The sequence below is a fragment of the Candidatus Omnitrophota bacterium genome (assembly GCA_030688425.1).
GTDB lineage: Bacteria > Omnitrophota > Gorgyraeia > Zapsychrales > JANLHA01 > JAUYIB01.
In genome coordinates, this window is the sequence record JAUYIB010000016.1 from 115343 (window position 1) to 172806 (window position 57464).

Here is a 57464-nt window from a genome sequence, read left to right on the forward strand (position 1 = left end):
GAAATCCCAGAAGCTTCCGATTTTTTCCGTGGCCGGCGAGCCGTACAACGAACTGCTGGCCCGCATCGCCCTCCAGGCCGAGGTCGACCTGATCATCCTCGGCGGCATGGGGCTCAAGTACGACGATTATTTGTTCTTCCGTGATACGCTGGAGAAGCACGGCTCGTTGTCGCGCTCGATCCTGTTCATCCACACCGCCTCGGACCCGACGGTCGAGTGCCTGCTCGTCCCGGACATGAGCCTGGCGGTGGCGGAGCAGTTCGCCCTGCAGGGCAAGAATGTGCTGGTCCTTTTGACCGACATGACGAACTTTTCCGACGCGCTCAAGGAGATCGCCATCACCATGGAGCAGATCCCGTCCAACCGCGGCTACCCGGGCGACCTCTACAGCCAGCTGGCGGCGCGCTATGAGAAGGCCGTGGATTTCGAGAATGCCGGCTCCATCACGGTCCTCGCCGTCACCACCATGCCCGGCGACGACGTGACCCACCCGATCCCGGACAACACGGGCTACATCACCGAAGGCCAGTTCTATCTCCGGGGCGGGCACATCGAGCCGTTCGGGTCGCTGAGCCGCCTCAAACAGCAGGTCAATGACAAGACCCGCGCCGACCACCGCGCGATCATGGACCGCATGATCCAGCTGTTCGCCGATTACCGTTCGACCCTGGAAAAGCGGTCGATGGGATTCCAGATGAGCTCGTGGGACGACAAGCTCCTGAAATACGGGAAGCGTTTTGAGGAAGAGCTCATGGACCTCGGGGTGAACATCCCGCTGGAGGAAGCTCTTGATAAGGGTTGGAAGATCCTGTCGGACATTTTCGAGCCGGCGGAAACCGGCCTCAAAGAATCGCTGGTCAATCAGTTCTGGCCGAAGGAATCGAGGATCGAGGGGCGAAAATAGAAGGGGGAATAAGAACATCCCATTGTTTTTCTAATTTCTATCGTCCGTTTTTCCATCTTCGATCTTTTAATCCATCATGTCTAAAATCAAACTCACCAAAGGCGAACTCAAGCGCCAGCGCGACAGCCTCAAACAGTTCGAGCATTATCTGCCGACACTGCAGTTGAAAAAACAGCAGCTGCAGATGAAGATCCTGGAATCGCGGCAGAGGATCGAGGCCCTGGAGGCCGGTATCCGCCGGAAAGAATCCGTCCTGCAGGCCTGGGTGGGCCTTCTGGCCGACCCTCTGCTCCAGGACGTCCGGCCGCCGTTTGATCTGCAGGCATTCCTGGTTCCCCGGCAGGTGATCACGACCCAGGTGAACATCGCCGGCGCCAACATCCCGGTTTTCCGGGACATTGTTTTTTCTGAAGCGGAATATGATCTGTACGCGACGCCGCTCTGGGTGGACGAGGCGGTCGCGCGGTTGCGTGAAATTGTCACCCTGCTTGCCGAGATCAATGTGATTCGCCGGCAGATCGAGATCCTCCAGCACGAATTGCGGATCACCACCCAGCGGGTCAACCTGTTCGAGAAGGTCAAAATTCCGGAATGCCGCGACAATATCCGCGTGATCCGGATTTATCTCGGCGACCAGCAGGCCAACGCGGTCGGGATCGGCAAGGTCGCCAAGAAGAAGATCGCTGAGAGCGCCTTGGTTGGGAGCCCCGCATGATCGTGCCGATGAAGAAGATCGTTGTGATGACGTTGAGCCGTGAGGCCTCGCAAGCCCTGGCGGACCTGCGTGACCTGGGGATGGTCCATGTGGAGCGGAAAAATTCGACGGAGAAACCCGGGTCCTCGCGGGTCAAGTCCGAGATCCAGGATTTGGAAAAAGCGATCGATGTGTTATCGAACTTCAAGCCCAAAGCCCTGGGCGGCGCTCGTCCGCAAAGCTGGCTTGAAAAGGCCAGGGAAGTCATTTCGATCGCGGAAAAGATCGAGCAGTTGAAGACGAATTTGGCCCGCGGCCAGGCGGAGATCGAGGCCTATCTGCCATGGGGGTCTTTCGATCCTCAATCGGTCCGGGACCTTGCGCCGGCAGGCATTGATGCTTATTTGTGCGAACTGCGAAAAGAAGATTTGCGGGATTTTCCCGCGGACGATGTTGTCCAGGTCGTTAGCCGCAAGGGCCCCCTGCTCCGGTGTCTGGTGCTGTCCCGGCGCGGCGTAAAGCCGTTGTTTCCCGTCGTCCCCTTGCCGAAGCAAGGCTTGCGCGAGATACGGGGCGAGAGGGAAAGAGACCTCGCGGCCCTCAAAAATCTGCAGGAGCAGTTGAGGCAGGGTGCGGTGCTGGCCGGCGGCCTCAAGCGGCACTGTAAAGTGCTGACGGCGGAACTGCATTTTGCCGAAGCGGCGGAATCCATGGGGTCTTCCGACGGGCTTGTCTATCTGCAGGGGTATGCCCCGGAGCCCAGCATGGAATTGTTAAAGGCCGCGGCGCAGAAAAATTCCTGGGCGCTGATGATCCAGGACCCGGAACCCGATGACAACGTGCCGACATTTTTGCGTAATCCGAAATGGGTGGGATTGGTGACCCCCATTTTTAACTTTATGAATATTTTGCCCGGATATCGGGAGGCGGATGTCAGCTGGACGTTCCTGGTGTTCTTTTCCGTGTTTTTCGGGATCCTGGTGGGGGATATCGGCTATGGGACGATGTTCTTTTTAGCCACCGCCCTGTTTCACCGAAAGAATAAAAGCGAAGCCGCGATGAGGCCGGCTTTTGTCCTGATGTATGTTCTCAGCGGCTGCGCGATCCTCTGGGGGGTCCTGACCGGAAGCTTTTTCGGCCAGGCGTGGCTTGCAGGAAAATGGCCGCCTCTTGTCCCGTGGTTGACGGAATATCACAATATCCAGAAATTGTGTTTTATCATCGCGGTCGTCCATTTGAGCATTGCCCATGTTTGGCGGATGATCGTGCGGCTGCCCTCGTTGACGGCGCTTGCCGAGGGGGGCTGGTTGTTGGTCCTTTGGGCGACATTTTTTCTGGTCAATCTCCTGATCCTGAAGGAGCCGATCCCCTCCTGGGGCGGCCCGTTTTTTTTCGCGGGGCTCGCCCTGATCGTGCTTTTCAGCCGTCCCCAGAAAAATGTGCTGAAAGGGGTCCTCTCGGGTGTGGGCGTTCTTTTGGCCAATGCCTTGACGTTCATCAATAATTTTTCCGATATTGTTTCTTACATCCGTCTCTTCGCGGTGGGTTTGGCCACGGTGGCTGTGGCGGACGCGTTTAACCAGATCGCCGGCAGCATCGGAATGAACAGCGTGCTGGCCGGATTCGGGGCGGCCCTGATCCTTGTTTTCGGCCACTTGTTGAACCTGATCCTGTGCGCGCTGGCGGTCGTCGTTCACGGGATCCGGTTGAACGTCCTGGAATTTTCTTCGCACATGAATTTGGAATGGTCGGGGGTTGAGTACGATCCTTTACGGAAGACGGAAACAGAGAAGTCATATTAACCATATTCATTAAGGAGAAGGAGCATGGAGAACAGCCTTTTGGTGCAATTGAAGGATTTGGGTCTGGCCGGTTCGCTGGCCCTGGCCGCGGTGGGTTCTGGCCTGGGGGCCGGGGCGGCAGGCATGGCCGCGATCGGCGCCTGGAAGAAATGTTTTGCCCAGGGCAAAAGCGCGCCTTTCATTCTTGTGGCCTTCGTCGGGGCCCCGCTTTCGCAGACGATCTATGGTTTCATCATCATGCAGTTCATCGTGGAAGCGGCCGTCAAGGGCCATTATTTATGGGGCATGGGAATTCTCGGCGGGATCGCCATGGGCGTGTCCGCCTGGATGCAGGGGAAGGCCGGTGCCGCCGCGTCCGATGCTTACGCGGAAACCGGCAAAGGGACCGGGAATTATTTCATGGTCCTGGGGATCATTGAATCCGTGGCTTTGTTCGTCATGGTGTTTTTGCTGATCAACATTGAAAAAGTGTCCGGCTAAGGAAGAATCGGGCGGTACTTGTTTCCCTTGAGAAAATAAGACAAGTGGCAGAGGAAACAAGTACACACCCCATTTTCATCTGTAAATCTTTATGATGAAGGAAACATGGGGCGGTTAGCTCAGTTTCAGCCAAAGGCTGATCCGCCTTCGGCGGAGGTTAGAGCATCTGGTATTATGTTTTACGTTTATGTTTTAAGAAGTCTCAAGAATAATAAAAGGTATGTTGGCAGCACGCAACTGTTGCCGGAAGAAAGACTCAAACAGCATAATCAGGGATCTAACACATGGACGAAGCAAAATGGGCCGTTTCGGTTGATTTATTCCGAGTCGTATCCTACCAATTCGGAAGCGAGGAAAAGGGAGAGATTTCTGAAGAGCGGAGTTGGAAGAAAGTTTTTGGATGACATGTTGGACAACACGGGCGATTAGCTCAGATGGTTAGAGCGTCCGGCTTACATCCGGGAGGTCAGGGGTTCGATTCCTCTATCGCCCATTTTAGAGGCGTTTCCCTCGGCCTCCAGTTTCAGCCGAAGGCTGATAGAGCATTTGATTTACATTCAAAAGGGCGACAGGTTCGACTCCTGCACTGTCCATATGATTCGACGGGCTCGGGCGTGGTTTGCCTGGAGAAAATTTTTCTTTACAAAACAAAGAGGAGACAGTAAACTTTATCCCATACTGAATCCGGAATTTTCTACCGGGGACGTGGTGTAGCCTGGTTAACATGTCAGCTTGTCAAGCTGAAGATCGCGAGTTCAAATCTCGTCGTCCCCGCCATAAATCAAAAAACCCCACTAAAGAGTGGGGTTTTTTGTTGAGTCAGACGAAATTTGACCGGCCTTACTATTCCCCCGTCTTTTCCAAAACCACCGTCCCATGGTTCCATGCCCAGCCGGGCTCGTTGACCCAGTCGCCGAACTGGGCCGCGGGTTTGTAATGGGTTTGGATATACTGCCACAGCAGGGGACAGTGGGTCTCTCCGAAAATTCCCATACCGCCCTCGATCCGGACGCGCATGCGGCTGGACAGAACGATGGTGCGGACGCCTTTTGCCTCCAGCCCGGCGATGATGTCTTTTTCCTGTTCCGGGGTGATGTTGATGTGTTCAAAAAAGATGAGTTGACGCGTGGGGGACGCGCGGCCGGAGAGGTAGTAGTAGATCACGTCATAGGGCAGGGCGAAAAAGGTCTCGTCTTTCTTGAGGTGCGTTTCCAGATATCCGGTCGTCCGCTGGACGGTGTCGATCCATTGGGGCGCATTCCCGGTGATGACCTCCGCCCGCGGATGGGCCAGGTATTGCTCGGGGAGTTTTTTGGCGCGGATGATGTCGATCTGCTCGAACAGGTTGAGGGCCACGGCCAAGAGCAGGGTGCCAAAGAGGAGGACTTTCACCGCGGAGGCCATCCGCCGGAACGCGGTCTCCAGGACCAGGAACGTCAACAGGATGCTGAACGGTTTAGACCAGAACGTCCGGTAGAAAACCCCGCCATCGAGAAATTCGTGCAGGTGGGTCACGTAAAAGAAAACCAGGATCCCCGCCGCCAGGACCGTCCGGCGCTCCACGGCCTTTTGCGAGACAAGCGCGGCGGACTGCAGCGTTGCCGCGAGGATCAGGACCCCGAAAAATCTGTTCGGCCAGCTGATGTTCATGTTCATCCATGTGCCGTCGATCCAAAGCCTCACGACATCCAGAAACGCCATGTGATAGGGGTGGTCGCTTCTCAGGTACGGCAGGCATTGCCGGATATAGTAGAGCGGCAGGCCCTGCAGGAGCAGGGTGTAAACGGCGAAAAAGGCCAGGGGAAGGAACCCGAGCGCCGTGAGGTAAAACAGTTTCCGGCCGGAGGGTTTGGCGTATCCCTGAATGCGGTCAATGACAAAAACCGAGGCCGAGAATGAAAACAGCGCGCAGAGCCCGAAATTCACTTTGATGAGGCCGAGGATGAAGATCGCCGTCAAGCCCAGCCAGAGGAACCGGACTTTCCCCCCGGCCAGGTAGGAGAACAGGGCGGCGATGACCGCCGTGATCATGGTGATCCCGCCGGCGTGGTTGTAGGTGAAAAAGAAATCCGGCTGGAAACTCCAGAACCACAGCGCCCCCAGAAAGGCCCAGAGAGGAGCCATGAGCGCGGAAAGGGCGAGATAGCACAACACGCCGCTCAGGACGTTGAGGACCAGCTTTCCGAGGAGGATGCTGGGGACGGTCATGCCGAAAAACTTGAAGAACAGGCCGTAATAAGAAGGCATCAGGGGGCCGTACACCCACCAGTAATCCCGGTAAGGGACGTCTCCCCGCAAGGACGCGGCCGCGGCGTAAAGGTCGCGTCCGTGGTCGCCCTGGGACAGGGCTGGCTGATAGGTGATGTGATGCAGGAGGATGAGAACACCGGCTGAGGCGACCAGCAACGGCATGAGCCAGCGGTTCGTTTTCATGGGCGGCCTTGGGTTGGGGCTTTGGGTGGACGTGTAAGGCATGGTGACCCTGCTCCGTCACCGTTCGCTCGCGAGTTCGCTCACCTTCGCAGGGTCAATACCTTGGCCCCTCTGGGCCAAGGCACCTTTACTGAAACGCATGGGTTCACGCAGATCATTTACAATCGCCCCTCGTGTTCTGTAAATGATGCGCTTATTGATTATACGAGAGAAGGCGTTCTCCGGCAACACGATTCACCCAAAATTTGGTTATGGCACCGTGGGGAATGATGGTAAAATACCCGACGATGCGTAACCCGACAGATCATGCGCCGCGCTTTCGGCAAGACTGGGTGTGGCCCGCGCTGGCGTGCCTGGGGCTGGCCTTTGCCGTTTATTTCAACAGTCTGGGCGGTGACTTTCTTCTGGATGATTTTCTGGTCCTGTTCGGCGAAAAGGGGGTCGAGAATAAGTCGCTGGCGGGATTGTTCACCGGCTATCAATGGGATTTCTACCGCCCGGCCGGGCATGTGTTCCTTTGGGTTTGCCACCGCCTGTTCGGCGGCCTGGCGTGGCCGTATCACATGGCCAACCTAGTTTTGTTCGCCGTCATTTGTTTTCTGAATGTTCTGCTGGTTCGCAAGGTTTCGGGGGACAGGGCGCTCGCCCTTCTGGCCGGGCTGTTGTTTGCCGTGCATCCCATCAACGGGATGCTGGTCAATTACATCACGGCCAGCGTCATCGCCTCTGCCGTGATCTTTGCCCAGTTGAGTTTTTTGTTTTTTTTGTCGTATGACGGCGGGACCGGGCGGAAGGGCTGTTATCCCGCCAGTCTCCTGTTCTTTGTCTTGTCGCTTTTGTCGCATGAGCAGGCCATTGTCATGCCGGCGTATTGTGTTTTGTATTTTATCTTTTTGAAACCGGCCCCCTGGCAGCGGGCGGCGCGTGTGTGCCTGCCGTACGCGGTGATTGCGGTCGCGTATCTGGCGTTCCGTTTCACGGTGTTCAGCCTGACCTCAACGACGCATAAAACCATCCCGGTATTTCCGCCGGTGGAGGTGTACGCGGCCGCGTTGTTCAAGCTTTTGGCCTGGTATATGGAAAAGCTTGCCACCGGGCACGGGGTCCTGTTCCTCTGGACCGGAGACACGGTCCGGCCCGGGTCCTGGGAAATCACGACGATCGGGGCGGCCGTGATGGCGGGACTGGTTTACTGGGCATTCGCGAAGGGGCGGCGCGGCGTTCTGCCGTTCGGCCTTATGGTTTTTCTGATCGGCCTTGCGCCGATGGCGCTGGCCAGTTTCGCCTATTACCCGTTTTCCGAGCCGATCATTGAGCCGCACTGGTTTTATTTTTCGTCCATCGGGTTTTTTATCCTCGCGGCCCGCGGTCTCATCGCGCTCCGGGCGCGCATCAACCCGAAACTGGGGCTCGCGCTGTGCGCGGTCCTCGCCGGGTATTTGTGGATGCATGCGCTGAATCACAACGCGCTGTGGCGCCATCAGGAGATTTACTGCCGCTACTGGCTGTCGCTGAACGCCAAAAATATGACGCCGTATTACGGCCTGGGCAAATCCTTGCTTGAAAAGGGCGGATACGACGAAGCCATCGGGTACTTTACGCGCGGGCTCAAGGCCGTGGATTACTACAACGCCTTTATCCTCGCCGACCTGGGGTACGCCGAATTTCTGTCCGGCAACGCGGGCAGGGCCGGCAAGTTTTACGAAGAGGCCCTGAAGATGGACCCGGCGTATTCCGTGACGCATTATTATATCGGGCTGCTTTTGCTGAGAGACAACGACCGGGCCGGAGCGCGGGAGGCGTTCCGGCAGGCGATGCGGCTGTATCCGAAATCGAAACTTTACCCTAAATACATGGCGATTGCCGAAGCGATCCCATAGCGCCAACAATCAAGGAGACAACACCATGGTTACCATCGAAGAATTCAAGAAATTGGAACTGGTCATCGCCCAGATCAAGGAGGTCCAGGAGCATCCGGACGCGGACCGGCTCTATGTCCTTAAAGTCGACACGGGCAAGGAAATTAAACAGCTGGTCGCCGGGATCCGCAAATCCTACACCAAGGAGGAGCTCATCGGCCGCCGGGTGGTCGTCGTCAATAACCTTCAGCCGGCCGTGATCCGCGGCCAGGAATCGCAGGGCATGGTTTTGGCCGCCACCGATGAGGCCGGGATCACGGTCCTGAAGCCGGACCGGGACGTGGCCCTGGGCAGTATTGTGAAATAGGGAGGAGGGAGTCCAGTGGCGATCTTTACGGAATACATCCCCATGTCAACCAAAGGGGACACGGACGTGATCGACATCACGCCCAAGGTCCGGCAGATCCTGCGCAGTCTCAAGATCAAAAGCGGGATCGTGACCGTGAGCGTGGTCGGTTCCACCGGCGCCTTGACGACCTGCGAGTTCGAGCCCGGGCTTGTGCAGGACCTCAAGGAAATTTTTGAGAAACTGATCCCCCGGGGGCATTATCACCACGACCAGGCGTGGGGCGATGGCAACGCCCATTCGCACCTGCGCGCCTCCCTGGTGGGCCCGTCCTTGACCGTGCCCTTCAAGGACCATGAATTGATCCTCGGGACCTGGCAGCAGATCATCTTTCTGGATTTCGATAACCGCCGCCGGGAACGCAAGCTGGTTGCGCAGTTCATGGGGGAGTAAATGATCAAGGACATGAAGCCATTCGTGCCTTCGCAGGTCTGTTTGTCCTGCGACGGCTGCTGCCGGTTCAAAGAAGACACCAGCGCGTGGCGGCCCCAGGTGAGCGCGGAGGAAATCGCGCAGATGACCCGGACCCTCGGCTCGGGTCATACCCTCGCTCGGGATTCCGCCCCACGGGCCTCTGCCCGTGGGACTTCACCGAAGCTGGCCGATCAGGTCTTCCTGAAGACCAACGTCGCTTCCGACGGCCGGCTCAAGGCCATTCCGCACAAAGACGGCTGTATCTGTACTTTTTTTAATCCCCAGCATAATACCTGCGGGATGTATCATGCCCGCCCGTTCGACTGTCAATTGTATCCTTTTTTGCTCACCCGGCGTCAGGGCCGCGCGGCGGTGTGCGTCCATCTGAACTGCCCTTATGTCCAGGAAAAAAAAGATTCGGCCGAGTTTGACGCGTATGCCGCGTATCTGCGGGAATTTTTCCGGCGGGCGGACGTGCGGGACATGTTGGAGAAGCATCCGGCGCTGATCGGCGATTATTCGGAATACCAGGACGAACTTCAACCCCTTTTCGAGCTTGATCTCAACCTCGGAGGTTGAGGCCAACTTTCAACCTCCGAGGTTGGGACCGCGGGAAATCCGGACGATGTCCGACGACCTTCTAAAACAGAAGCCGCTGTTCGACCGGTATGCCGCCGCCTGCGCCTGCCCGCTGTCGGCATTTTCGTTTGTGAGCGTTTTTACGTGGGCGGATTTCTTCCGGTTTGAATTCCGGGCCATTGAAGACAATCTGTGCGTTTTCGCCTCCGACGACATCGGGACCTTTCTTTATCTCCCGCCCCTGGGCCGGGAGTTCAGCCCGAAGGCCGCGGATGCCGCCTTTGAGTTCATGCACCAGGCCAACCGCGGGCGGGGCGTGTCCCGCATCGACAACGTGCCAGAATCCTGGCGCAGGCATTTCCCGGAGGACAGGTTCCGTCATCAGTCCAAAGGGCACGAATACATTTATGTCCGGGAAGACATCGCCCTGCTGTCCGGCAACGCTTACAAGTCCCAGCGGGCCCTTTGCAACTATTTCGTGAAACATTATGATTTTGAATTCCGTTTTTTTGCGGCCGGCGACACGGCGGCGTGCCTGGACCTGTACGACCGCTGGAGCGCAGACCGGCGGGAGAAAAATACCGACGCTGTTTACCGGCAGATGCTGGATGATAACCGCCGCGTGCATGAACGGATCATGCGGTTTGCCTCCGCGCTGGGATTGACCGGGCGCGTGATCTCGGTGGACGGAACTGTCCGGGCGTACACCTTCGGATACGCGCTGACTCCGGAGATCTTCTGCATCCTGTGCGAGGTGGCGGACCTGCAGTTCAAAGGCATCGCGGTGACGATCTTCCGCGCGCTGTGCGACGACGGGGACATCCGCCGGTTCCGCTTTGTCAACGCCATGGACGATTTTGCCATGGCCAACGTGGCCCGTACGAAGATGTCGTTCAAGCCGGCGATCCTGTGGCCATCCTACACGGTGACGCGATTGAAGATATGACAGATATCCGCGATTTGCAAAATCAGGAGCTGGTGTTTTTCGACGTCGAAACCACGGGGCTCTCACCGGGCAACGGCGACCGTGTTGTCGAGATCGCGGCCTTGAAGGTCAAAGGGCTTAAGCCCGTGGCGCGGTTCCATTCCCTGGTGGATCCCCGCCGGGACATCTCCTGGGGCGCGTTCGCGGTCAACCGGATCACGCCGGAGATGCTGCGCGGCGCGCCGGTGGCCGGCGAGGTCCTGCCGGAATTTTTAGATTTCTGGGGCGGCGCCTGTCTGGTCGGCCACCATGTCCGCTTCGATTTGGGTTTTTTGATGAGCGAGTTGTCGCTGTCCGGCCTGTCCTGCCCGTCGCCGGTCCATGCCATCGACACGGTCCGGCTGGCCAGGTCGGTGATGCCGGGACTGGACAGATATTCGCTCGTTTCCGTGGCGTACGCCCTGGGTGTGGCCGACAGCCAGCGGCACCGGGCCATGGAAGACGTGGAGCTGACCTTTGCCATTTTTCGCAAACTGCTGGAAAAGGCGGCCTGGGTTTCCAGCGGATTGGTCGTGGAATTCCTGGGGTCCTGCGTCGAGGAATACTCTGTTTCCGTTTGATGAAAGAGCCGGGGCTGTGTTCCGCGCTCAGACAGTCCTCGCTCCTCGGCTTTTTCCGATGGAGGGATGAAAGCCTCGGGCTGCGCCTGCCTGCCGGCAGGCAGGGAACTCGCTCGGAACACAGCCCCGGCTCTTTTTATCCAAGAAGCGGGTACTGTGCAACAGTTTGGCTTGAGGTCAATGATGGATATTTTTCATGAGAGTCTGGATTTTTCCGGTCGGGGTTTTGAGGTCTTCAGCGCCTTCCGGGAAAAGCCGTATGTGTTTTTACTGGAGAGCAGTCTTGCGAGCGCTCCGTTGGGGCGGTTTTCCTTTATCGGATACGATCCGTATGATGTGTTCTCGGCCAGCGGGCCGCGGGCTTTCGAAAACCTGCGCCGCCGGTTTTTGAAGGCGGGGAAGACCGCTCCCTGTCGACTGACGCCGTTCCCGGCCGGGATGATGGGGTTTTTGAGCTATGACCTCGGGCTCCATTTTGAGGGGATCAAGCGGAGGACGCCGGACGACATCGGGACCCCGGAATGCCTGGCCGGATTTTATGACACGGTGATCACGGTGGATCACGTTTTGAAAAAACTCCACATCACCTCGACCGGCCTGCCTGAAAAATCCCGGGCCCTCCGACGCCAACGGGCCCTGGCGAGGATCCGGGCGGCCCGTCAGCGTTTGTCGGAAGGCGTGGCGGCAAGGTTTGATGCCGGACGCGCGCCTGCCGGGTCTTTTCGCAGTAATTTTACCAAAGACGGTTATCGCCGGGCCGTGCGCGCGGCCCTCGAACATATCCGCAGGGGAGATATTTATCAGGTCAACCTTTCACAGCGGTTCTGTTTCGAGGCCGGAAGGGGATCAGGGATCGGTCCGGTCCGCTTGTATGAATCGCTCCGGCGGCTTTCGCCGTCGAGTTTCGGGGGATATTTCGACGCCGGAGGATTTCAGATCGTCAGCAGTTCTCCGGAACGGTTCCTGTGCCTGCGGGGACGGAATGTCGAGACCCGTCCCATGAAAGGGACGCGGCCCCGGGGGGCGACATCAACCCAGGACAGGGAGAACCGGAGAGAACTGGTCCAAAGTCCCAAGGACAAAGCCGAGCTTTTGATGATCACGGATCTGGAGCGTAACGATCTTGGCCGGGTCTGCGAGTACGGTTCGGTGCGGGTCCGGCGGATGAGGACCCTGGAAAAATACAGGACGGTTTATCAGGCCACGTCAACCATTGAAGGAGCCCTTCGCAGGGACAGGGACGCTTTTGACCTTTTGAAGGCCTGTTTTCCCGGCGGGTCCATCACCGGCTGTCCCAAAATCCGGTCCATGGAAGTCATCGAGGAGCTGGAGCCGTCCCGCCGGTCGTTGTACACCGGGTCGTTGGGATACATCAGTTTGTCCGGCAATCTGGATTTCAATATTCTGATCCGGACCATGCTGGTGAAGGGGCGAAAGGTTTATTTTCACGCCGGCGGCGGGATCGTGGCGGACTCTGATCCGGACGCGGAATACGAGGAAACCCTGGTGAAGGCGAAGGCAATGCGAGAATGTTTGCAATAAGTTTTATAACCTTTGAGGGGACTGTTTGGTGCGAGGGCCGGGACGGTATCCCTTGCTCAAACAGTCCTCGCTCCTCGGCTTTTTCTGATGGGGGGATGAAAGCCTCGGGCTGCGGAACTCGCACGGGACACCGTCCCGGCCCTCTTTATCGAGTAGATTTGCTAACCATTGCGTAAGGAAAAAATGAAACGGTGGATATTTATTGACGGGAAATTCAGGCAGACGGAGGAGGGGGAGCTCCGTTCGTTGTCCCCGGGCCATGTCAAAGGCGATGGGGTCTTTGAGACGATCCGGGCCGTCGGCGGTCGGGTTTTCTTTGAAGAGGCGCACCTCGGCCGGTTAGAGAAGGGGTTGCGGGTCCTGCGCATTCCCGCCGTTTATCCCCGGGCGGTCCTGCGGGCGTTGCTGCGGGAAACGGTCCGCCGGAATCCTTGTTCCGACGGGCGGGCCCGCCTGATGGTTTGGCAGGAGGGAAGCCGGAGGCGCGTCGTTGTGGCGGCCCAGCCTTATCGTCCGTTTGCGAAAAGAATTTACCAAAGCGGCGTGTCTGCAGTGATCTTTCGCGCCGGAGCGCGGGCTCGCGAGATGTTCCGGTCGGTCAAATCCGTCCGGTATCGTCCCTTCCTGGATTTTTATCAGCGCGCCCGCAAAAAGGGATACGATGAGGCGGTCCTGACCGGCCCCGCCGGAAAGATCGTGGAAGGCAGCCGCAGTAATATTTTTTGGGTGAACAACGGACGGCTAACCACGCCGTCCCTGAAGACAGGGTGCCTCCCCGGCATTATCCGCGGGTGGGTCCTGGCAACGGCCCGGAAGAAGCGGACCCCGGTCCGTGAGGGGACCTGCGGCAGCGCTGATCTGGCCTTTGCCGACGAAGCGTTCCTGACCAATTCGTTGATCGGCATCATGCCTTTGACATCTTTGAACGGCCGCGGCATCGGAAGCGGACGGCCGGGGAGCGTGACGTTAAAGTTGATGCGTGAATACAACAGAACAGTAAGATGATCGGGCAAAAAAAATCAAAAAACTATTATCCGTTCATGGACACCTTCCGGGGGATATCCATCCTCTGGGTGATCATGCACCATGTGGATCATTTTTTCGACATGGAGACGATCCTGGGGCCGGCCCTGTTCCCGGTCTTTCATCTTTTCGCCAGGGTGGGTTTTCTGGGCGTTGACATGTTCTTCGTGATCAGCGGGTTTCTGATCACCGGTGTCCTGCTCGACGATCTCCGGGATCATGTGCGCGTGAAGCGGTTTTACCTGCGGCGGTTTTTCAAGATCGGCCCGCAGTATTTCCTGGCGGTCGTGATCGGGCTGGCCGTGTCCTGCTGGCTGACCTCTTCCGCCCCCGGCGGGGAAAAGGCGGGCACGGCAGGATTGTGGGGAGTGCTGGGGTATTTTGTCCTGCTCCAGAATTACATGGTCCAGGACCAGGTGCTGGCGCACACGTGGTCGCTCGCGATCGAGGAGCATTTTTATCTGATCTATCCGCTGATCCTTGCCTGGGTCTGCCGCCGCGCCGCGGGGTTTGAAGACCGCCGCCGGGCCCTGATCTGTTTTCTGGTGATTGTGATCGGGCTGATCAACCTCGTGAAGTTTATCGGCATCGACAAGGGGCTGGTTCCTTACCTGTTCGACTCGGCGCACGCTTTTCAGACCACGCATTACCGCATTGACGCGCTGATGTTCGGCTGTCTTTTGAAATACCTCGAGCCCTGGCTGTCACCGCCTCCGGGGAAGAGAGATACCGCAGGGGCGGTCTTCTTTTTCGCCGCGGGCATCCTGTTGTACGCTTATTTGATCTGGACCGGTGTCATGCGGTTTGTCTGGTTCACCTACATGATCGCTTACCTGGCGCCCGGGGCGATTTTCATTTCCGCCCTCAAGGGGCTCAGCGGCCAGCTGGACCACCCCTGGCTGCGCTGGGTCGGGAAAAGTTCCTATGGGACGTATCTGTGGCATTATATCGTGGCTTTCCCGCTGTTGCTGCTGATGCCGGTCCGAGCGTTTCATCACATCGGGACCGTTGCTCTTTATGTCATCCTCTGCCTGGCCGTGGGGACACTGTCCACCCGGACCTGGGAGAAGTATTTTCTCCGTCTGAGGGACCGGGTCGTGCCATAAAGGCCTGTTTTCATCCCGTCCGCAGCCCCTTCTTCCTCAAATTGAAAGACAGCGGGGCTGGGCGGGATTCCGCCGGGCGGCAGAGCCGCCCAAGGCCCACGGCTTAAAAGCCGTGGGCTCAATAGATTCATGAGTTTCCATTTGCCGGGCGCTGCGGATGCCGTTATAATGAATGCCATGAGAAAATTTTTCGCGGTTTTCCTAACAGTTTTGTTCGCTTGGGGGTGTCTAACGGTTTTGGCCGAAGACCTGCCGGCGGAGGAGCTGTATTCCGACGGGATGACCGCGGCCCAGGAGATCGAGTGGCAGAAAACCCTGCAGGACATCAAGAAGCAGACCAATGGCCTGGTCAAGGAAAACGAGGAATTGAACAAGGAATATGAGTTCCTTAAGGAGAAGCTGGGCGGCATGCAGGAAAAATACAATGAGCTGAAGACCCAGAACGTCAAGCTCGCGAGTGAGCAGAAAACGCTGCAGTCCCGCGAGGGAAAACAGCGTGCCGCCATGAGCAACACCGAGAGCAAGATTCGCGCCCTGGAGGCCCAGGCCGCCTCCTGGGAAGAGCGCAACCAGCCCTTGAGGGCGAGACTGACGGAACTTGACGACCAGAGCCGCGAGCGTCAGAAGCAGATCGAGGACCTCCAGACGCAAAAGCGTGAGCTCCTTTTGGATGTGCGCCTGATGGAAGCCTCCGGCGAGGACGCCGATGAGCTCCAGGATGCAGAGATCAAAAAGATGCGGGCGGAATTGTCCCGTTATGAGGACGAAGAGCGGACCCTCACCGCCGAGCTTGAAAAAGACCGCAGGCGGCTCCGGGAGGCCCAGGACAGCGCCTCCCGTCTTTCCGAGGAAAAGCGCGAACTGCAGTCCCGGATCGACGACCTGACCGCCAAAAAGACGGCGCAGGAGAGGGAGAACGAATCGTTGCGCAGAGGCAACGCCCAGCTGGCCGCCGAGTCCTCCCGGATCCCCGCGGATATCGTCAAAGAAAAAAGATCGCTCGAAGTCCGGGTCGCGGAACTGACCAAGGAACTGGAATCCATCCGGAAATCCGTGGCCGAGGCCTCGCTCGTGCTGGAAAATAAGCGCAATCTGATGAGCGAGATCATGAAGCTCGACGCCGAGAATCAGATCCTGCGCAGCAAGGTCCAGGACCTCATGCAGCGGATCGACGAGATCAAAGCAGCGGACGCGCCCGCCACCGAGTAGTTTCCCACCCTGGTGTTCCGATACAGCTGTTTTCTAAAAATCAGTTAAACGTGACCCTGCTTCGCAAACGTTCGCTCGCAAGCTCGCGCTCCGCAGGGCCTGCGGTTCATGCAACAACTTATGTTTACTGCGTAAGGATTATGACCCCCCGCATCCCGCCTTCGGCGGGAACCTGCGGGGTTAATTCCTGCCTGCCGGCAGGCGCCCGGCAAACTTACGTTCGCCTATGGCTCCGTAAGTTTGGGGCTCATTAATTTCTATGGTCTAACCGCCCGGCTTGCGTTATAATAATTTTTCAATTCGACGGCATTCGGCTGTTTTTCGGAACACTTCAGAGAAAGGGAGCCCGACATGGATGAGATCCTGGAGATCCTTAAAAAAGACGCGCGCACCTCGCCCGAGGACATCGCCAAGATGCTGGGCAAAGACGTGGCCGGCGTCAAAAAGGCCATCAAGAAGTTTGAGGACGACGGGATCATCGTCCAGTATACGGCCATCATCAACCAGGAGCAGGCGCGCGAGAACAACATCGTCCGGGCGCTCATCGAGGTCAGCGTAGCCCCGCAGAAGGACGCCGGTTTCGACGACGTGGCGGAGCGGATCTACAGCTTCCCGGAGGTCGTCAGCTGTTACCTGGTGTCCGGGACGTATGACCTCCTCGTGATCGTGGAGGGGGACAATATCCAGACGGTGTCGCACTTCATCGCGTCCAAACTGTCCCCGCTGGAGCACGTCCGGGGCACGACCACCCACTTTATGCTGAAGAAATACAAGGAAAGCGGCCGCACGTTCAAAAAATCGTCCAAAGGCAAACGGCCGAATATTTCATTTTAGACCCCATGGATTCCCGCATTTCAAAAATTGTTGAGAAAATGGCGCCGTCGGGCATCCGCGCCTTTTTTGATCTCGTCCTCGGCATGAAGGACGTCATCTCGCTGGGCGTGGGGGAGCCGGACTTTGTCACGCCCTGGCACATCCGCGAGAAAGCGATCACGTCCTTTGAGCAGGGCTATACCTCGTACACCTCCAACAAGGGCATGATCGAACTGCGCCGCGCCATCACCCGCTTTCTGGAGAACCGCTACGGCACCGGTTATGACCCGGAGGAAGAATGCCTTATCACCGTTGGGGTGAGCGAAGGGCTTGACCTGGCCGTCCGGGCGATCCTGAACCCCGGCGAAAAGGTCCTCATCCCCGAGCCGTGCTATGTCTCCTACGGCCCGGTGGTGGAGCTCGCCTGCGGCCAGCCGGTTTTCTTGAGGACGGACCTGAAAAACGGGTTCAAGCTCACTCCCGAACAGATCGACCGCGCCTGCGTCAAGGGCGTCCGGGCGCTCATGATCAATTATCCCGCCAACCCGACCGGCGCGTCTTACAACCGCCAGGAACTCACCGCCATCGCCCGGGTCGCCAAGAAACGGGGCCTGATCATCATCACGGACGAGGTTTACGACGAGCTGACGTATGATTTCGACCACACGCCGTTCGCTTCCATCCCCGGGATGAGGGACCGCGTCATCTATCTGAACGGTTTTTCCAAGGCCTATGCCATGACGGGCTTCCGGCTGGGGTGGGCCTGCGGGCCGGCCGACATCATCGCGGGCATGACCAAGATCCACCAGTACACGATGCTGTGCGCGTCCATCACCGCCCAGATGGCGGCGGTCGAAGCGCTCAAGAACGGGGCCCGGGCCGTGGCCGAGATGAAAAAGGAATATAACCGGCGGCGGCGTTATATCGTGGCCGCCCTGAACGAAATCGGCCTGCCCTGCCACATGCCGGAAGGGGCGTTCTACGTCTTTCCGTCGATCCGCGGCACGGGCCAGACGTCCATGGAGTTCGCGAAAGGCCTGCTGGACAAGAAGAAGGTGGCCCTTGTCCCGGGCGTCGCGTTCGGCCCGGTCGGAGAGGGGCACGTGCGGATCTCCTATGCTTCGAGCTTTGACAATCTCAAAGAAGCGATCGCCAGGATCAAGAGTTATCTGAAGCCCTGAACGGAACCTGATGAGAAGCGAGCGGGAAGACAAAAACATCGATTTTGAGATCGTCTTTTGCGAAAAGATCCTTGCCGAAAATCCGGATTTCCTGGAGGCCCTGGTCGCCGTCGGAGATCTTTATACCAAAAAGGGCCTGCACACCAAGGCCATCGAGATCGACAAGCGGCTGGCCCGGATGCGGCCGGAAGACCCGACCGTCCTTTACAACCTCGCGTGCAGTTATTCCCTGCTGGGTAACGTGGATGAGGCGTTTCAGGTCATGAAGCTGGCCATCCAGTCCGGTTACGACGATTTCGGGCATCTCCTGCGCGACAAGGACCTGGATCTCCTGTTGCAGGACACCCGCTTCCGCCGTTATCTCGAGGACCTTTCTCGCCCGAAAAACCCATGACGACCTCCGACACAGTTCGACAGTATCACCGCGCGCGTAAAATGTGCGCCTATGCCGGCTGGACCCTGGATACCGTGGTGTGGCTGTTGATGGCGGGCGGATTTTCCCTGATGGTCCGCGAAGGGGCCGCCGAATTTTCCTCGCACCAGGCCGTCATCAACGCGATCTACATCACGGTCCTGGCGGCCGGGATGTCCCTCCTGCATTTTCCTCTCCGTTTTTTTCTCGGGTTTATCCTGGAGCACAGCTTCCGGCTTTCCAACCAGACCTTTTTCGGCTGGTGGAAAGACGACCTGAAGCAGTCCGCCTTGGGCTTTGCCGTGATGCTGGTCCTTGTGGAAGTCCTTTACGCGTTTTTGGGCCGCTTCCCGTCGACGTGGTGGATCTGGGCCGCGGTTTTCTGGCTTTTTGTGGCCCTGTTCCTGGCGCGGATATTTCCGCAGTATATCATTCCGCTTTTTTTCAAATATTCCGCTGTCGAGAACACGGACCTGCGCGCCAGGATCCGGGACCTGTTCACGCGCTGCCGGGTCGAGCTAAAGGACGTTTACCTGATCGATCTTTCGACCAAGACCAAGAAAGCCAACGCCTTTGTCTGCGGGCTGGGCAAAAGCCGCCGGGTGGTGTTGAGCGACACGCTGGTGGCGAATTTCACCCCCGCCGAGATCGAGGCGGTTGTGGCCCATGAGATCGGGCACCATAAGCACAAGGACATCCTGAAGATCCTGGCGTTCAACACCGCACTGACGTTTCTGGGTTTTTATCTTTTGGACATGTTATTGCGGGAGCTGCTGCCCCGCCTGGGGGCGCAGCGGCTGGACGACATCGCGTATTTCCCGGTTCTGGCGCTGGCCGCCAATTTCTACGGACTCGTCACGGCGCCCCTGGCCAACGCCTTCAGCCGGCGGATCGAGACGCGGGCCGACCGGTTCAGCCTCGAGCTCACGCGCCGGACGGACGATTTTATTTCCATGATGAAAAAGCTCGGAGAATTGAACCTGGCGGATTTTGAGCCGTCGTGGTTCGATGTCATGATGTTTTACGATCATCCTCCCGTGGGGGAGAGGATCCGGTTCGCGCAGCAATTCAAAATGTCTTAGCCGCAGAAAGGATTCCGCTGTGAATTCGCGTATTTTTTCTTTGGTGGCTGGTTTGTTATGGGCCGTTGCCGCGTCTTCCGCCGGCGCTTCGGAGCCGCCCCGTTACGATATCCGGGCGCGTGTCGACGCCGCTCAAAAAAAGGTTGAGGCCTCCCAGACGGTTGTGTTCACCAACCCCGGCCCGGGCGATGCGGATGCCCTGTATTTTCAGATCCACGCCAACCGCCGGTATACAAAAAAAGAACAGGATTTTGTTTTTCGTTATGGCGGATATTTCAAGATCAATCCCTATCCGGAGAACTTTCAGCAGAGCCGGCTTGAGATCCGGTCGGTCACGTCCGGGAGCCGCGCGTTGCCGTTCGCGGTGGAGGGCAAGGACGAGACCCTGCTCAAGGTGACATTGGACCGCAGGCTTTCTCCCGGGCAGTCCGTCACGGTGCAGTTGGATTATGACCTCACCCTGCCGCACGCGTACGGCCGGTTCGGCTGGCACGAGCAGATCATCAAGCTGTCCCGCTGGTATCCGATCCTTTCGGTGTATAACGGCAAGGGCTGGAACAATTATCCGTTTTATCCGTTCCACCGGCCGTTCTTCAGCGAGGCGTCCCTTTATAACGTCGAGTTGACGGTCCCGGCCGATCAGACGGCCGCTCACACGGGTGTTGCGGGTTCCAGCCGCGAGAACGGCGACGGCACAAAAACCATTTCGCTTTCCACCCCGCAGCCGGTGCGCGAATTTACCATCGCCATGAGCCCGCAGTATGACGTCGTGGAGGAGGAATGGGAGGGGATCAAGATCAAGGTGTATTATCTCCCGGGCCGGCGTTTTGCGGCGGGCAAGGCCCTGTCGTACGCGAAATCCATGATGGCGTTTTACACAAAGAAGTTCGGCCAGTATCCCTATCCCGAGTTCAGCGTGGCGCCCGTCCACCTGGGCTACGGCGGAGAGCAGATGTCGAATTTGGTTTTCATCGACACCCGCGCTTTTGAGATGCCGGGTTTTCTGGACCGGTATTTCGATTTTCTGGTTTCTCATGAGACCGGCCACCAGTGGTTTTACAACCTGGTCGGGATCAACGAATACACCGAGATGTGGCTGGAGGAGGGGATCAACTCGTATTTCGTCCTGGAATATCTGGAATCAAAATACGGCCGCAACGCGTCGGTCCTGGAGTATCCTGCCTGGTTCTCGGATTGGGCGTGGACCGTGCCGGAGTTGACCTTCCGCCGGACGCGTGATGTCCGTTATAAAATGATCACCCGGACAGGGTATGATCACGCCGTGGTCAGCGACCTGGCCAGCTTCAGCGAGCCCAGCAGCATTTTTTCGCTGACCTATGGCAAGGGCGCGGGGATCGCCGCGATGCTCAAGGGCGTTGTGGGCGAGGAGGCCTTTGACCGGATCTTTCAGAGGGTCTTCAAGGAATACGCTTTCAAGAATTTGAGCATCGAAGAATTCATCCGTATCAGCCAGGAGGAAAGCCGCCGGGACCTGGGCTGGTTCTTCCAGCCGTGGCTCTATTCGGACGAGAAACTGGATTATGCCATCGCCAAAGTGGACGGCAAGGAGATCACAATCCGGGAAAAAGGCGGGATCCGGATGCCGTTGCAGATGCAGGTGGACTTCCGGGACGGGACGCAGAAGATCTATGACGTGGACATGCAGGGCAAAAATGAGGTGATCGTCCTCGAGGACAAAAAGCCGGTCAAGCGCCTGCAGCTGGACCCGAAAGATAAATTGCTCGACATTGACCGGACCAACGACCATTGGCCGAGGAAATTCCACCTTCGGCCCGTGCCGTTGTATCTGGGCCTTTATGAGATCCCGGCGCTGATGCCGGAGGATTCCTACAACATTGTCGTGGGCCCGGAGATCTCCAACGGCCTGGGGCTGAAAGCGTCGTTCCAGAAACCGTTCGATTACATCGCTTATGCCGGCACGGATTACGAGTTCGGCGAACAGCTGCACCACTCGCGCGTCGGTTACCGGTTGAACAATATCTTCGAGAGCCAGACCAGCGCGGGGGTCGAGATCTCCAACACCAAGGACTATGAGAACGGCCAGGATGACCTTGCCAGCGGCAAGGTGTATCTGCGCCGCGAGCTGTGGCCGGCCCCGTACAACGTGGCGGACCTGAATGACCATGTTTCGTTATACCTCCTGCGCAACCGCAACATCAACGACGGAGCCGATATCATCTCCGGTCGCGAGGACGGGCGCAATATCGATTACAGCCGCCGCAACGAGTCCATTGCCGGCGTCGCGCTGCATCTGGACCGCTCCGGGCCGTCGCCCGAACCGGTGCGCGGGTACAAGTTGGATGTGTTCGCGGAGAACGCCGGGCATTTTTGGGGCGCGACCCAATATTTTTTCCGCGAGGCGGCGGATGTCAGCGTGTATCAAGCGGTCACGCCCCGCTCGCGGCTGGCCGGCCGGCTGAAGGCCGGCGCCGGGCATCCGGACGACAAGGCGTTGTTCTATCTCGGCGGGATGGACGGCTTGAGGGGGTATGAATTGAAAAGCGTGCGCGGCGCCAACGCGCTTCTGGGCAGCGTGGAATACCGTTTCCCGGTGAAGGACAACCTGAAGTTGCATTTTTTTGATAATTTGATCGGCATTGAATCGATCGGCGGCGTGGTGTTCGCCGACGCCGGGCAGAGCTGGTTCTCGGAATTCAAAAATTCGTCTTTAAAGAGGGACGCCGGGGTGGGGCTCCGCATGACGGTCAACTTCGGATCTCTTCTGGAAAAAGCCGTGATCCGCGCCGACGTGGCCCAGGCGATCAGCGATGACGACGAGGACGATCCCCGGTTTTGGTTCGGGGTGAATCATAGTTTTTAGAAAATGACGACGGTTGGGAGAGTGTGTCCCCTGCTCAAACAGTCCTCGCTCCTCAGCTTTTTCTAAATAAAAGCTGCGGGTAAGCTTCGGGCTGCGGAACTCGCCTGGGACACACTCTCCCAACCGTCTCAAACGCCATGAGGTGAAACATGAAATCCTATCGCGAGGAATTGTGGTTCAACACCAAGACCCGGCGGGCGTATATCAACATCAGCGACAAGGTTCAGGCGGTCATCGACAAGAGCGGGATCAAGGAAGGTTTGTGCCTGGTCAACGCCATGCACATCACGGCCAGCGTTTACATCAATGATGATGAGGACGGCCTCCTGAACGATTACGACGAGTGGCTGGAGAAACTGGCCCCGCACGAGCCGGTCTCGAAATACCGGCACAACAACACCGGCGAGGACAACGCCGACGCGCACATGAAGCGCCAGATCATGGGCCGCGAGGTCGTGGTGGCGGTGACCAACGGCAAACTGGATTTCGGGCCGTGGGAGCAGATTTTTTACGGCGAGTTCGATGGGCGGCGCAATAAACGCGCCTTGGTAAAGGTTATTGGGGAATGAAAGAAAAGCGTTTAGCGGTCAGCGTATAGCGAATAGGGGCAGATTCTGGATTTAAGATTTTCTATACGCTAAACGCTTTACGCTATCCGCTTATAAAAGGAGCTGAACAATGAGTCTATTGGTTTTCGGCACCGTGGCTTTGGACAACGTCAAAACGCCTTCCGGCGACCGTAATGACATGCTGGGGGGATCGGCGGCGCATTTTTCCATGGCCGCGCGGCTTTTCACCGACGTTCATCTGGTCGCCGGGGTGGGCAAGGATTTCCCGGCCGCCCAGCTGGAATTCCTGAAAAAGAAGGGACTGGACACCTCGTCCCTCAAAGAGGTCGACGGCACCACCTTCCGCTGGGAAGGGGAATATAAGAAGGAAGACCTCAACACGGCCCTGACTTTACAGACGCAATTGGGCGTCCTGCAGACGTATGTCCCGGAGATCCATCCGGCCCAGGCCGAGTTTCCCTATATATTCATGGGGAATTATGACCCGGACGTGCAGGCGCAATTGCTTCCGTTGCTGAAAAAACCGAGACTGGTCGGACTGGACAGCATGAACCTGTGGATCAACACCAAACGGCAGTCCCTGCTGAAGCTGATGAAGCAGGTGGACCTGTTCGTGGCCAATGACGCGGAAGCGCGCGCCCTCTCCGAGGAGGATAATCTGATACGCGCGGCCAGGCGCCTGCGCCAGTGCGGGCCGAAGCTTATCGTCATTAAAAAAGGCGAGCACGGCGTTCTGGTTTACAGCGATGATTTCATGTTCTCCTTCCCGGCCTACCCGATCGAACAAGTGGTGGACCCGACCGGCGCGGGAGACACCTTTGCCGGCGGGCTGATGGGATATTTGACCGGCGTGAAGAAATTCACGCGGACGGCCCTGAAAAAAGCGGTCCTGCACGCCACCGTGCTGGCCTCATTCAATGTCGAAGGGTTCGGCATGGAACGGACCGCGCATCTGACCATCGGCGAAGTGCAGGACCGGCTGAAGGATTTTACAAAGTTTATTTCTGTGGTTTGAATCGAAAGGACGTGAACGTGGACGGTTGGATCGAAAAAATCGGATTTGTCGCGGCGGTTGTCCTGCCGCTGTGGAATATTCCCCTGGTCTGGAGGATCGTCAAACGGAGATCGTCCCAGGACATCAGTCTGGCCTGGGCGGTGGGCGTGTGGATTTGCATCATTCTCATGTTTCCCGCCGGGCTCAAGTCGCCGGACGCCACGTGGAGGGTCTTCAATATCATGAACACGGTCCTGTTCACGACCGTGGTGCTCGCCACCCTGCGGTTCCGCAAGGGGCCGGGGCCGGTGGCCCCATGAGCGAAGCCCCGGAGAAGAAATCGTTTCGCAGCGGCATGGTGTCCATCGTCGGCCGGCCCAACGTGGGGAAATCCACTCTGCTCAACCTCCTGGTCGGCGAGAAGGTGGCGATCGTCTCCAAGGTCCCGCAGACCACGCGCAACAAGGTGCGCGGGATTTACCGCGACGAGAGGGGCCAGATCGTTTTCATCGACACGCCCGGCCTGGTCCCGGGCCGGGACAAACTGGACCACTTCCTGAAGAAATCTTCCCTGGAGACGATGCACGACGTGGACTGCGTGATCCACCTGGTGGACACCAGCGAGCCGGTCGGGCCGGAGGAAGAGGAGCTTGTCCGGCGGCTGAGGACCGTCAAGGGCCCGGTCCTCCTCGGGTTGAACAAGATCGATCTGAAGGGCAAGTTCACCCACGAGTACATCGAGCTGTGGGAAAAAGTCAAAGGCAAGCCCGCGACAGAGATCGGCAACCTGATGCCGATCATCCTTTCGGGCAAGACCGGCGTCAACACGGACGATCTTTTATCGCTTCTCTTTGAGCGTATTCCGGAAGGCGAAGCGCTGTATCCCGACGACATGGTGGTGGACGTCCCGCAGAAGATGATGATCTCTGACCTGATCAGGGAAAAGTTTCTCAACATCCTGCGCCAGGAGCTTCCCCATTCCATCGCGGTCTTTATCGAGCACATGGAGCCCCGCAGCGACAAGCTGACGCACATCAAAGCCCTGGTCATGGTCGAAAAAGAGTCTCAGAAAATGATCGTGATCGGCAAGGACGGGAAGGTCCTTAAAAAAGTGGGGACCCAGGCCCGCCGGGAGATCGAGGAGCTGATCGGCACCAAAGTTTTTCTGGAGATCTACGTCAAGGTTGAAAAGAACTGGCGGGACAATGATTCGGTGCTGTTCGACCTCGGATATTATGGCGAATGAGCACATCATTTACGGAGTCCGCAGGACGACGTAAATGATGAGTGCGAACCCGTCGGCTTCGCTCAGGGTGGTTTGGCCCAGAGGGGCCAAACCATTCGCCCTGCTCCGGTGAGCGAGCCTGCGAGCGAACGTTGACGGAGCAGGGCTACAGCAGATAAATCATAATGAAATTATTCCCCGCCTGCACTGTCGCGCAAATCCAAGAACTCGACCGGTTGGCCATTGAACGCTATCGCATCCCGTCGCTGATTTTGATGGAGAATGCCGGACGGGCCGTGGCCGTGGAAACGATGAAGTCTTTGCGTGCCCGCCGCCGGGTATCGGTCGTTTGCGGGGCCGGCAACAACGCGGGCGATGGGTTTGTCGCGGCCCGGCACCTGCTCAACGCCGGCGTTCAGACGGAGATCTGGCTGATCGGACCGCCGGACCGGTTGAAACCAGATGCCGCGGTGAATTTCCGGATCCTCAAGGCGTGCGGGTTTCCGGTCCTGCCGTTTTCGGGCAACCCCCGGGCATTTGAAAATAAAATCCGCCGGGCCGACGTGATCGTGGACGCGATCTTCGGCGTCGGGCTGAACCGCGAGATCACCGGGCCGTTCCGGTCCGCGATCGAAGCGATCAATGCCGCGAGAAAATATGTCGTGTCCGCGGACATCCCCTCGGGTCTGGACGGCACGACAGGACAGGTTTACGGCGTTTGCGTGAAGGCCCGTAAGACCGTGACGTTCAGTTCTCCGAAAAAAGGTTTCACCTTAGGGCAAGGCCCGGCGTTCACAGGCCGCGTCATCGTCGCCGACATCGGCATCCCCGGGAAAATCAAAAAGGAAGCATGGCATGGCCGTTAATAATATCAATATCCATGACGTCGTGGGCCGCTTGCGCCTGGCGCTCAAGGACCTGCCGGACCCGTCGGTGACCCTGGTCGGGAAACGGTGGAAGAGTCCTTTCCTCGTGCTTGTTTCCTGCATTTTGAGCCTGCGCACCAAAGACCAGACCACCCTGCCCGCGTCGGAGCGGCTGTTCGCCCTGGCCGACACGCCGCAGACAATGCTCAAGCTCACCCCCAAACAGATCGAGAAGGCCGTTTATCCCGTCGGGTTTTACAAAACCAAGGCGAGGGTGATCCTGGGGATATGCCGGGACATCCTGGAGAAATTCGGCGGCCGCGTGCCGGACGACATCGAGACCTTGATGACGATGAAGGGGGTCGGCCGCAAGACGGCGAACCTCGTTCTCACGGAGGGATTTCAGAAACCCGCGATGTGCGTGGACACGCACGTTCACCGGATCTCCAACCGGTTCGGCTATGTGAAAACGAAAAACCCGGAAGAAACGGAAATGGCCCTGCGCGCCAAGCTCCCGGCGGAATACTGGATGGAATACAACTCGCTTCTTGTCCTCTGGGGGCAGAACGTCTGCAAGCCGGTCTCACCGCTGTGCTCCCGGTGCCCGGTTTCCGGATTTTGCCAGAGGAGAGGGGTCGGGACAAGGCGGTAAATGTCCTTTCTTTTTGAGTTTCAGGGGTTTTGGCGCGAGAATAATAATATTTTATGTGAATTTTGCTTAATATTTCTTGACAATCATACGGGGGTATGATAAAAAATTGACAGAATAAAGAATTCTTGAATAAAAATTTTTTTAAATAAAACGCTTTTATTGCCCGACGGAAAAAGTGACCGGAAAAAAGACGGGCCACAAGAAATTCAAAGGAGATTTATCAAATTGCAATAATCGGAGCGGATGAGGGAACCTTGAAGCAACGCGGGGTTCCTTTTTTTTGTGCGAAAAATGGGAAAAATCATCGGAATCACATATGATCTGAAGTCGGACTGGCAGTTCAGTCCTGACGACCCGCCGGACGCCAACGCGGAGCTGGATACGGGCGAAACCCTGGATTTCGTCTGCCAGGCGATCGAGGCCGGCGGCCACCGCGTCAAGAGGATCGGGAACGCCCGCAATCTTCTCGCGCAGATCGGGGATCTCGGCGTGGACCTCGTGTTCAACATCTGCGAAGGGTACACGGGACGCAACCGGGAGTCGCAGGTCCCGACGATCCTCGAGATGTACGGGATCCCGTATGTCGGGTCCGACGCCCTGACGCTGGGGATCTCTCTGGACAAGATCGTGGCCAAGAAATGCTTCATCGCCGACGGGATCCCGACGGCCGCCTATTTCGAGGCCTATCCGTGGGACGACCTCAAGGCGCTGAATACGATCGGATTCCCTTTGATCGTCAAGCCGAAGCACGAAGGGTCTTCCAAAGGGCTGAGCGAAAAATCCCGCGTCACGGACCACGAGAGTTTGAAGAGCCAGGTGGGGTGGATCTATACGAAGTATCAGCAGGCCGCGATCGTCGAGCAATTTATCCGGGGGACGGAATTCACGGTCGCTGTCCTGGGGAACAAGAACCCCCAGGCCATGCCGGTCTGCCAGGTGCATCTCGACGGCAGCGTGAACCTGGGAGACAATTTTTACACCCACGCCCGCTTGAGCTATGACGGGCTCGGGTACGTTTGCCCCTCTCCCATTTCCGCCGCTTTGGAGCGCAGGCTGCAGGATTGGTCCGTGCGGGCTTATCAGTCGCTCGGATGTTTGGATTTCGGACGGGTGGATTTCCGTGTGGACGACCAGGAGAATCCCTATGTCCTGGAGATCAACCCTTTGCCGTCTTTGGCCAAAAAAGACGTTTTTAATATATTCCCACAGGTCCTCGGCTCCACATACGAGAAAACGGTCAATCAGGTGATCAACAACGCGCTGGAACGCTACGGCATGACCGGGGACAACGAGAAGCAGGTATCGTCGGTGGGAAGTGCGAGAAACCGATAACGATCCATTTTGAAAAAAGCGAGGGCGAGCGAAAATGAACCCCATCGGAACCTTGGATAAAGATATTGCCTTGTCCGCCAGCCATCTTGTCGCGGAACCGCAGATCCCCCTGAGCGAGGATGAGCAGAGGGTCCTGAGCCACTTCAAGGGCGCGACGGCGCTGGACTGGGAAGACTGGCGCTGGCAGATCCGCAACCGGATCCGGACCAAAGAGGTCATTGCCAAGCTGATGAAGCTCACGCCGGCGGAAACGCGCGGCATCGACGGCGCGGGCGGCAAGCTGACGATGTCCATCCCGCCGTATTTCGCGGCTCTGATCGATCCCGACAATCCGAAATGCCCGATCCGCCTGCAGAGCGTCCCGCAGGATTATGAGCTCCAGACCGCGCCGGAAGAGATGTCCGACCCGTGCGGCGAGGACAAGAACTCCCCGGTCCACGGCCTGGTGCACCGCTATCCGGACCGCGTGCTGTTTCTGGTCAACGAGATGTGCGCGATGTATTGCCGTTATTGCACCCGTTCCCGCATGGTCGGCGACGGCAACCGGACCCTGAGCACCGCGACCTATGAGGCCGCCTTCGATTATATCCGCAAGCACAAGAAGATCCGCGACGTCCTGATTTCCGGCGGGGATCCCCTGACCCTGGCGGACAATCTGCTGGAATACATCATCAAGAACGTGAAGGCGATCCCGCACGTGGAATTCGTCCGCATCGGCACGCGCATCCCCGTGACCCTGCCCCAGCGGGTGACGCCCAACCTGGTGAAGATGCTCAAGAAATACAGCCCGATCTGGATGAGCGTCCATTTTAACCATCCGAAGGAGGTCACACCGCGCGTCAAATACGCCTGCAATCTCCTGGCCGACAGCGGGATCCCGATGGGCAGTCAGACGGTCCTCCTCAAAGGCGTCAACGACAGCCCGGCGGTGATGAAAAAGCTCTTCCATGAGCTCTTGAAGATCCGCGTGAGGCCGTATTACATCTATCAGTGCGATCCCATCCTTGGGTCGAAGCATTTCCGCACGCCCGTTTCCGTCGGCATCAACATCATGGAAAACCTGCGCGGCCACACCACCGGCTACGCGGTCCCCACGTATGTCATCGACGCCCCCGGCGGCGGCGGGAAGATCCCGATCAATCCCAATTACGTCGTGGCCCACGCGGACGGGAAGTACACGATCCGCAATTACGCGGGCGAGCAGTACACGTATTACGACCCGTAACCCTGTCGATTTTCCAGGATTAGATTTGCCACCGGCAGGGATTATTTTGCCTCTTCTCCTTACAGAGAAGAGGCTTTTTTTCTCATTCCCTTATCCCAGCCTCGCAGATTGAGAGTCGCCTCAACCTGCGAGGTTGAGGAGGGGGGACCAGAGATGGCACTTTACATTTAGGGAAAGTGTAATATAATAAATCCTTTAACAGGCAGTTTCACCACAAATCCATCGCAAAGGCGGGTGATTACAGAAATGGTCGAAGTCAAAATTACGGACAAAAACGGCTTTGAGAAGGCCATGCGCATCTTCAAGAAGCAGTGCCAGAAGGAAGGCTTTCTCGTCGAGCTCAAAGAGCGCCGCTACTATTCCAAGCCGTCCGAACGCAAGCGTCGCAAGAAATAACAGGGATCCGTCATGCCGGGCAAAAAGCGTGTGGCGATTTTGGTTGAGGAGCAGTACCAGGTCCTGGAGGTCTGGTATCCGCTTCTGCGCCTCCGGGAGGCCGGGATCGAGGTTCACTTGATCGGCAGCGGCACCCGGGAGACCTACCCCAGCAAAGAGGGGTATCCCGCCAAGGTCGACAATTCGATCGAAAAGATCAAAGTCACGGATTATGACGGCGTCATCATCCCCGGCGGCTGGGCCCCGGACTTCCTGCGCCGCCATGAAAAGATCGTAAATTTCGTCAAACGGCTTTATGTGGACGGCCGGCTGGTCGCCTCAATCTGTCACGGCGGCTGGCTGCTCGTTTCCGCCGGCGTTTTGAAGGGCAACAAGGCCACGTGCTTTTCCGCGATCAAGGACGACATGATCGCGGCCGGAGCCAAATATCTCGACCAGGAAGTCGTGGTCGACAAGAACCTCATCACCGCCCGCAAGCCCGACGATCTGCCCAGGTTCATGCAGGAGATCATCACGTTCCTCGAAAAAAACTGACATTTTTTAATCCCTTCCCCTTATGATCAAAGTCAAGCGCGCCCTTATCAGTGTTTCCGACAAGACCGGGATCGTGGAGTTCGCCCGCGGGCTGAAGGCCGCCGGCGTGGAGATCCTGTCCACCGGAGGCACGGCCAAGATGCTGCAAGATTCCGGCGTCCCGGCCCAGGAAGTCTCCGAATACACGAAATTCCCCGAGATCCTCGACGGCCGCGTCAAGACCCTGCACCCTTCGATCCACGGCGGGCTCCTGGCCCTGCGGGACGACCCCTCCCATATGGAGCAGCTCAAAAAGCACCAGATCGGGCTGATCGACATGGTTGTGGTGAACCTGTATCCGTTCGAGCGCGTGAGCCAGAAGGACACCGTGTCCCTGGACGAGGCGCTGGAGAACATCGACATCGGCGGGCCTTCCATGCTGCGCTCCGCGGCGAAAAATTTCAAAAGTGTTGCCGTGGTGTGCAATCCCCAGAGGTATAAAGAGATTTTGAAGGAGCTCGATACCAACAGCGGGCTTTTGTCCGACTCGGTCCTGATGAATCTCGCGGCCGAGGCGTTCCAGATGACGGCCCGGTATGACGGCATCATTTCCGATTTTCTGAACAACCGGCTCAAGGGCCACAGCTTTTCCGGCCTGCCGAAAGAGCTGACCCTGCGGTTCACGAAAGTCCAGGACCTGCGTTACGGGGAGAACCCCCACCAGTCGGCCGCGTTTTACCGGGACAAGGACGAGATCCTGGGGCTGGCCAAGATCCAGCAGCTGCACGGCAAGGAGTTGTCGTTCAACAACCTTCTGGACCTGAACGCCGCGGCCGAGGTCATCAAGGACTTCGAGGAACCGGCGGCCGTGGTCATCAAGCACAACAACCCGACGGGAGTCGCGCAGGACGAGAACCTGGCCAGGGCCTATGAGCTCGCCTGGAAGTGCGACCCTCTTTCGGCGTTCGGCGGCATCATCGGCCTCAACCGCGCCGTCGACGCGGCCACGGCCAAGGCCATCCTCAAGAGCGGGTTCATGGAATGCATCATCGCCCCGGACTATGAGCCCGGAGCCCTCAAGCTTCTGACGGACAAAAAGAACCTCCGTCTGACACAGGTGAAACTCAAAGACCTGCGCCATCAGGGATACGATTACAAACGCGTGACCGGCGGGCTCCTGCTGCAGGCCTGGGACGAGAAGCATTTGCGGCCCGAAGACCTCAAGGTCGCGACCAAAACGAAACCCACCAAGGCCCAGCTGGCCTCCATGATGTTCGGGTGGAAGATGATCAAGCACATCCGCTCGAATGCCATCATCCTCGTCAAGGGCTGCCGGACCGTCGGCATCGGCTGCGGCCAGACCAGCCGCGTGGAAAGCACGGCGATCGCCGTCAAGAAAGCCGGAAAAGACGCGAAAAACTCCGTGCTTATTTCCGACGCATTCCTGCCGAAAGCCGACAACGTCACGGTTGCCGCCAAGGCGGGCGTGCGCGCGATCATCCAGACCGGCGGATCCATCGCCGACCCCGAAGTGATCAAGGAAGCGGACCGCAAAGGCATCGCCATGGTCATGACGGGCGTCAGGCATTTTAAACACTAATAAGCACATGACTTGCGGAGCCGTAGGCGAACGTAAGTCATTCGTGCGAATTAGCCCCGCAGTTTTGATTTGCGCCAGCAAATCATGCGGGGTAATGGTTGAAGCATCCGTGGTCAATCCCAACCATGCCCACCCCTCGCGAAATCAGATCTTACTTCGACACCTTCACCAATTACGAATCCCGGCCCCTCACGGCCTCATCCGCCGATTTTCAACTCAAGCGCGTTGAAGATGTTTTGTCTCATCTGGGCGATCCTCACCGTTCCTTGCGTTGTCTGCACGTGGCCGGCACGAAAGGCAAGGGCTCGACGTGCGCCTTCGCCGCGTCAATCCTCCGGGCCGCCGGATACCGGACGGGGCTGTACACGTCGCCGCACCTGTTCGACCTGCGGGAGAGGATCCGCCTCCTGAAGCCGCAGGCCCGGGAGCCGTCGGGAGACCTGTTCCCGGACTGCATCAGCGAGGAAGAGCTCGCGGACGTGGTCTCGGAGGTCCGGCTCATTTTGGAAAAGTTCCGCCAGCCCGCCGGTTTGACGTATTTTGAAGCGCTGACCGTCGTGGCCCTGCAATATTTCCGGAGGAGCAAAACAGACGCGGTGGTTTTGGAAACCGGCCTGGGCGGGCGGCTGGACGCGACGAATGTCGTTGACGCCGATGTCTGCGGATTGACGCCGGTCAGCCTGGACCATCAGGGATTCTTGGGCGGATCGATCCCGGCCATTGCCGCGGAAAAGGCGGCGATCATCAAGACCCCGCGGCAAAAGGCGGTGATCGCTCCGCAGTCCGACGAAGCCATGGAGGTGATCCTGGGCCGCTGCCGGGAGATCGGGGTGAGCCCCTGGCTGGTGGGACGTGATATCCGTTTTGAGATCCGGGAAAAACTTTTGGGACATCAGTCGCTGGATGTGACAACGCCCCGGGGCGAGTATCGGAACGTTTCGATCCCGCTGGCCGGCCACCATCAGGCCGCCAATGCGGCCATGGCCGTGGGTATGGTAGAATTGTTGGGTGATGCGGGCTTCCGCGTCAGTCCCAAAGCCGTGGAGGAGGGACTCCGGAACGCGGTTTGGCCGGGCCGGTTTGAAGTGGTCCACCGTGATCCTCTGGCGATCGTGGACTGCGCGCACAATCCGGCCTCCGTCCAGGTCCTGGTCAAGACCGTCCTTGAACTGCTGCCGGGACGGCGTCCGGTCCTCATCCTCGGCGTGTCCGCGGACAAGGACATCGCGGGGATGTGCGCGGAATTCCAGAAAATTTCTGATATCGTCATCGCCACGCGCTCCCGTCATCCCCGGGCGCACGCGTTCACCGGGGATGAACTGAAACGATGGTTTCCCGGCAAGACAACGAGCCTTGCCGATGATCCGTCCCAGGCGGCGTCCCTGGCCGTGAGCAAGGCCGGTTCCGGCGGGGTCATTCTGGCGGCCGGTTCGGTGTTCATCGCCGCGGAAATCCGGACGCACTTTTTGAATTTTTGAGAATGAAAGGGTGAGGCATGTATCAACTGAGAAATCCTGACGACACGATCGCCGCGGTCTCCACGCCGATGGGGACCGGCGGGATCGGCATCGTCCGGCTGAGCGGGAGACAGGCGCTGGATGTGGCCGGACGGATCTTTTCCGCCAAGAGCGGGAGGAGCGTCGCCGAATTTAAATCCGCCACCGTTCATTACGGCTGGATCGTGAGGAACAGTGAGATGTCAGATGTCAGAAGCCGGAAGATGGACATCGTTGACGAAGTGCTGTTGACCGTCATGCGCGGGCCCCGCAGTTACACGGCCGAGGACGTGGTGGAGATCAGCTGTCACGGCAGCGCCGTGTCCCTGAAAGCGATCCTGACCCTGGCCCTGGAGAACGGGGCGCGGCTGGCCGAGCCGGGCGAGTTCACTCAAAGGGCATTTTTGAACGGCCGGATCGATCTCACGCAGGCCGAAGCGGTGCTCGACATCATCAACGCCAAGACGGAAACTTTCCTGCGCGTCTCCGCGAACCAGCTCAAAGGGGAGTTGTCCTCCGAGCTGGAAGGCATCCGGGAACGGCTGATGACGGTTTACACGGAACTGGAAGCGGTCCTGAATTTTCCAGAGGACGACATTGATTCCGCCGGGAAAGAGGCCCTGCGGCGCGCGCTGTCCGAGGCCGAGGCCCGGATCGGCAAACTTCTCCAGACATCCGGGCACGGCAAGATCCTGCGCGACGGCATGAAGATCGTTATTTGCGGAAAGCCCAATGTCGGGAAATCGTCCCTGCTCAACGTCCTTTTGAGGGAATCCCGCGCCATTGTCACGCCCATCGCGGGAACGACGCGCGACCCGATCGAGGAATCCGCGCAGATCAAAGGCATTCCCTTGCGGCTCGTTGATACCGCCGGGATCCTGGAGCCGCGGGACATGATCGAGGAAGAGGCCGTCCGCCGCAGCCGTCTGTTGATGAAAAGCGCCGATCTGGTCCTGCTGGTCCTGGACGCCAGCAGAGAGATGACGGCGGAGGACAAGTCCATGATCGACGCGGTCCAGGGGCAGAATGCGGTCGCGGTCTTGAACAAATGCGATCTCGGGCGCAATATCCCGTCGGACGAGCTGGAGAAGACCTTCCCGGGACGCAGGGCCGTGGCCGTTTCCGCGCTGAAGAAGACCGGGATTGAGGACCTGGAGGAGGCCATTGGGAGCGCTGTTTTGCGCGGCGAGCCGGCCGATGCCGGCGGCGTGCTGGTGAGCAATGTCCGGCACATCCAGGCGCTGACCGCGTGCCGGGCGTCGGCGGGCAAGGCCGCGGACCTTCTGCAACAGGGCCTGTCCGCGGAATTTGTTTCGGAGGAGATCAAAACGGCGGTCAACGCGCTGGACAGCATCACGGGGCGCAACGTGGACGCGGATCTGCTGGACAGGATTTTTTCGGATTTTTGTATCGGTAAGTGAAGCGGCGCAAATCGGAATGCGGGAAACGGCCAGGGGGTTACTCCCTTGGCCGTTGTTTTTTCTGCTCTTCCAGGGCGAATTTGTAGACGCGGTAATAGAAATTCATGAATTTTTCCATGAGGGCGTCGTCCCGGACGATCGCGGTGACCTGCGGGTCGTTCAGGAGTTTTTGCAGTTGCCCTTTCTGGACATGCTCCACAAGGGCCTGATTGTCGGCCAGGGCCTGGATTTTCTCGTCCTGGAAGAAGTCCTGGAATTCCTGGGTCGAGGACAGCTCTTCCATTTTTTGGGGATCTTCAAAGACCGCCATGGCCGACAGGTTGTTTTGGATCCATTCTTTCTGCGCGATCACTTTTTTTTCCATCAGCGAAAAGGCGAAAGACCTCTGGACGTCATCCTGGACCTTCTCGATCCCGTAAAGCTTCATGGGCGCCAGGGTCAGGGAGATGACGATCAGGACCGTGATCCCTCCCTCCCAGGCCAGCCCGAACAGGCTTCCCAGCAGACGGCTGTACCAGATGCAATAGTCGCGGTAATTGGGGTCGACCGTGCGCTTGGCCATGCCCAGGAGTATGTGCGCCAGGAGTGTCGCCACCAGGGTCCCGACCGACACAAAGGCGGCGGCCTTGACGATGTTGTGCGTCAGATCGTAAATGAAGACCCCGATGACCGTGCAGATCAGCAGGCACAGCGGCGCCAGGATGGTGCGCAGAAAACCGCGGCGCCAGCCGTTCAGCAGGAAAAAGAGGAAGAGACAGAGAAGGACGATGTCGGTCTTGGTGTACATGGCGGCATTTTATTCTAAAAGTAGTATATCTGAAAGAATTCTTCCGATGAAGTGATTTGCGTTTTTTGTGCCTTCGCCGTTGCCGCGTCCGGGCCGGGGGTCAGGGACGGTTTTCGTTCAGGGTTCGATACAGCTTGCGGCCGTCCAGGATGTAAACCATCTGCTTGGCCCGGTCCTCGTTTTGAAAATGTCCGAGGATCAGGTCCCGGTAGGTGCAGATCTCCTCTTCCTGGTTCCAGTACCGGCTGGCGGCGAACGGGCGGAAGACAGCCGCGGCCCAACTGTCCAGTTGCCCCGTGCGGAGCAGTTCCGTCAATGCGGGGTCTTCCCGGTAGTCCTCCATCGCGCAATTGCTCCAGATCACGTTGCCGCTCACCGGTGGAATGAGAATGTATCCGTCGCGCGCGTCCCGGAGAGAGGTGATCCCTTTGAACCGGATCTTCTCCTTGGAGCGGGGGTTGTTCATCATGTCCGCAACGTTGATATTTCTCGGATGGTTTTGGTAGACGAGGACCTCCTCGATGCCGTTCCGGTCCAGCCAGCGGCGGATTTCCGCCGTGAACATCCGGGAAGGGAGGATGTCGCCGGCAAGCACAACGATGTTAAACAGGGCGTGACAGGCCAGGAGCGCCGCCAATCCTCCGACGGCGGCTTTGGCCCGGACCGGCGCCGGGAGGCGCGTGTCCTTCCGGATCAGGAAAAAAGCGTAGGCGGTCAGAAAAACGATGCCCGGCATCCAGGAGAAATAGTTACGGCCGAATTGGGACACGTGGGCCGCTTCCACCAGGACGGGCGTGGACCAGCAGACGAGGAGGGCCCCCGCGGTGCGGATGTCCCGTATGGCCCGCCGGAGAAGATAAACCGAGGCGAGCAGGAAGGCCGGGAACAAAAACGGCATGATGAGAAGAAAATATTTTATGATCCATCGCCATCCCGCCCCGCGGAAATAATAGTCTCCGGAATCGTAGGGCGGTGGGAGATAATGGCCGATCGCGTTGTGATAGAAATCGAAATGGTTGCCCTGGCTGCTGAGCGCGAGGAAACGGGACGCGGAAGAGAGATAGCGTAAAGGATCCGGCCAGGTGAACAGGGTCAGGACACAGAAAACCCCCGCGCCGATGAGCAAAAGAGCGCGCAGAATATTTTTGGGGGCAGGCCGGGGCCGTTCAGACAGTTTGAACAGAAGCGCGGCAAAATAGGGGAGGTAAATGATCGCGGTCGGCGATGAGAAAAGCATGAATCCGGTTACGACACCGCCGAGCAGGTAGAAGACGGCACGCCCCCGCGCGTTCAAAAAAAAGGCGATGGCGGCCAGGCCGTTGAACAGGACCAGGGGCTGGTGCGCTCCCTGGAGGCTGTACAGGACCGGCCAGAAGGACGCGGCGAACAGCGCCGACGCCGCGAACCCGGACAGAGGATCCAGCAGGCGCGCGGTGATCGTGTAAATAAAGAGGGTGGAACCGAAAACACTCAACAGGAGGAGAAGGACGTTCGGATACAGACTCTCGGTGTCATTGAGAATTCTTTGCATGACGGCAATCCCCAGGACCAGGGCCTCCTTGCCGTGCATGTTCAGGCGGTGGATGGGCGTGTCCGGCAGTTCATGCATCCGGGAAAGAGCGGGGAGCTCGAACAGCCGGGCGGCGGTGGGGACATAGGGCTTATACGAATCCGACGGCCAGAAATTGATCTCGCGCGTCGTCCAGGCCAGCCAAACCAGGATGAGCCCGCCGGCAAGGACAATCGCCGGAAAATATTTTTCTTTTGTTTTCATGCAAAGCCCTTTGCCTCTGTCCTTACAGCCCGGAGGGCTGGCCCGGCCCGAACGGCCGGTCTTCGCGGAGGAACCATTCCTTCTGCAATTTCGCGGCGTCCAGGATAATAACGCGGCCTTTCCGCCGGTCTTCCCCGGATATCCTGCCGAGAATCAGGTCCATGTAGGTGCAGATCTCTTCTTCCTGCGCCCATATCCGGCTGGACGCCAGCGTCGGGAAATCCCCGGCCACAAACCGGCCCAACCGCCCCGAACCGTAAAGCTGTGTCAGATACGGGTCCCTGTAATAATCGTTGTCGCGGCATTCTTTGTAAATGTTCTTCCCCGTGATGGGCGGAATGAGGATCAGTCCGTCCTTGGCTTCCCGGAGGGTGTTGATGTATCGAAAGTTGATTTTGTAAGGCTGCTTGGGATTGTTCAGGAAGGCGATGAAATTGAATTTGAGCGGATGGTACTGGTATGTGTAAACATTGAGCACGTTGTTTTCTTGGAGCCAGCCGTGGATCCGTGTTGTGGCCAGCCGGGACGGGAAGACGTCCGTCAGGAAGATGTACGCATTATGGGCGATGTGGCCGGCGAGGACAAGGACGGCGATCCCGGCCAGCGCGGCCCGGAGCCGTTTCCCGCCCGGCGGAAGACGGCGCCGGATATCATCCGCGGCGAGGCAGACAAGCCCGATGATGCCGAACAGCCAGGAAAAGTAGTTGCGCCCGAACTGCGCGACGTGGCTTGTCTCCACCGCGATCGGCGTGGACAGGCTGAACAGGATGATGAGGAGCCAGAGTTTCCGGTTCACGCCCCTTCTGAAAAAATAGAAGACCGCCAGCACGTAGGCGCCGAATAAAACCGGCATGATCAGAAAGAAATATTTCAGGACCCAGGGCCAGCCCGCCCCTCGGAAGTAGGGAGGGATCGGGCTGTACTGGTAGACGTAATTGTGGTAGATCGCGAAGTTGTTGCCGTACTGGCTGAAACGGACATAGGCGATGAATTCCCTCAAGCTGTGCGCCGGGTCGGGCAGGGTGAAGAGCAGGACCACGGCCAGCACGCCCGGCAGGACGAAAAGCATCCGGAGGGCCGCTTCCTTCCCGCGTTCCCCGGCGGGGATCTCCGCGTCATAAAAAACCGCGCGGACGAAAAGGGCGGCCCAATACGGGACATAAAGGAAAGAGGTCGGGGAGGAAAAGACCATGAACCCGAAGAAGAGCCCGGACAGCAGATGGAAGATCCTCGACCGGCGGCTTGCCAGGATAAAATACGCCGAGCCCAGGAAGGCCGCGAAGACCAGCGGCTGGTGCGCGCCCTGCAGGCAGTACATATAGGGCCAGAATGTTCCGGTGAAAAGGGCGAACGCCAGCACGCCGGCGAACGGCCCGGCCAGTTTTCGGAAAATGCCGTACAGGAACAGGGACGAGGCGGCCACGGACATCAAAAGCAGGAGGACGTTCGGATAAAGGCTGTCGATGTCCCGGAGCAGCCGTTGGAGGACCGCGATGCCGAGGATCAGCGTTTCTTTGGCGTGCATGGTGATCCAGAGCGCCTGGTTGATGGGGATGCTGTGGATCTCGGAAAAATAGCGGGTCTCGAACAGGTGGCTGGCGGCCGGGATGTAGGGGATGAACGAATCGGACGGCCAGTAATTGATGTAAAACGTCTGATAGGCGAGGATCAGGAAAATGGCCAGTGTCGTGGCAAGGACGAAGAGGAAGGTAAGCCGCGGTTCTGTCGGGGAAGGCCGGGCCATCGGTTATCGGTGGTGGTCTGGGTTCAGCGAGTCTTCTCCGTGGCGCTCTTGGAGGCCTTGGAGCCGGAGATCGTGGTTCCGGATTTCCCGGTTGTCTGAGATTTGGACGAGGACGAGGCGGCCTTGAAGATCAGAAAAGGAATGTAAAAAACGCCGAAGCAGAAGATGATCAGGAACGGTGTGACCAGGAGGATCTTGGCGTAAACCGGCAGGCGGAACTTCGGTTGCTGGGCCTGCTTGCGCTGCATGGCCAGATATTCTTTGTAATCGACCTTTTGAGCGCCTTTGGCCTTGTATTTATCTGTTAAATCAACTTTTTTTTCATACACCATGGGTTCTCGGCTTTCCGCGGATGATTGTCCCGAAAAAAGTATATCACTTACGATAGGGAATTCAAGAGAGAATAAGGGAGACTTTGCCCTGGAGGCGGACAAGTCCGGGCCCGCTCCTCGGATGAGGACTTCGGGCGCGGAATTGTTCTTGATTTCAGAGGGGCGCCGTAATAGAATACAGTTAAGCCACGGAGGAAGGGGATCCCCCATGCAGGTTGAACAAGATAAACGGACGTTTGATCGATTTTCCGCGAGATTTCCTCTCAAGTATAAACACTCCCGCAATGAATTTGGAACGGACGTTTTCCTCCGGGACGCGTCGGCCGAAGGCCTGAAGGTCGCCACCAAAGAGCGGCTTTTTCTCCACGACAGCGTTTCTCTGGAAGTGAAGCTGCCGGACAGTTTCAACCCCATGACCCTCAACGGCCAGGTGGTCTGGGTCAAGAGCAAGTCCCCCGATCTCTGGGAAGCCGGACTCCGGTTTCACAAGATCAATCTCATGGAAATGCAGAGGATCTTCAAGCTAGTTGCGCAGGACTGAACCGCGGGCCTAAGCCTGCGGTTTAGTCCCGCTTATTGATTACCCCTGCCGCGTTTCCCGCCGTTTTCCTGATTATTTTAAAATTTATTTAATAGGCATTTTTATTTCTTTATAAGAAAAATTATTATGAAGAGATGTCCGGCACCGGACCGCCTCAAACAGGGCGGGGGCCCCATAAAAATCTTGACCGGTGTTTTTCTGTATGTTACACTCCCCCTAATTTCCTTGAAGCCCACGAGATCGTTTTTTTTGAGTTGAAGCAAAACATTTTGGGAGGGCGGCGTTTACGGACCTTCCCGCGGGTTGGGATTTTTGAAAATACGGGGAACGGCGCGGTCAACGGCCTTTTCCCGATTCAACAAAAGAATCTCCTGCCATGAGCAAAAACCGGATTTTTGCCGTTCCCCTTCTCGCCGTCCTGATCTTTCACGGTTGTTCCCAACCCCCCGCACAAAAAAATACCCCTCTCGTCATCTGGCACTGGATGACGGACCGCCACCAGGCCTTTGAAACCCTCGCCAGGAAGTACGAGGAGCAGACCGGGGTCAAGGTCCTTTTTGAGCTCTACGCCCCCTCGGACATTTATTCCCAGAAGGTCATCGTCGCGGCCCAGGCCCGGGTCCTTCCGGACATTTTCGGGGTCCTCGACAAAAAGTCGGTGTTCGCGTCCTTTATTGAGAACGGATTTGTGGCCGATCTGACAGATGAATTCGCCAAAGACTCGGGCGCGTGGGAAAAAGTGATTTTCCCCAAGGCGCTCGCGGTCAACCGTTTCAACGACGGCAATGTTTACCGGATCAAACCCGGGATCTACGGCGTCCCGATCGACGTCACGAATATCCAGATGCTGTACAACAAGAAACTCCTTCAGAAGGCCGGGATCGCGGACCCGCCGGCCACGTTCGAGGACTTCATCGAGGCCGCCGCCGCGCTCAAACGCGTCGGGGTGGGCGGGCTCGTCTCCGGATGGGGAGAGCTGTGGATGGTCGAGTGCTTCGCCTCGAATTACGCGTTCAACATCATGGGCGAGGACAAAGTCCTGGCCACGTACCGCGGGGAGGTCCCGTACACCGATCCGGAATGGATCCGGGTTTTTGAGATCTTTCAGACGCTGAGCCAGAGCGGCGCGCTGGCCGAGGGGATCGTGACCAAGACCAACAAATACGCCGAGCAGGATTTCGCCCTTGAGCGCGCGGCGTTCGCCTTCAACGGCTCCTGGTGCGTGAACGTTTACAAGGACATGAACCCCGACCTGGAATACGGGGTCATGTTGCCTCCGGCGGCGGGCTCGGCATATCCGATGAGGATCTGGGGCGGGGCCGGCTCCTCGTTTGTCGTCAACGATATGTCCGGGAACAAGGAGAAGGCCGTCGCCTTCCTGCGCTGGATCACGGCCAAGGAGCAGCAGACCTTTCTCGCGGAGGAGACCAAGAACCTCCCGTCCAACAAGGAATCGCTGGCGTCCATCCCGAAGATCCTCTCCGAATTCGCGGCCACCATGGACTTCACCACCCACCGGGCGCTGTGGGAAAACAACGAGGACCCGGTCGTACTCGAGGCCTTCAACAAGGGCGTGCAGTCCATCGTCATCGGCGAGAAGACCCCCCGGCAGGTGGCCGAGGACGTGCAGAAGATGAAGGCCCGCCAGATGGAAAAATTGAGAAACAAGCGTTAAGGCCCCATGCCCAAACCGTACCCCTCATCAATCTGCGGACCGCGCGTTCTTGAAAAATTCGAGAACTTCCTGTTCATCGTGCCGGCGGTCGCCATTTTCGCCGTTTTTTATATCTATCCGTTTTTCGACATTTTTCATCTGTCCCTTCAAGAATGGAACGGGATCAGCCTTCATCGCGATTTCGTCGGCCTGATGAATTTCCGGGATCTCCTGGACGACAAGTCCTGGTGGAATTCGATCGGCAACGCGGCGTTCATCACGCTGATCGCCCTGACCTTCCAGAACGCCGCGGCCTTTGGGCTGGCGCTCGCTTGCGACCGGGACATCAAGATGAAGCAGTTTTACCGTGTGGTCTTTTTCATCCCGCCGGTCCTCTCCGAGGTCGTCGTCGGTTTGATCTGGCAGTGGATCCTGTACGCCGGAGCGCAGGACGGCCAGCAGATCGGGCTGTTGAATTATACGCTCGTGAAAACAGGCCTTCCGCATCTGGTCAATGACTGGCTGTCCGATCCCGGGACGGCCCTGACCTGTATCGCCGTCGTGCATTCGTGGAAAGGGTTCGGCTGGGGCTTCGTCATGCTTTTGGCGGGGTTGCAGATGATCGATAAAGAGCTTTATGAAGCGGCGCGCGTGGACGGCGCCGGACCCTGGGGCGTGTTCTGGAACGTGACCGTTCCCAACATGCTGCCGATGATCGTTGTCGTCATGATCCTGACGATCCTGGGGTCCATGCAGGTGTTCGTCCTCATTTTGTCCATGGCCGGGCAGGGGCTGGTGGATTACACCTCGGTGCCGGTCACGCGGATCCTGGAGTCGATGACATCGACCAACCGGTTCGGCTACGCCTGCGCCCAGGGCGTCGTGTTCGGCCTGATCCTGGTATCGGTTTCCTTCGCGCTTAAGAAATTGTCAGACCGGATGAAAGTTTAATGAGCGCATCATTTACGGAGCCCAGAGGGCGACGTAAATGATTTGCGCGAATTAACCCCTGCTGCTTCGCAAAGCGAAGCAGCAGGGGTCATGAGTCCCATTGGAGCCGTAGGCGAACGCAAGTTTGTCGGGCGCCTGCCTGCCGGCAGGCAGGAATTAACCCCGCAGGTTCCCGCCGAAGGCGGGATGCGGGGTCTTCAGGGATGACAGCAGAGGCAAGTTTTTCAAGGAGTTCTTCATGATGAGCCAAGACCGCGTCCTCCGTATCGGAAAATCAGCGGCGATCCACGCCTTTTTGCTGCTGTTCGCCCTGATCTGCCTTTTTCCGCTCTTCTGGATGCTGCGTTCGTCCCTGATGACCAATGAAACCATCTTCAGCGACAAATCGCTCATCCCGGCGGAATTGAATTTTCACAATTACACCACGGCCTGGACCGAGGGCCATTTCGGGGTTTATTTCATCAACAGCCTGGTCTACACGGGCGCGGTCGTGTTCGGGATCGTGATCATCGCGTCTTTGGCCGCGTTCGCCTTTTCACGGCTGCGTTTTCCCGGCCGGGACATTTTTTTCTACATGTTCGTCGCCGCCATGATGATCCCTCTGCCCGGAAGTTTCGTCCCTTTGTACGTCCTGATGAACAAACTGCACCTGATCAACACCCGCATCGGGTATATCCTGTGCATGATCAACGTCGGGCTGTCGCTGAGCATCCTGCTGTTGAAAACGTTTTTCGACAAAATGCCTTCGGACCTGGAAGACGCGGCCCGCATTGACGGATGTTCCAAGCTGGGGATCTGGTGGCATGTGGCCCTGCCCCTGGCACGGCCGGCGATCGCGGTGGTCGTGATCTTCAATTCTTTGATCGTCTGGAACGAATACATCCTGGCCACGCTCCTTTTGAATGACAGGGGCCTGATGCCTCTGCAGAGGGGGCTCATGGTCTTCCAGGGATCGCACAGCGTGGATTATCCTCTGCTCATGGCGGGGTTGACCATTGCCGCCGTGCCGATCATCCTGATCTGCCTCCTGATGCAAAAGCACATTGTCAGAGGTTTTCGCCAGGGGCTGTTGTAGCCGGCGGAGCGGAAATGAAGCGCCTTTAACGTTTATTCATTCATAAGGAGCCTTTTCAAAATGTCCCAGCCTTATCCTCTCAGCAAATCGCTTGTTCTCTTTTTCATCCTCGCCGTCGTCGCCGGCGCGTCCCCGCGGGTGTTTTCACAGCCGGCCGGGAACGCGGAAATTCCCGAAGCCGTTCTCCCGGAGGTCAACGGCGTTGTCGCGGACAATCCGCCCTCCCCGGAGCCCGTCCCGCCCGCCGGCAAATCCCCGGCGGAGTATCTCCGCCAGGCCTGGAAACTGTCCGGCCAGACCAAATGGGACGACCTTGTCTCCCTGGTGGATGAATGCCTCGGCCTCTACGATCAAAAGGCGCGCGAACAGCAGGCGTCGCTGGCGGGTTTTCCTTCACGAGGCAGGGAAGCCGATTACCAGGTCCTCAACGACGTCGGCACGATCCTTTTCGTCAAGGCGGAGTTCGTCATGAACCAGGGGCGCAAGGACGAGGCCATCGCGCTGTTTGAGGACATCATCAGGAATTATCAGTATGCCCAGGCGTGGGACCCGTCGCGCGGCGCGTTCTGGTCCGTGGCGGAGAAAAGCCAGGCGAGCATCGACGTCATGCTGGGGAAGGTCAAGGATGAGCCGGATACCATCGAGAAAAGGATCCGGACCCTGCCGAGCCTGCACGCCAAAGGGACCGCGAGCATCATCGACTACACCAAGTACGGCGAGTTCATCGGCGTGGGCACGGAGAATTATTCCTACAAGGTCAACGACCCGGCCGCCCTGTCCAAGGCCGTGGGCGAGGGGATCTATCCCAACACCGGCGCGATCCTCAAGAACCCCGGTTATAAAAAAGCCAAGGCCGAGGGCCGCCTGGAGGGGAGTCACTGGGATTACGTTCACAGCGACGACCTGGAGGCCGCCTATTACAAATGGGCCATGGCCAGCGAGCCGTGGGGGATCAAGCTGTTCTATCTCGGTATGATCTTTGAAAAAGCCAAGATGTACAGTGAGGCCCTGAAGTCGTATCACGCGATCGTCGTGCATTTCCCGAAAACGGTGGGCTGGACCTACTGGCAGACCCCGTGGTATCCGGGCCAGGCCGCCATCGCCAAGATCAAGCACCTCGTCCGCTCCCATCCCGAATTGAACCTCAAGGTGAAGTGGATGAAGATGGAAGTGAAGAACGGGTTCGACAACGACATCACCAACGACCGGATCATCACCTACCCCGGCGTCGTCCAGAAGAACACCTTTTGGGATTCTTTTCGCGAAAAATTGAACCTGGATTCGCCGTACGTGCCGTTGCGGAAGATCGTCAAGACCGTGGGCAGCGGCAAGGTGAAGCTCGTTCAGTACGACAACGGCCATTGGCAGATGATGGTGGACGGCAAGCCGTTCCTGCTCAAAGGCGTGACCTATCATCCCACCAAGATCGGGCAGAGCCCGGACAAGGGAACGCTCAAGCCCTGGATGAAAGAGGACAGCAACAATAACGGCAAACCCGACGGGCCGTACGATGTCTGGGTGGACAAGAACCGCAACAACAAACAGGACGCGGACGAGCCGGTGGTGGGCGATTTTCAGCTCTTGAAGGACATGGGCGCCAACGCGATCCGCGAGTATCACCAGCCCGTCGAGCCGGATAAAGAGGTCATGCGCAGGATGCATGAACAGTACGGCCTGTATCTCATCCTCGGCGATTTTCTCGGGAAGTACGCCCTCGGCTCCGGGGCCGACTGGGACGAAGGCACGGATTACGAGAATCCGGTCCACCAGAAGAACATGATGGAATCCGTGCGCAAGATGGTGCTGGCGTACAAGGACGAGCCGTACATCCTCATGTGGGTCCTGGGCAACGAGAACAATTACGGGGTCGCTTCCAACGCCGACAAGAAACCGGAGGCGTATTTCAAGTTTGCCAACGAGGTCGCCAAAATGATCAAGGCGCTCGATCCCAACCACCCGGTGGCCTTCTGCAACGGCGACACGCTTTACCTCGACATTTTTGCGAAGCACGCGCCCGACGTCGACATTTTCGGGGCTAACGTCTACCGCGGGGATTACGGGTTCGGTTCGTTCTGGGAGCAGGTGTTTGACGCCACGGGCAAGCCCGCCTTTATCACCGAGTACGGGGCCCCGGCCTACGCGCGGCATCTTACGCTCGACGAGGGCGAGGCGGCCCAGGCCAACTATCACATGGGCAACTGGATGGACATCGAAGCCAATACGGCCGGCCGCAGGGAAGGGACGGGAAACGCCCTGGGCGGGGTCCTGTTCGAATGGGTCGACGAGTGGTGGAAAAACTACGAGCCGTTCTATCATGATAAGAAATCCGACGCGATCGGCCCGTTCCCGGGAGGATATTATTTTGAGGAATGGTTCGGCATCACGGGCCAGGGCGACGGGCAGAGCAGCCCGTTCCTCCGTCATTTGCGCAAGGCCTATTTCACCTACAAGCAGATGTGGAGCAAGCCCTACCCGCCAAAGAGCCCCGGGAAGGCGGCGTCCCGCGTGTTTTTGTTGATCGCGGCGGTCCTGATCGGGTTCGGCATCGCCGCCTTGCGCAAAAGCCGTACCAGGTAACTGTTGGCAAATAAAAAAGAAATGTGCTAAACTTGGTGAGTCTTTGGGGGGGGGGAAGCGTTTTCCAGCTTAATGGTCCGGGATTTCACCGGAGTCATCCATAAATATGATCATCAGCAACCGTTGTCAAACCAGAGGAGGATCAGTCATGAACGTAGTAAAGGGAGTTTTGGTTTTTGCCCTGTTGTCGGGGGGGCTCACCCTGTCGGCCGGACCGGCCGCCGCGGCGTACAATTACGGGGATTACCGTTCGGTCACGCTCGTCGGCAAGGCCTGGAAGGCGCTTGAGGAAAACGACCTCGACGCCGTTTTGGCTTACACCAATAAATGCCTGGAGCTTTATGAAGGTCAGGCCAAGAAGATGCAGGCCAGCATGACGGACTACGTCGAGGGCACAAACGACAAGATTTTCGCCATGTGGGCGCTCAACGACGTGGCCACCGCCCTTTTTATCCAGGGCGAGGCGTACCGCAAGGCCGGGAAAACAGACGAGGCCAAGGCCGCCTACAACCGCGTTGTCAAGGAATTCACGTTCGGCCAGTGCTATGACGTCGGGGGGTGGTTCTGGAAGCCGGCCGAGGCCGCAAAGGAAAAGATCTCCATGATCGAGTCCGGCTCCACGCTGGACTTCGGTGATTACAAGTCCTCCACGCTCGCGACCAAGGCCTGGGAAGCCCTGAAGAACCAGGACCTGGCCGGGGTCGAGGCCTATTGCAACAAATGCATCGAGCTTTATGCCGACAAGGCCAAAGAGATGCAGAGCTCCTTGAGCGAGTATCCCTGGGAATCCAAGGAGACCATTTTCTCCTATTGGGCCCTGAACGACGTGGGCGCCTGCCTCTTCATCAAAGGCGAGGCCTACAAGAACGCCGGCAAGAACGACGAAGCCAAGAAGGCGTATAAGGAATTGGTGGACGGCTATTTTTATTCCCAGTGCTGGGACCCCGGTCCTGATCCCGCAAACGCACCCGGCTGGTTCTGGAAACCCGCCGAGGCGGCCCAGATGAAGCTGGATGAGTTGGCCGAGAATTAATCCCGCTTCGCGGGCTTTCGCTCCGGCGAAAGCCCAGGGAGAGAACCTAAGGCCGTCGAGCCGTGGGGCTTCAGCCGGCTGTTCTGCTAACGGTTTTCACGGACGTCCCCAATGTCCCCGAACGGATGCTGGGGACGTCCTTATTCCATTGATCCGCAAGGATTTTTTAACCAAGTAAAAAAGGATGCTTGAAGTGAAAAGATTGATTCTGTCCATTGCTGTTCCTCTAACGATCCTGGCCGCGGCCGGGTGCGGGAAGCCCCAGCCGGATCAAATGTCCTCCGGAGACGCCGTGACCGCGTCTGTAGCGGCCTCGGAGACAGGGACCACGGAGAAAAAGTTCCAGCCGTTCGTGATTTATAAAAACAAAGGGACCCGTGATAACCATTTTGTCCCATCGGGTTTCATGCCTAACGGAAAATGCATGACGTTTGAGGACACCTGGAAAGAGAACTGCCATGACGGGTCTTCCTGCATCAAGATCGTGTATGACGTGGCCTGCTCCCGAGAAGACCAGAAATGGGTGGGGATCTACTGGCTGAACCCGGCCAACAATTGGGGCAGCCGCAAGGGCGGGTTTGACCTGACCGGCGCCGAACGGCTGACCTTCTGGGCCCGGGGGGAAAAAGGCGGGGAGCGGATCGAGGAATTCAAGATGGGCGGCATCACCGGGGATTATCCGGACACCGACACCGCCGTCATCGGCCCGGTGATCCTCACCAACGAATGGCAGCAGTACACCATTGACCTGCGGGGCAAGGACCTGACCTACGTGAGCGGCGGTTTCGGCTGGTCCACCAACGTGGATGTCAATCCCGAGAATTGCGTGTTCTATTTGGACGAAATCCAGTACGAATAAAAGCCGTTTCACGGCCGGGCCTTTCTTTCAAAAACCCCGCGGAAAACCGCGGGGTTTTTGTTTGTCTTCCCCCTTTCCGGGACGGCCCGCCGGAAGATCCGCCATTTCTTACCCATTCTCCCCCAAAGTGATCCGAAGCCCTTTCTGCCGCGCAAAACGCCGCGCAGACGCAGAAATAAATTCTTTTTTACTTGTATTGGATATTATCCTTTGTTATATTCATAATTATAAAATCACCGTTTGAATATTTTTATTTTCGGAATAACGTGACGAAACGATGAAAGAGAGACGGTATGTCCCGTGCCGCACGGCTTAGTCTCGGCATTCTGGTTGCCCTTCTGATCGGATCTTTCCTTTTTGCCGGGCTCACGTTATCCCAGAAGCTCCAGCTGGAGCAGGAAAAGCAGGGGCTCCTCAAGAACATCGACGAGTACCAGCTCAAGGAACGCAACCTCACCCTCGAAAAGAACCAGCTCGCCGCAACACTCAAGGACGTCGAAGCCAAGAAGAACGAGCTGGAAAACAAGCTCGGCGGCCTCGACACCAACATCTCCAGCCTCAACGAAAAGCTGGAAAAATTCAACAGCGAAGTTGAAGAGCAGAAGAAACAGATCGAGACCCTCCGCGCCGAGCGCGACAATCTTTTGGTCAAGCTTGAAGAGAAGCCGAAGGAAAAAGTCGTCTTCAAATATATCGAGAAGCCGGCCGATGAGACCGCGCCGCCCGCCGGACAAGAGACCGGCCCGGCCGCTGCGCAGCCGCCCGCCCCGAAACCCGCCGACAAACCCGAACCCGCCGTTCCCGTCATTGATGAAGGGGACGAATATTGGGCCGCTGTCCTCAAGCAGAAGGCCGCGCTGGAGGTCGAGCTCAATAACGTCAAGGACGAGCTTTCCAGGAGCCAGGTGGAGCTCGGCGAGCTGAAGAAACAGAACGGCGATCTGCAGTTGGAACTCAACGGTCTGAAAGGCGACAAAGAAACCATCGAGCGCGAGATCAAATACGGCCAGGACCTGGCGGACACGCTGTCCCTGGACCTCGCCCGCGCCAAGAACGACAAGAAATTCATGGGCGACCGGCTGGACCGGATCACCAAGGAGAACGCGGGCCTGCGCCAGCAGATCAAGGAACTCACGTCCACCAAGGTCGCCCTGGAAAAGAGCATCGTGAAGCTCCAGGACGAAAAGAAGTCCGTTGAGAAAAGGATGGCCGAGACCGAGAACCTGATCCAGAACCGGATCGACGAGATCTGGAAGATCAAGGAGACCCTGGAGAAGAGTTTCAAGCCCGCGGCCAAATCGTCCAGCTCCAGCTCGATCCAGCTTCCACCGATCGTCGTGAGCGCCCACGGGGGAGACAGCGTCTCCCCGGTCTCCTCCGATGAGCCGCCGTCCGCCGAGGCCGGGGCCCTGGACGGCCGCGTGGTCAGCGTGAACGCGGACAACAATTTTGTCATCGTGGACGCGGGAGAATCCGCCGGCATCAAGATCGGCGACATCCTGCACGTTTATCACGGCAGCGAATACGTCGCCGAGCTGTCCGTCATCCAGGTCCGGAAGGACATCGCGGCGGCGGATATCCGCGAGAAAGCCGCCGAGATCCAGGTCGGCGACAGCGTCCGGTGACACCCCCGGTGTTTTCCTATGCCGAAAAAACCGAAAAATATCAGCATTGAAGACGTCGCCCGCCGCGCCAAGGTTTCCATCACCACCGTCTCCCGCGTCTTAAACAACATCCCCACCGTCAGCAAGGACAACCAGTCCCGCGTCGAAGAGGCGATCGCCCATCTCAAATTCAAGCCCAACGTCAGCGCCCAGCGCCTGGCCACGGGCGTGACCAACGCCCTGGGGCTCGTCATGCCGGGATACCCGGGGATCTTCCACTCCTTCTACGCCGTCGAGATCATCCGCGGTATCGGGCATTCCTGCGAGATCCTCAAGCTCGACCTGGTGTTCCATATCACCAACGGGCTCAATCCCATCAACACCAACAGCGTGGGCGGCATCATCTTCGCCGACATCATCGAGAACCGCAAGCAGGTGGAAGCGGCCCTGGATGCCGGGATCTCCTGCATGGTCATCAACAACATCGTCGAGGATCTGCCGGTGAGTTATATCGGCATCGACAACCTGGCCGGCGGGTTCGCGGCCGCGGAGTATCTGATCAACCTGGGGCACACCCGGGTCGCCACCGTGACCGGGAACACCCAGCAGCAGGCCGGCGGCCAGCGGCTTGAAGGGTACAAAAAGGCGCTCAAGAAGAACAATATCCCGCTCAATAATGATTACATCGTGGAGGGCGATTATTCCCGGCGCAGCGCGCGCGCCGCGGCCGAGAAGCTCCTCGCCATGCCCCAGCCCCCCACGGCGATTTTCGTCGCGAGCGACGACATGGCCATGGAGATCGTGGCCTACGCCCTGGAGAAGGGAATGAAGGTCCCGGACGACCTGTCCATCATCGGGTTTGACGACAACCCCATCTGCCTGTACGGCCCGGTCGCGCTCACCACCATGAAACAGCCGCTGTTCGAGATGGCCGAGGAATCGGTCAAACAGCTCAACGCCATCATGACCGGCAAGAAAAAGGCGCCGGCCAAGACCGTGCTTTCCCCCCAGCTGGTCATGCGCGAGTCCTGCGCCCCGCCGAAGAAATAACCGCGCCCGATCCCTCGGGTGTTGACAAAATTTCCAAAACAGGGTATTTTAGGATTCAAACCGGAAGAAGCCCGGGGGGCTTTTTCGACCCAGCGGAGAAACGGAAATGAGCAAGCTCATCGCCTTCGTCATGTACCTTCTGTGGACAGCCACGATCATCGCCGTCCTGGCCGCGACGTTCACCAATTTCCATTATGAAGACTTCAACCTCCTCGCCCTGCTTTTGCTCATCGTCACCCTCACCAACACCTTTTTTGTCGTCACCAGAGGCAAATAACCCCCATGTCCCATCATCGATTTGACTGCGTTGTCATCGGCGCCGGACACGCCGGCGTTGAAGCCGCCCTGGCCGCCAGCCGCATGGGCTGCAAGACCGCCATGGTCACGCTTTTTGTCGAGACCATCGGCCAGATGAGCTGCAACCCGGCCATCGGCGGGGTGGGCAAGGGCCAGCTCGTCAAGGAGATCGACGCGCTCGGCGGGGAGATGGGGCTGGCCGCGGACCGCACCGGCATCCAGTTCCGCCAGCTCAACGCCTCCAAGGGGCAGGCCGTGCGTTCCTCGCGCTGCCAGAGCGACCGCAAACAGTACAAGCTTTACATGCAGAAGGCCGTGCGGGACCAGGACAACCTGACCGTGATCGCCGACGAGGCGAGCGAGATCCTGGTCTCCGGCGGGCAGGTCACGGGACTGCGGACCGTTTCCGGGCTGACGCTCGAGACCCCGGCGGTCGTTGTCACGACCGGCACATTTTTGAAGGGCCGCATCCACGTCGGTCCGACCATCACGCCCGGGGGGCGCATCGGCGAGCCGGCCTCGGTGCGGCTCGCGGACAACATCAAGGACCTGGGCTTTGAGGTCGTTTTCTTCAAGACCGGCACGCCGCCGCGGCTCGACGGCAAGACCATCGATTTCTCCCGCATGGTCATCCAGCATTCGGACGAACGGCCTATCCCGTTCTCCTTTCGCACGCCGTTCATTCCCAGGGAGCAGAAACTCCTCCCGTGCTATCTCACGCACACCGGCGAGCGCACGCACGAGGTCATCCGGAACAATTTCCACCTGTCGCCGATGTATTCCGGCCAGATCCAGGCCACGGGCGTGCGGTACTGCCCGTCCATCGAGGACAAGCTGAAGAAGTTCGCCGACAAATCGCACCATCTCGTGTTCCTGGAGCCGGAGGGGCTGGACACCGACGAATATTATCCCAACGGCATCTCGACCGGCCTGCCGGCGGAGGTGCAGGAAGAGTTCGTGCGCACGATCCCCGGGCTGGAGAACGTCCGCTTCGTCCGCCACGGGTATTCCATCGAGCACGGGGTCATCCCGCCGACGTCCATCACGCCGTTCATGGAGACAAAGACGGTGAAAGGGCTTTACCTGGCCGGGCAGATCAACGGCACCACGGGATATGAGGAAGCGGGCGCGCAGGGGCTTTTGGCCGGCATCAACGCGGCCTTGCGCGTGAAGGGCGAGGAGCCGTTTGTGCTGGGACGGCATGAGTCTTACATCGGCGTTCTCATGGACGATCTGACGACCAAAGGCACGGACGAGCCCTACCGCATGTTCACCTCGCGCGTGGAGCACCGCCTTATCGTGCGCGAGGACAACGCGGACAAGCGGCTCGCGTCTTACGGCCGGAAGTTCGGGCTTTTGTCCGGCGAGGATTTCGCCAAGGTCGAGCGCAAATACGCGATGATCGGCAGGGAAGTGGAGCACCTGAGGTCCACCCGCGTTTATCCCGGCTCTCCGCTGGACGAAATCCTGGAAGCCAACAACAGCCAGCCGCTGCGCCAGCCCATCCTGCTGAGCGACCTGCTGAAGCGCCCCGAGATCCGTTATCACATGATCTCGGCGTTCGACGGGCTTCTCAAGGATTTTCCGCCGGAGGTCATCGACCAGGTCGAGTATGAGATCAAGTATGAGGGCTTCATCCACCGCGCGCTCAAGAACGCGGAGAAGTTCAAACACCTGGAGGCGATCCGCATCCCGGGGGACATCAATTACGACGGCATCGGCGGGCTGTCCATCGAGATCCGGCAGAAGATGAAAAAGTTTTCCCCGCTGACGCTGGGGCAGGCCAACCGCATTTCCGGGGTGACGCCGGCCGCTATCACCATCCTCATGATCCATCTGCGTAAGTTGACCTATCAGAGGAAGATTTCCCGCGAGACGCCGGGGCTCCCTGACGTTTGAATTGACACGTCTTTCCGGACGGTGTTATAATCCTTTAACTTTGGCGCATGTCCTATCGGGTTTAATCAAGAGTGAGGGAGGCAAATTATGAGCACAAACGTAGCCGGCAACATGAAGATCGCCAATAATATCGTCGAATTGATCGGCAAAACGCCGCTGGTCCGCCTGGGCAAGATGAACGCGGGCTGCCACGCCGAGATCATTTTGAAACTTGAATATTTCAATCCATTAGGTTCGGTCAAAGACCGCATCGGCTGTGCCATGATCGAGGCCGCGGAAAAGGCCGGCAAGATCAACGCGGAGACCATCATCGTCGAGCCGACCTCCGGCAACACCGGCATCGCCCTGGCGTTTGTCTGCGCGGTCAAAGGGTACAAATTGACGCTCACCATGCCAGAGACCATGAGTTTGGAACGCCGCTCGCTGTTGAGGGCGCTGGGCGCGAACCTGGTCCTGACCCCCGGCTCCGAAGGCATGAAGGGCGCGATCCGCAAGGCGCAGGAACTCGCCGCGTCCGACAGCAGATATTTCGTCCCCCAGCAGTTTGAGAACCCCGCCAACCCGGAGATCCACCGCAAGACCACGGCCGAAGAGATTTGGAACGACACGGCCGGGCAGGCGGACATCCTGATCTCCGGCATCGGCACCGGCGGGACCATCACGGGGATCGCGGAGGTCATTAAAAAGAGAAAGCCCTCGTTCAAGGCCATCGCGGTCGAACCGGTCGGCTCTCCGGTCCTGTCCGGCGGCCAGCCCGGCCCCCACAAGATCCAGGGGATCGGCGCGGGGTTTGTGCCGAAGATCCTGAATACCGGCATCATTGACGAAGTGGTGCAGGTTACCAACGAAGAGGCCTTCGAGCACGCCAAGCGGCTTATTAAAGAGGAAGGCATCCTCTGCGGGATTTCTTCCGGCGCCGCCGTAAGCGCCGCGCTCAAGGTGGGCCGCCGTGAAGAGAACAAGGGCAAGATGATCGTTGTGATCATCCCCAGCACCGGCGAGCGTTACCTGAGCACCGATCTTTTCGCGGAGTATCGCGGGTAATGAGAAATTCCCCACCACAACCCCGGGGGTTGTGGTGGTCGTAGAAAGAAATTAGGAGGGGCAGGCTTTCAAAAGCCTGCCCCTTTTTGTATAATGTAACTGTCCCTGTCTCAACCATTTGCCAACCCCGGGGGTTGGTAGAGGTCCGATTTATGGCAGATTTTAAGAAAGTCCTCGACAGTCAGACGGTCCGCTTCATCCTGTTCATTTTGCTCCTGGTCGGACTCGTGGGGGTGGGGCGGTCCCTGGAGATGGACGTGGAGCGGCTCAAGGTCCAGCTTTTGCAGTATCCGCTCTGGCTTTCGGGGATCGTTTATATCCTGTTTTACGTGGGGCTCACCCTGCTGATCTGGCTGGGGCCGAAGGACGTGTTCCGGATTTCCGGAGCCCTGCTCTACGGGCCTTACATCAGCACGGTCTTCGTCACCATTGCGGAATTGATCAGCCTGGTCTTCCTTTTTTATATGAGCCGCAAGCTCGGGCGCGGGTTCGTGGAAGAGAGGATGAAGGTCAAGTCCGGCGACATCGAGAAGACGAAAAAAGAGGTAGGCTGGTTCAACGTCTTCACCCTGCGCATCAATCCGCTGGTCCCTTACCGCTTTCTCGATCTGGCCTACGGGCTGACAAAGATTTCCTTCAAGAAATATTTCCTCGTCGCGCTGTTCTCCTCGCCGCCGAGGATTTTCTGGCTGCAGTATATCCTGGCCGGGGTGGGGACGCTCGCCCTCAAGGACCTGGCCGCGATGATAGAGTATTTCCAGAGCAAGCCGGAGGTGTTCCTGGGCAGCTGCGTTTACATGCTGTTTGTGATCGTGGTGAGTGTGATCGCGGTGGTGAGGAATGTGGTTCTTGCGAGGAAGGCCCGCCGGTCCGCCTAAATTTTTATCCCCAGCGCCAGGTCCAGGACGATCTCCGCCATCATGGCCGCGCAGGCGGTGACCCTCGGCGCCATGGGCGGGTGGCCATGCGCCGTGTCCGTGCAGCGGTCGCCGATGATGGTGATGTTGCCCACGGTCTTGATGGTCATGGGTTTTTTCTCCATCAGCCCCGCCATGCCGATCCCACTGACGACGTGTTTCACCTTGTCGTGATAGTAATCCACGAGCTTGTATTTCCATTCCGCCTGGTCGAACGCCTCCACGACGTAATCACAATCCTTGAAATAGAGATTCCCGGTCTGCGTGTTCCAGTGGACCTGATGGATGGTGATGTCCGCGTCCGGATTGATGGCGAGAAGCCGCTCCTTCAGGATCTCGACTTTCGGGTGGCCGATCTCCTCCAGGTAGTAATGCTGGCGGTTCAGGTTCGACGCGTCGATCAAGTCCTGGTCCAGGATCTCCAGCCGCGTGAAGCCGGAACGCACCAGGATCATCGCGCAGTTCGAGCCCAGCCCTCCGGCCCCGCCGATGCCGACCTTGACGGACTGGATGGCCTTGAGCTGGTCCGTCGTGAGGTAGCGGAGCAGGCCCTGTTCGAAGGCGTTGTAAGTTTTTGTCAGGGATCCGGGGTTCATTTCAGATTACCGAAATAAAGTTTGTCCCCCCGCATCGTGTGGATCAACTGCAAAGAGGTCTTGACGATCGGGAGGAGCTCAATGTCCTCGCAGGCGATGATGTCGGCCGCGGCGTCTTTGCCGTAGGGCTTGGCCGCGGCGCAAATCTTGTAAGAACCGGATTTCGCCAGCAGGAGCGCGCGGCCTTCCGGGCTGGTGCTGGTGTGGCTGACCGCCGCCTGCCGCAACGCTTCCGCGTCCGGAGCGGCCTCGAACGTCACGCCGGCCGGGATGAGGAATATCCGGATCTCCTTTTCCGGATCCTGCGACAGCATGTGGCTGTCATCAGTTTCCGTCAACCCATACGCCTGGATCTCCAGGACCGCGGAGTCGGGGAGCGTCTCCTCGTTGGGCGCGCTGATCGCCAGGGGCAGAAGGAGCGAGGAACACAGCAGGGCGATAAGGGAAATCATTTACGGCCTCTTTTTCGTGTAGAAGAACTGGAACAGCGTCAGGGTCCATGCCGTGCCGATCACGACGTGGGGGACATAGGTCGGATAGGTGTTGTCGATGAAGATCCGTTTCAAACACCAGAGCGCCCAAAGATGCCCGCCGATCACCGCCCCTGCCAGCCCCCCGTGCCAGAACTCCGGCTTTTTTCGCAACAAAGACACCGACACCGCGATCCCGAAGACCGCGATCCACGCCGGAACAATGCCCCAGTAGAGGAATTCTTTGGACATGGGTTTGTTAAATTAAGAGTAAAAGGAGCACAAGTACGCACGGACACAGGTCACAAGTCAAGAATTCAAGTTACGTCGTGTGTCCCCCGATGGTGTTTTTGTGCTTGTAGTATAGCGTACCTAAAATTATCCGCCTTAACATACGGACAAGTAAGAGTTCCGGCAAAAATAATACCTCGCCCATCAAACTCTACCCATATTTTTTCATTTTGGATTTTCTTTATCACACCAAAACTCCTTAGTGGAATATTTGGAAATTTTCCCACAGAAACAACCTGATTTCCGACTTTGAGATTATATATATTTTTCATCCAAATTTCCTATAGAAAAAAAATCGAATTTATTGTTCTCCTTTGGGATAAAGACGCAGCTGGCATAACCGTTGAACGATACCAAGTCAAGAATTCAGGTTGCGTCGTGTGTCCTTGGAATTCTTCGGTTTTGAAGTCTTTTGAATATCGGCCTCGTTTACTCATCAGACACCTCCTATCGGTTATTGTATCCGATTTTTGGTGTCCGTTAAAGCGGGGGTATCTCACCCCTTCAGTTAACTGCCCTATCCCTTTTTAGGGACTTCCCCCTGCTTTCCCACCCGCTGATATATGCTATTCACCCCATCCCTTTTGAGTGGCTTCGTTTAACAATATATCTCTAGCTTGATCTTCCGTTAATCGGTATTTCTTTAATAATTCGGAATATTTAAGATAAAAAAGCTGGTCCCCATATTCTCGCTGGTTATCATCCCATGGATTAGGATATTTCTTAATAGCTTCATTATCTGCCCAGGCACTTAATTTACTACGCTCGGTTACAAACATTTTCCGCTGGTCCTCACTTAACCCAAACTTTTCTTCTGGCGGCAAACTTCGGGCTCGAACTCTCTCATCGATAATATTCCGATCCGGCGCAATATTTTGTTTAACCATTCGCCCATTAGAAAAATTAATTTTTATAAAATCCCAAGCGTCGTTTTTACCAATTAATTCGACTTCGCCAGAAACTAGTGGATATGTTTCTTTTATGACCCCCAAGATTTCTTTGGGAATATTTTCGGCTTCGCTAAAACTTAGTTCCTTGCTATTCCTATTCATAAAAATCAAAAGCTGTCCCATCCGATATTGGCCAAAAATTCGCTCAAAGTAAATTCCTTCCTTTGCAGCGATTGCGTTAAGCACTGTAGTGATTGATTGATCACAATTAGCAGTTTCTATCGTTGTCGTGCCCCTCTGGAATTTTTCATTTGGGACAGAAGCGGATGTAATGATAGGGAAGGAAATGGTTATTCCGTAAGCTAGAATTTGCAAGATTATTAAAACAACCCCCCTCCTTAATGAATGCTTAATAAACTTTATTCCTAACGGGGGGAAATAAATCTGGTTATTTGATATATTAT

The 57464-nt window shown here is 57.8% G+C and carries 56 protein-coding genes and 3 tRNA genes (2 of these 59 running past the window's edge); 49 read left to right on the forward strand and 10 right to left on the reverse strand.

What is annotated here, in order from left to right; translation table 11 throughout:
• From Q8Q08_06305 to Q8Q08_06340, 8 genes are all read left to right on the forward strand, one after another.
• Positions 1–904, forward strand: the 3' portion of a protein-coding gene (locus Q8Q08_06305; GenBank protein MDP2653629.1) for a V-type ATP synthase subunit B. It extends 413 nt beyond the left edge of the window; 904 of the gene's 1317 nt are visible here — the last part of the coding sequence; its start codon lies off the left edge, out of view; its stop codon occupies positions 902–904.
• Positions 905–980: 76 nt separating this feature from the next.
• Positions 981–1619 (forward strand): V-type ATP synthase subunit D, encoded by a 639-nt coding sequence (locus Q8Q08_06310; GenBank protein ID MDP2653630.1) that lies wholly within the window; start codon positions 981–983, stop codon positions 1617–1619.
• Positions 1616–3400 carry a hypothetical protein gene (locus Q8Q08_06315; GenBank protein ID MDP2653631.1) on the forward strand — a complete coding sequence of 595 codons (1785 nt, stop codon included), beginning with the start codon at positions 1616–1618 and terminating at the stop codon, positions 3398–3400. Before Q8Q08_06310 ends, Q8Q08_06315 begins: the two co-directional genes overlap by 4 nt.
• 24 nt (positions 3401–3424) lie before the next feature.
• Complete coding sequence (locus Q8Q08_06320) at positions 3425–3880, forward strand: V-type ATP synthase subunit K (GenBank protein ID MDP2653632.1); 456 nt, start codon at positions 3425–3427, stop codon at positions 3878–3880.
• A 174-nt stretch (positions 3881–4054) separates the two neighbouring features.
• On the forward strand, positions 4055–4309 hold the full coding sequence (locus Q8Q08_06325) for a GIY-YIG nuclease family protein (GenBank protein MDP2653633.1): 255 nt from the start codon (positions 4055–4057) through the stop codon (positions 4307–4309).
• Positions 4300–4373, forward strand: a tRNA-Val gene (locus tag Q8Q08_06330). Before Q8Q08_06325 ends, Q8Q08_06330 begins: the two co-directional genes overlap by 10 nt.
• A 26-nt stretch (positions 4374–4399) precedes the next feature.
• Positions 4400–4473 (forward strand) — tRNA-Val (locus Q8Q08_06335).
• A gap of 106 nt (positions 4474–4579) precedes the next feature.
• Positions 4580–4657 (forward strand) — tRNA-Asp (locus Q8Q08_06340).
• A 66-nt stretch (positions 4658–4723) separates the two neighbouring features.
• On the opposite strand, the gene Q8Q08_06345 is transcribed toward Q8Q08_06340, so the two are convergent.
• The gene (locus tag Q8Q08_06345; GenBank protein ID MDP2653634.1) at positions 4724–6313 is read right to left on the reverse strand and encodes a hypothetical protein; all 1590 of its coding nucleotides are present in this window, start codon (positions 6311–6313) and stop codon (positions 4724–4726) included.
• A 287-nt stretch (positions 6314–6600) separates the two neighbouring features.
• On the opposite strand from Q8Q08_06345, the gene Q8Q08_06350 reads away from it, so the two are divergent.
• The 28 genes from Q8Q08_06350 to mnmE all read left to right on the forward strand — a co-directional run bounded on the left by Q8Q08_06350 (position 6601) and on the right by mnmE (position 34615).
• Positions 6601–8193 (forward strand): glycosyltransferase family 39 protein, encoded by a 1593-nt coding sequence (locus Q8Q08_06350; protein ID MDP2653635.1) that lies wholly within the window; start codon positions 6601–6603, stop codon positions 8191–8193.
• Positions 8194–8218: 25 nt separating this feature from the next.
• Positions 8219–8539, forward strand: coding sequence for a methionine--tRNA ligase subunit beta (locus tag Q8Q08_06355; GenBank protein MDP2653636.1), 321 nt, complete (start codon positions 8219–8221; stop codon positions 8537–8539).
• A 42-nt stretch (positions 8540–8581) separates the two neighbouring features.
• On the forward strand, positions 8582–8971 hold the full coding sequence (locus tag Q8Q08_06360; protein MDP2653637.1) for a secondary thiamine-phosphate synthase enzyme YjbQ: 390 nt from the start codon (positions 8582–8584) through the stop codon (positions 8969–8971).
• Positions 8972–9571, forward strand: a complete 600-nt coding sequence (locus Q8Q08_06365; GenBank protein MDP2653638.1) for a YkgJ family cysteine cluster protein — start codon at positions 8972–8974, stop codon at positions 9569–9571.
• 46 nt (positions 9572–9617) lie between these two features.
• A complete protein-coding gene (locus Q8Q08_06370) occupies positions 9618–10517 on the forward strand; it encodes a hypothetical protein (GenBank protein MDP2653639.1) in 900 nt (299 codons plus the stop codon).
• Entirely contained in the window at positions 10514–11116 is a 603-nt protein-coding gene (locus Q8Q08_06375) for a 3'-5' exonuclease (protein ID MDP2653640.1), read from the forward strand. Before Q8Q08_06370 ends, Q8Q08_06375 begins: the two co-directional genes overlap by 4 nt.
• 180 nt (positions 11117–11296) lie before the next feature.
• Positions 11297–12658 carry an anthranilate synthase component I family protein gene (locus tag Q8Q08_06380; protein MDP2653641.1) on the forward strand — a complete coding sequence of 454 codons (1362 nt, stop codon included), beginning with the start codon at positions 11297–11299 and terminating at the stop codon, positions 12656–12658.
• Between the two features lie 183 nt (positions 12659–12841).
• The gene (locus Q8Q08_06385) at positions 12842–13663 is read left to right on the forward strand and encodes an aminotransferase class IV (protein ID MDP2653642.1); all 822 of its coding nucleotides are present in this window, start codon (positions 12842–12844) and stop codon (positions 13661–13663) included.
• On the forward strand, positions 13660–14787 hold the full coding sequence (locus tag Q8Q08_06390) for an acyltransferase (protein ID MDP2653643.1): 1128 nt from the start codon (positions 13660–13662) through the stop codon (positions 14785–14787). Before Q8Q08_06385 ends, Q8Q08_06390 begins: the two co-directional genes overlap by 4 nt.
• Positions 14788–14964: 177 nt before the next feature.
• Positions 14965–15996: a hypothetical protein gene (locus tag Q8Q08_06395; GenBank protein MDP2653644.1), complete on the forward strand. Its 1032-nt coding sequence runs from the start codon at positions 14965–14967 to the stop codon at positions 15994–15996.
• Between the two features lie 351 nt (positions 15997–16347).
• Positions 16348–16830 (forward strand): Lrp/AsnC family transcriptional regulator, encoded by a 483-nt coding sequence (locus Q8Q08_06400; protein MDP2653645.1) that lies wholly within the window; start codon positions 16348–16350, stop codon positions 16828–16830.
• A gap of 5 nt (positions 16831–16835) precedes the next feature.
• On the forward strand, positions 16836–17990 hold the full coding sequence (locus tag Q8Q08_06405) for an aminotransferase class I/II-fold pyridoxal phosphate-dependent enzyme (protein MDP2653646.1): 1155 nt from the start codon (positions 16836–16838) through the stop codon (positions 17988–17990).
• Positions 17991–18000: 10 nt separating this feature from the next.
• Positions 18001–18384 (forward strand): hypothetical protein, encoded by a 384-nt coding sequence (locus Q8Q08_06410; protein MDP2653647.1) that lies wholly within the window; start codon positions 18001–18003, stop codon positions 18382–18384.
• On the forward strand, positions 18381–19484 hold the full coding sequence (locus tag Q8Q08_06415; protein ID MDP2653648.1) for a M48 family metallopeptidase: 1104 nt from the start codon (positions 18381–18383) through the stop codon (positions 19482–19484). The genes Q8Q08_06410 and Q8Q08_06415 overlap by 4 nt, the downstream gene beginning before the upstream one ends.
• A 19-nt stretch (positions 19485–19503) precedes the next feature.
• Complete coding sequence (locus Q8Q08_06420) at positions 19504–22326, forward strand: M1 family aminopeptidase (GenBank protein MDP2653649.1); 2823 nt, start codon at positions 19504–19506, stop codon at positions 22324–22326.
• 149 nt (positions 22327–22475) lie between these two features.
• Positions 22476–22895, forward strand: a complete 420-nt coding sequence (locus Q8Q08_06425) for a secondary thiamine-phosphate synthase enzyme YjbQ (protein MDP2653650.1) — start codon at positions 22476–22478, stop codon at positions 22893–22895.
• Between the two features lie 109 nt (positions 22896–23004).
• On the forward strand, positions 23005–23910 hold the full coding sequence (locus Q8Q08_06430) for a PfkB family carbohydrate kinase (GenBank protein MDP2653651.1): 906 nt from the start codon (positions 23005–23007) through the stop codon (positions 23908–23910).
• A 17-nt stretch (positions 23911–23927) separates the two neighbouring features.
• Complete coding sequence (locus tag Q8Q08_06435; GenBank protein ID MDP2653652.1) at positions 23928–24209, forward strand: hypothetical protein; 282 nt, start codon at positions 23928–23930, stop codon at positions 24207–24209.
• The gene (era, locus tag Q8Q08_06440) at positions 24206–25135 is read left to right on the forward strand and encodes a GTPase Era (GenBank protein MDP2653653.1); all 930 of its coding nucleotides are present in this window, start codon (positions 24206–24208) and stop codon (positions 25133–25135) included. The genes Q8Q08_06435 and era overlap by 4 nt, the downstream gene beginning before the upstream one ends.
• Positions 25136–25299: 164 nt before the next feature.
• Positions 25300–25980 (forward strand): NAD(P)H-hydrate epimerase, encoded by a 681-nt coding sequence (locus Q8Q08_06445; GenBank protein ID MDP2653654.1) that lies wholly within the window; start codon positions 25300–25302, stop codon positions 25978–25980.
• Positions 25970–26632, forward strand: a complete 663-nt coding sequence (gene nth / locus Q8Q08_06450) for an endonuclease III (GenBank protein ID MDP2653655.1) — start codon at positions 25970–25972, stop codon at positions 26630–26632. Before Q8Q08_06445 ends, nth begins: the two co-directional genes overlap by 11 nt.
• A gap of 291 nt (positions 26633–26923) precedes the next feature.
• Positions 26924–27964: an ATP-grasp domain-containing protein gene (locus tag Q8Q08_06455; GenBank protein MDP2653656.1), complete on the forward strand. Its 1041-nt coding sequence runs from the start codon at positions 26924–26926 to the stop codon at positions 27962–27964.
• A 34-nt stretch (positions 27965–27998) separates the two neighbouring features.
• Positions 27999–29189: a KamA family radical SAM protein gene (locus tag Q8Q08_06460; protein ID MDP2653657.1), complete on the forward strand. Its 1191-nt coding sequence runs from the start codon at positions 27999–28001 to the stop codon at positions 29187–29189.
• Positions 29190–29435: 246 nt separating this feature from the next.
• On the forward strand, positions 29436–29585 hold the full coding sequence (rpsU, locus tag Q8Q08_06465; protein ID MDP2653658.1) for a 30S ribosomal protein S21: 150 nt from the start codon (positions 29436–29438) through the stop codon (positions 29583–29585).
• Positions 29586–29597: 12 nt separating this feature from the next.
• Positions 29598–30119, forward strand: coding sequence for a type 1 glutamine amidotransferase domain-containing protein (locus Q8Q08_06470; protein ID MDP2653659.1), 522 nt, complete (start codon positions 29598–29600; stop codon positions 30117–30119).
• A 22-nt stretch (positions 30120–30141) separates the two neighbouring features.
• Entirely contained in the window at positions 30142–31698 is a 1557-nt protein-coding gene (purH, locus tag Q8Q08_06475; GenBank protein ID MDP2653660.1) for a bifunctional phosphoribosylaminoimidazolecarboxamide formyltransferase/IMP cyclohydrolase, read from the forward strand.
• Between the two features lie 125 nt (positions 31699–31823).
• Positions 31824–33176 carry a folylpolyglutamate synthase/dihydrofolate synthase family protein gene (locus tag Q8Q08_06480; protein ID MDP2653661.1) on the forward strand — a complete coding sequence of 451 codons (1353 nt, stop codon included), beginning with the start codon at positions 31824–31826 and terminating at the stop codon, positions 33174–33176.
• Between the two features lie 17 nt (positions 33177–33193).
• A complete protein-coding gene (gene mnmE / locus Q8Q08_06485; protein ID MDP2653662.1) occupies positions 33194–34615 on the forward strand; it encodes a tRNA uridine-5-carboxymethylaminomethyl(34) synthesis GTPase MnmE in 1422 nt (473 codons plus the stop codon).
• A gap of 37 nt (positions 34616–34652) precedes the next feature.
• Here mnmE and Q8Q08_06490 read toward each other — a convergent pair whose 3' ends face one another.
• The 4 genes from Q8Q08_06490 to Q8Q08_06505 form a co-directional block, all read right to left on the reverse strand.
• A complete protein-coding gene (locus Q8Q08_06490; GenBank protein ID MDP2653663.1) occupies positions 34653–35402 on the reverse strand; it encodes a CvpA family protein in 750 nt (249 codons plus the stop codon).
• Positions 35403–35502: 100 nt separating this feature from the next.
• Positions 35503–37176, reverse strand: coding sequence for a hypothetical protein (locus Q8Q08_06495; GenBank protein MDP2653664.1), 1674 nt, complete (start codon positions 37174–37176; stop codon positions 35503–35505).
• 22 nt (positions 37177–37198) lie between these two features.
• Positions 37199–38920 carry a hypothetical protein gene (locus Q8Q08_06500; protein MDP2653665.1) on the reverse strand — a complete coding sequence of 574 codons (1722 nt, stop codon included), beginning with the start codon at positions 38918–38920 and terminating at the stop codon, positions 37199–37201.
• Between the two features lie 23 nt (positions 38921–38943).
• Positions 38944–39252, reverse strand: a complete 309-nt coding sequence (locus Q8Q08_06505; GenBank protein ID MDP2653666.1) for a hypothetical protein — start codon at positions 39250–39252, stop codon at positions 38944–38946.
• Positions 39253–39460: 208 nt separating this feature from the next.
• Between Q8Q08_06505 and Q8Q08_06510 the strand changes: the two genes are divergently transcribed.
• The 13 genes from Q8Q08_06510 to Q8Q08_06570 all read left to right on the forward strand — a co-directional run bounded on the left by Q8Q08_06510 (position 39461) and on the right by Q8Q08_06570 (position 54714).
• Entirely contained in the window at positions 39461–39793 is a 333-nt protein-coding gene (locus tag Q8Q08_06510) for a PilZ domain-containing protein (protein MDP2653667.1), read from the forward strand.
• A 376-nt stretch (positions 39794–40169) separates the two neighbouring features.
• Positions 40170–41468, forward strand: coding sequence for an extracellular solute-binding protein (locus Q8Q08_06515; GenBank protein ID MDP2653668.1), 1299 nt, complete (start codon positions 40170–40172; stop codon positions 41466–41468).
• A 6-nt stretch (positions 41469–41474) separates the two neighbouring features.
• Positions 41475–42398 (forward strand): sugar ABC transporter permease, encoded by a 924-nt coding sequence (locus Q8Q08_06520; protein MDP2653669.1) that lies wholly within the window; start codon positions 41475–41477, stop codon positions 42396–42398.
• 238 nt (positions 42399–42636) lie between these two features.
• On the forward strand, positions 42637–43473 hold the full coding sequence (locus tag Q8Q08_06525; GenBank protein ID MDP2653670.1) for a carbohydrate ABC transporter permease: 837 nt from the start codon (positions 42637–42639) through the stop codon (positions 43471–43473).
• 60 nt (positions 43474–43533) lie between these two features.
• Complete coding sequence (locus tag Q8Q08_06530) at positions 43534–46050, forward strand: glycoside hydrolase family 2 TIM barrel-domain containing protein (protein ID MDP2653671.1); 2517 nt, start codon at positions 43534–43536, stop codon at positions 46048–46050.
• Positions 46051–46198: 148 nt separating this feature from the next.
• Positions 46199–47083 (forward strand): tetratricopeptide repeat protein, encoded by an 885-nt coding sequence (locus Q8Q08_06535; protein MDP2653672.1) that lies wholly within the window; start codon positions 46199–46201, stop codon positions 47081–47083.
• A gap of 193 nt (positions 47084–47276) precedes the next feature.
• The gene (locus Q8Q08_06540; protein ID MDP2653673.1) at positions 47277–47942 is read left to right on the forward strand and encodes a hypothetical protein; all 666 of its coding nucleotides are present in this window, start codon (positions 47277–47279) and stop codon (positions 47940–47942) included.
• Positions 47943–48235: 293 nt separating this feature from the next.
• The gene (locus Q8Q08_06545; GenBank protein ID MDP2653674.1) at positions 48236–49567 is read left to right on the forward strand and encodes a hypothetical protein; all 1332 of its coding nucleotides are present in this window, start codon (positions 48236–48238) and stop codon (positions 49565–49567) included.
• Between the two features lie 18 nt (positions 49568–49585).
• A complete protein-coding gene (locus Q8Q08_06550; GenBank protein MDP2653675.1) occupies positions 49586–50596 on the forward strand; it encodes a LacI family DNA-binding transcriptional regulator in 1011 nt (336 codons plus the stop codon).
• A 106-nt stretch (positions 50597–50702) separates the two neighbouring features.
• Entirely contained in the window at positions 50703–50873 is a 171-nt protein-coding gene (locus Q8Q08_06555) for a hypothetical protein (GenBank protein ID MDP2653676.1), read from the forward strand.
• Positions 50874–50878: 5 nt separating this feature from the next.
• Entirely contained in the window at positions 50879–52792 is a 1914-nt protein-coding gene (gene mnmG, locus Q8Q08_06560; protein MDP2653677.1) for a tRNA uridine-5-carboxymethylaminomethyl(34) synthesis enzyme MnmG, read from the forward strand.
• Positions 52793–52903: 111 nt separating this feature from the next.
• Positions 52904–53836, forward strand: coding sequence for a cysteine synthase A (cysK, locus tag Q8Q08_06565; GenBank protein ID MDP2653678.1), 933 nt, complete (start codon positions 52904–52906; stop codon positions 53834–53836).
• 152 nt (positions 53837–53988) lie between these two features.
• Complete coding sequence (locus Q8Q08_06570; protein MDP2653679.1) at positions 53989–54714, forward strand: VTT domain-containing protein; 726 nt, start codon at positions 53989–53991, stop codon at positions 54712–54714.
• On the opposite strand, the gene thiF is transcribed toward Q8Q08_06570, so the two are convergent.
• The 5 genes from thiF to Q8Q08_06595 all read right to left on the reverse strand — a co-directional run.
• The gene (thiF, locus tag Q8Q08_06575; GenBank protein MDP2653680.1) at positions 54711–55349 is read right to left on the reverse strand and encodes a sulfur carrier protein ThiS adenylyltransferase ThiF; all 639 of its coding nucleotides are present in this window, start codon (positions 55347–55349) and stop codon (positions 54711–54713) included. The genes Q8Q08_06570 and thiF overlap by 4 nt on opposite strands.
• The gene (locus Q8Q08_06580; GenBank protein MDP2653681.1) at positions 55346–55801 is read right to left on the reverse strand and encodes a hypothetical protein; all 456 of its coding nucleotides are present in this window, start codon (positions 55799–55801) and stop codon (positions 55346–55348) included. The genes thiF and Q8Q08_06580 overlap by 4 nt, the downstream gene beginning before the upstream one ends.
• Positions 55802–56071 (reverse strand): hypothetical protein, encoded by a 270-nt coding sequence (locus Q8Q08_06585; GenBank protein MDP2653682.1) that lies wholly within the window; start codon positions 56069–56071, stop codon positions 55802–55804. It abuts the gene before it with no gap.
• Between the two features lie 65 nt (positions 56072–56136).
• Complete coding sequence (locus tag Q8Q08_06590) at positions 56137–56382, reverse strand: hypothetical protein (protein MDP2653683.1); 246 nt, start codon at positions 56380–56382, stop codon at positions 56137–56139.
• A 294-nt stretch (positions 56383–56676) separates the two neighbouring features.
• Positions 56677–57464: the 3' portion of a hypothetical protein gene (locus Q8Q08_06595; protein ID MDP2653684.1), read on the reverse strand. Its footprint extends 7 nt past the window's final position; only the last 788 of its 795 coding nucleotides appear in the window; its start codon lies off the right edge, out of view; its stop codon occupies positions 56677–56679.

Bases quoted from the DNA above. Each gene is read 5' to 3' on its own strand.
- Q8Q08_06310 (MDP2653630.1), top strand. From the start codon at position 981: ATGTCTAAAATCAAACTCACCAAAGGCGAACTCAAGCGCCAGCGCGAC.
- Q8Q08_06315 (MDP2653631.1), top strand. From the start codon at position 1,616: ATGATCGTGCCGATGAAGAAGATCGTTGTGATGACGTTGAGCCGTGAG.
- Q8Q08_06320 (MDP2653632.1), top strand. From the start codon at position 3,425: ATGGAGAACAGCCTTTTGGTGCAATTGAAGGATTTGGGTCTGGCCGGT.
- Q8Q08_06325 (MDP2653633.1), top strand. From the start codon at position 4,055: ATGTTTTACGTTTATGTTTTAAGAAGTCTCAAGAATAATAAAAGGTAT.
- Q8Q08_06345 (MDP2653634.1), bottom strand. From the start codon at position 6,313: ATGAAAACGAACCGCTGGCTCATGCCGTTGCTGGTCGCCTCAGCCGGT.
- Q8Q08_06350 (MDP2653635.1), top strand. From the start codon at position 6,601: ATGCGTAACCCGACAGATCATGCGCCGCGCTTTCGGCAAGACTGGGTG.
- Q8Q08_06355 (MDP2653636.1), top strand. From the start codon at position 8,219: ATGGTTACCATCGAAGAATTCAAGAAATTGGAACTGGTCATCGCCCAG.
- Q8Q08_06360 (MDP2653637.1), top strand. From the start codon at position 8,582: ATGTCAACCAAAGGGGACACGGACGTGATCGACATCACGCCCAAGGTC.
- Q8Q08_06365 (MDP2653638.1), top strand. From the start codon at position 8,972: ATGATCAAGGACATGAAGCCATTCGTGCCTTCGCAGGTCTGTTTGTCC.
- Q8Q08_06370 (MDP2653639.1), top strand. From the start codon at position 9,618: ATGTCCGACGACCTTCTAAAACAGAAGCCGCTGTTCGACCGGTATGCC.
- Q8Q08_06375 (MDP2653640.1), top strand. From the start codon at position 10,514: ATGACAGATATCCGCGATTTGCAAAATCAGGAGCTGGTGTTTTTCGAC.
- Q8Q08_06380 (MDP2653641.1), top strand. From the start codon at position 11,297: ATGATGGATATTTTTCATGAGAGTCTGGATTTTTCCGGTCGGGGTTTT.
- Q8Q08_06385 (MDP2653642.1), top strand. From the start codon at position 12,842: ATGAAACGGTGGATATTTATTGACGGGAAATTCAGGCAGACGGAGGAG.
- Q8Q08_06390 (MDP2653643.1), top strand. From the start codon at position 13,660: ATGATCGGGCAAAAAAAATCAAAAAACTATTATCCGTTCATGGACACC.
- Q8Q08_06395 (MDP2653644.1), top strand. From the start codon at position 14,965: ATGAGAAAATTTTTCGCGGTTTTCCTAACAGTTTTGTTCGCTTGGGGG.
- Q8Q08_06400 (MDP2653645.1), top strand. From the start codon at position 16,348: ATGGATGAGATCCTGGAGATCCTTAAAAAAGACGCGCGCACCTCGCCC.
- Q8Q08_06405 (MDP2653646.1), top strand. From the start codon at position 16,836: ATGGATTCCCGCATTTCAAAAATTGTTGAGAAAATGGCGCCGTCGGGC.
- Q8Q08_06410 (MDP2653647.1), top strand. From the start codon at position 18,001: ATGAGAAGCGAGCGGGAAGACAAAAACATCGATTTTGAGATCGTCTTT.
- Q8Q08_06415 (MDP2653648.1), top strand. From the start codon at position 18,381: ATGACGACCTCCGACACAGTTCGACAGTATCACCGCGCGCGTAAAATG.
- Q8Q08_06425 (MDP2653650.1), top strand. From the start codon at position 22,476: ATGAAATCCTATCGCGAGGAATTGTGGTTCAACACCAAGACCCGGCGG.
- Q8Q08_06430 (MDP2653651.1), top strand. From the start codon at position 23,005: ATGAGTCTATTGGTTTTCGGCACCGTGGCTTTGGACAACGTCAAAACG.
- era (MDP2653653.1), top strand. From the start codon at position 24,206: ATGAGCGAAGCCCCGGAGAAGAAATCGTTTCGCAGCGGCATGGTGTCC.
- Q8Q08_06445 (MDP2653654.1), top strand. From the start codon at position 25,300: ATGAAATTATTCCCCGCCTGCACTGTCGCGCAAATCCAAGAACTCGAC.
- nth (MDP2653655.1), top strand. From the start codon at position 25,970: ATGGCCGTTAATAATATCAATATCCATGACGTCGTGGGCCGCTTGCGC.
- Q8Q08_06455 (MDP2653656.1), top strand. From the start codon at position 26,924: ATGGGAAAAATCATCGGAATCACATATGATCTGAAGTCGGACTGGCAG.
- Q8Q08_06460 (MDP2653657.1), top strand. From the start codon at position 27,999: ATGAACCCCATCGGAACCTTGGATAAAGATATTGCCTTGTCCGCCAGC.
- rpsU (MDP2653658.1), top strand. From the start codon at position 29,436: ATGGTCGAAGTCAAAATTACGGACAAAAACGGCTTTGAGAAGGCCATG.
- Q8Q08_06470 (MDP2653659.1), top strand. From the start codon at position 29,598: ATGCCGGGCAAAAAGCGTGTGGCGATTTTGGTTGAGGAGCAGTACCAG.
- purH (MDP2653660.1), top strand. From the start codon at position 30,142: ATGATCAAAGTCAAGCGCGCCCTTATCAGTGTTTCCGACAAGACCGGG.
- Q8Q08_06480 (MDP2653661.1), top strand. From the start codon at position 31,824: ATGCCCACCCCTCGCGAAATCAGATCTTACTTCGACACCTTCACCAAT.
- mnmE (MDP2653662.1), top strand. From the start codon at position 33,194: ATGTATCAACTGAGAAATCCTGACGACACGATCGCCGCGGTCTCCACG.
- Q8Q08_06490 (MDP2653663.1), bottom strand. From the start codon at position 35,402: ATGTACACCAAGACCGACATCGTCCTTCTCTGTCTCTTCCTCTTTTTC.
- Q8Q08_06495 (MDP2653664.1), bottom strand. From the start codon at position 37,176: ATGAAAACAAAAGAAAAATATTTTCCGGCGATTGTCCTTGCCGGCGGG.
- Q8Q08_06500 (MDP2653665.1), bottom strand. From the start codon at position 38,920: ATGGCCCGGCCTTCCCCGACAGAACCGCGGCTTACCTTCCTCTTCGTC.
- Q8Q08_06505 (MDP2653666.1), bottom strand. From the start codon at position 39,252: ATGGTGTATGAAAAAAAAGTTGATTTAACAGATAAATACAAGGCCAAA.
- Q8Q08_06510 (MDP2653667.1), top strand. From the start codon at position 39,461: ATGCAGGTTGAACAAGATAAACGGACGTTTGATCGATTTTCCGCGAGA.
- Q8Q08_06515 (MDP2653668.1), top strand. From the start codon at position 40,170: ATGAGCAAAAACCGGATTTTTGCCGTTCCCCTTCTCGCCGTCCTGATC.
- Q8Q08_06520 (MDP2653669.1), top strand. From the start codon at position 41,475: ATGCCCAAACCGTACCCCTCATCAATCTGCGGACCGCGCGTTCTTGAA.
- Q8Q08_06525 (MDP2653670.1), top strand. From the start codon at position 42,637: ATGATGAGCCAAGACCGCGTCCTCCGTATCGGAAAATCAGCGGCGATC.
- Q8Q08_06530 (MDP2653671.1), top strand. From the start codon at position 43,534: ATGTCCCAGCCTTATCCTCTCAGCAAATCGCTTGTTCTCTTTTTCATC.
- Q8Q08_06535 (MDP2653672.1), top strand. From the start codon at position 46,199: ATGAACGTAGTAAAGGGAGTTTTGGTTTTTGCCCTGTTGTCGGGGGGG.
- Q8Q08_06545 (MDP2653674.1), top strand. From the start codon at position 48,236: ATGTCCCGTGCCGCACGGCTTAGTCTCGGCATTCTGGTTGCCCTTCTG.
- Q8Q08_06550 (MDP2653675.1), top strand. From the start codon at position 49,586: ATGCCGAAAAAACCGAAAAATATCAGCATTGAAGACGTCGCCCGCCGC.
- Q8Q08_06555 (MDP2653676.1), top strand. From the start codon at position 50,703: ATGAGCAAGCTCATCGCCTTCGTCATGTACCTTCTGTGGACAGCCACG.
- mnmG (MDP2653677.1), top strand. From the start codon at position 50,879: ATGTCCCATCATCGATTTGACTGCGTTGTCATCGGCGCCGGACACGCC.
- cysK (MDP2653678.1), top strand. From the start codon at position 52,904: ATGAAGATCGCCAATAATATCGTCGAATTGATCGGCAAAACGCCGCTG.
- Q8Q08_06570 (MDP2653679.1), top strand. From the start codon at position 53,989: ATGGCAGATTTTAAGAAAGTCCTCGACAGTCAGACGGTCCGCTTCATC.
- thiF (MDP2653680.1), bottom strand. From the start codon at position 55,349: ATGAACCCCGGATCCCTGACAAAAACTTACAACGCCTTCGAACAGGGC.
- Q8Q08_06580 (MDP2653681.1), bottom strand. From the start codon at position 55,801: ATGATTTCCCTTATCGCCCTGCTGTGTTCCTCGCTCCTTCTGCCCCTG.
- Q8Q08_06585 (MDP2653682.1), bottom strand. From the start codon at position 56,071: ATGTCCAAAGAATTCCTCTACTGGGGCATTGTTCCGGCGTGGATCGCG.
- Q8Q08_06590 (MDP2653683.1), bottom strand. From the start codon at position 56,382: ATGAAAAATATATATAATCTCAAAGTCGGAAATCAGGTTGTTTCTGTG.